56 protein-coding genes and 4 tRNA genes (1 of these 60 running past the window's edge) are annotated in these 56,947 nt (G+C 59.9%); 10 read left to right on the forward strand and 50 right to left on the reverse strand.

The window, feature by feature from the left end; all coding sequences use genetic code 11:
- The 21 genes from HB680_RS18130 to HB680_RS18230 form a co-directional block, all read right to left on the reverse strand.
- Positions 1-356: the 5' portion of a substrate-binding domain-containing protein gene (locus HB680_RS18130; protein ID WP_213939953.1), read on the reverse strand. It extends 649 nt beyond the left edge of the window; the window shows 356 of its 1,005 coding nt (coding positions 1-356); it begins with the start codon at positions 354-356; its stop codon lies off the left edge, out of view.
- Between the two features lie 129 nt (positions 357-485).
- Positions 486-1,304, reverse strand: coding sequence for an SDR family oxidoreductase (locus tag HB680_RS18135; RefSeq protein ID WP_213939954.1), 819 nt, complete (start codon positions 1,302-1,304; stop codon positions 486-488).
- Between the two features lie 198 nt (positions 1,305-1,502).
- Positions 1,503-2,378: an SMP-30/gluconolactonase/LRE family protein gene (locus tag HB680_RS18140; RefSeq protein WP_213939955.1), complete on the reverse strand. Its 876-nt coding sequence runs from the start codon at positions 2,376-2,378 to the stop codon at positions 1,503-1,505.
- Positions 2,379-2,509: 131 nt separating this feature from the next.
- The gene (locus tag HB680_RS18145; RefSeq protein ID WP_123598508.1) at positions 2,510-3,226 is read right to left on the reverse strand and encodes a FadR/GntR family transcriptional regulator; all 717 of its coding nucleotides are present in this window, start codon (positions 3,224-3,226) and stop codon (positions 2,510-2,512) included.
- Positions 3,227-3,435: 209 nt separating this feature from the next.
- Complete coding sequence (locus HB680_RS18150; protein ID WP_213939956.1) at positions 3,436-3,996, reverse strand: DUF1285 domain-containing protein; 561 nt, start codon at positions 3,994-3,996, stop codon at positions 3,436-3,438.
- Positions 3,997-4,012: 16 nt separating this feature from the next.
- The gene (locus tag HB680_RS18155; protein WP_054613866.1) at positions 4,013-4,618 is read right to left on the reverse strand and encodes a DUF4823 domain-containing protein; all 606 of its coding nucleotides are present in this window, start codon (positions 4,616-4,618) and stop codon (positions 4,013-4,015) included.
- Positions 4,619-4,787: 169 nt separating this feature from the next.
- Positions 4,788-5,756 (reverse strand): radical SAM protein, encoded by a 969-nt coding sequence (locus tag HB680_RS18160; RefSeq protein WP_213939957.1) that lies wholly within the window; start codon positions 5,754-5,756, stop codon positions 4,788-4,790.
- A 140-nt stretch (positions 5,757-5,896) separates the two neighbouring features.
- Complete coding sequence (locus HB680_RS18165) at positions 5,897-6,535, reverse strand: TetR/AcrR family transcriptional regulator (RefSeq protein ID WP_008152317.1); 639 nt, start codon at positions 6,533-6,535, stop codon at positions 5,897-5,899.
- 395 nt (positions 6,536-6,930) lie between these two features.
- Positions 6,931-7,722, reverse strand: a complete 792-nt coding sequence (locus tag HB680_RS18170; RefSeq protein ID WP_213939958.1) for a TatD family hydrolase — start codon at positions 7,720-7,722, stop codon at positions 6,931-6,933.
- Between the two features lie 14 nt (positions 7,723-7,736).
- Entirely contained in the window at positions 7,737-8,093 is a 357-nt protein-coding gene (locus HB680_RS18175) for a PilZ domain-containing protein (RefSeq protein WP_054051788.1), read from the reverse strand.
- Between the two features lie 32 nt (positions 8,094-8,125).
- Entirely contained in the window at positions 8,126-9,112 is a 987-nt protein-coding gene (locus HB680_RS18180; RefSeq protein ID WP_213939959.1) for a DNA polymerase III subunit delta', read from the reverse strand.
- Complete coding sequence (tmk, locus tag HB680_RS18185; RefSeq protein ID WP_213939960.1) at positions 9,105-9,737, reverse strand: dTMP kinase; 633 nt, start codon at positions 9,735-9,737, stop codon at positions 9,105-9,107. The genes HB680_RS18180 and tmk overlap by 8 nt, the downstream gene beginning before the upstream one ends.
- 19 nt (positions 9,738-9,756) lie before the next feature.
- Positions 9,757-11,004, reverse strand: a complete 1,248-nt coding sequence (gene mltG, locus HB680_RS18190) for an endolytic transglycosylase MltG (RefSeq protein WP_213939961.1) — start codon at positions 11,002-11,004, stop codon at positions 9,757-9,759.
- Positions 11,005-11,007: 3 nt separating this feature from the next.
- Positions 11,008-11,823 (reverse strand): aminodeoxychorismate lyase, encoded by an 816-nt coding sequence (gene pabC / locus HB680_RS18195; protein ID WP_213939962.1) that lies wholly within the window; start codon positions 11,821-11,823, stop codon positions 11,008-11,010.
- A complete protein-coding gene (gene fabF, locus HB680_RS18200; RefSeq protein WP_213939963.1) occupies positions 11,823-13,067 on the reverse strand; it encodes a beta-ketoacyl-ACP synthase II in 1,245 nt (414 codons plus the stop codon). Before fabF ends, pabC begins: the two co-directional genes overlap by 1 nt.
- A gap of 108 nt (positions 13,068-13,175) precedes the next feature.
- Positions 13,176-13,412 carry an acyl carrier protein gene (gene acpP, locus HB680_RS18205; protein WP_003442511.1) on the reverse strand — a complete coding sequence of 79 codons (237 nt, stop codon included), beginning with the start codon at positions 13,410-13,412 and terminating at the stop codon, positions 13,176-13,178.
- Positions 13,413-13,603: 191 nt separating this feature from the next.
- Positions 13,604-14,347: a 3-oxoacyl-ACP reductase FabG gene (gene fabG, locus HB680_RS18210; protein WP_213939964.1), complete on the reverse strand. Its 744-nt coding sequence runs from the start codon at positions 14,345-14,347 to the stop codon at positions 13,604-13,606.
- Positions 14,348-14,363: 16 nt separating this feature from the next.
- Positions 14,364-15,302: an ACP S-malonyltransferase gene (fabD, locus tag HB680_RS18215; protein ID WP_213939965.1), complete on the reverse strand. Its 939-nt coding sequence runs from the start codon at positions 15,300-15,302 to the stop codon at positions 14,364-14,366.
- Positions 15,303-15,427: 125 nt separating this feature from the next.
- Positions 15,428-16,438, reverse strand: coding sequence for a phosphate acyltransferase PlsX (plsX, locus tag HB680_RS18220; RefSeq protein WP_256735577.1), 1,011 nt, complete (start codon positions 16,436-16,438; stop codon positions 15,428-15,430).
- Positions 16,439-16,442: 4 nt separating this feature from the next.
- A complete protein-coding gene (gene rpmF / locus HB680_RS18225) occupies positions 16,443-16,625 on the reverse strand; it encodes a 50S ribosomal protein L32 (protein ID WP_008152339.1) in 183 nt (60 codons plus the stop codon).
- A 13-nt stretch (positions 16,626-16,638) separates the two neighbouring features.
- Positions 16,639-17,166, reverse strand: coding sequence for a YceD family protein (locus HB680_RS18230; protein ID WP_004371317.1), 528 nt, complete (start codon positions 17,164-17,166; stop codon positions 16,639-16,641).
- 105 nt (positions 17,167-17,271) lie between these two features.
- Here HB680_RS18230 and HB680_RS18235 point away from each other — a divergent pair, with 105 nt between their 5' ends.
- Complete coding sequence (locus HB680_RS18235; protein WP_213939966.1) at positions 17,272-17,850, forward strand: nucleoside triphosphate pyrophosphatase; 579 nt, start codon at positions 17,272-17,274, stop codon at positions 17,848-17,850.
- Between the two features lie 145 nt (positions 17,851-17,995).
- Here the strand turns inward: HB680_RS18235 and sppA are convergent, their stop codons facing one another.
- From sppA to rluC, 3 genes are read right to left on the reverse strand one after another with little or no spacing between them, the layout of a single operon-like run.
- Positions 17,996-18,985: a signal peptide peptidase SppA gene (gene sppA, locus HB680_RS18240; RefSeq protein ID WP_213939967.1), complete on the reverse strand. Its 990-nt coding sequence runs from the start codon at positions 18,983-18,985 to the stop codon at positions 17,996-17,998.
- A gap of 24 nt (positions 18,986-19,009) precedes the next feature.
- Complete coding sequence (locus tag HB680_RS18245) at positions 19,010-19,672, reverse strand: HAD-IA family hydrolase (protein ID WP_213939968.1); 663 nt, start codon at positions 19,670-19,672, stop codon at positions 19,010-19,012.
- On the reverse strand, positions 19,659-20,621 hold the full coding sequence (gene rluC, locus HB680_RS18250) for a 23S rRNA pseudouridine(955/2504/2580) synthase RluC (RefSeq protein ID WP_054051763.1): 963 nt from the start codon (positions 20,619-20,621) through the stop codon (positions 19,659-19,661). Before rluC ends, HB680_RS18245 begins: the two co-directional genes overlap by 14 nt.
- A 700-nt stretch (positions 20,622-21,321) precedes the next feature.
- Here rluC and rne point away from each other — a divergent pair.
- Together rne and HB680_RS18260 are read left to right on the forward strand one after the other, a co-directional pair.
- Positions 21,322-24,600: a ribonuclease E gene (gene rne / locus HB680_RS18255; protein WP_213939969.1), complete on the forward strand. Its 3,279-nt coding sequence runs from the start codon at positions 21,322-21,324 to the stop codon at positions 24,598-24,600.
- Between the two features lie 244 nt (positions 24,601-24,844).
- Complete coding sequence (locus HB680_RS18260; RefSeq protein ID WP_213939970.1) at positions 24,845-25,744, forward strand: LysR family transcriptional regulator; 900 nt, start codon at positions 24,845-24,847, stop codon at positions 25,742-25,744.
- A 15-nt stretch (positions 25,745-25,759) separates the two neighbouring features.
- Here the strand turns inward: HB680_RS18260 and HB680_RS18265 are convergent, their stop codons facing one another.
- The 15 genes from HB680_RS18265 to HB680_RS18335 form a co-directional block, all read right to left on the reverse strand.
- Positions 25,760-26,656: a hypothetical protein gene (locus HB680_RS18265; protein ID WP_213939971.1), complete on the reverse strand. Its 897-nt coding sequence runs from the start codon at positions 26,654-26,656 to the stop codon at positions 25,760-25,762.
- Complete coding sequence (locus HB680_RS18270) at positions 26,656-27,573, reverse strand: DMT family transporter (RefSeq protein ID WP_123598498.1); 918 nt, start codon at positions 27,571-27,573, stop codon at positions 26,656-26,658. Before HB680_RS18270 ends, HB680_RS18265 begins: the two co-directional genes overlap by 1 nt.
- Before the next feature lie 11 nt (positions 27,574-27,584).
- Positions 27,585-28,946, reverse strand: coding sequence for a hypothetical protein (locus tag HB680_RS18275; protein WP_213939972.1), 1,362 nt, complete (start codon positions 28,944-28,946; stop codon positions 27,585-27,587).
- 162 nt (positions 28,947-29,108) lie between these two features.
- Positions 29,109-29,699: a nucleotidyltransferase family protein gene (locus HB680_RS18280; protein WP_213939973.1), complete on the reverse strand. Its 591-nt coding sequence runs from the start codon at positions 29,697-29,699 to the stop codon at positions 29,109-29,111.
- Positions 29,696-30,679, reverse strand: a complete 984-nt coding sequence (locus HB680_RS18285) for an XdhC family protein (protein ID WP_213939974.1) — start codon at positions 30,677-30,679, stop codon at positions 29,696-29,698. The genes HB680_RS18280 and HB680_RS18285 overlap by 4 nt, the downstream gene beginning before the upstream one ends.
- A complete protein-coding gene (locus HB680_RS18290; protein ID WP_213939975.1) occupies positions 30,679-33,009 on the reverse strand; it encodes a xanthine dehydrogenase family protein molybdopterin-binding subunit in 2,331 nt (776 codons plus the stop codon). The genes HB680_RS18285 and HB680_RS18290 overlap by 1 nt, the downstream gene beginning before the upstream one ends.
- Entirely contained in the window at positions 33,006-33,476 is a 471-nt protein-coding gene (locus HB680_RS18295; protein WP_201191530.1) for a (2Fe-2S)-binding protein, read from the reverse strand. Before HB680_RS18295 ends, HB680_RS18290 begins: the two co-directional genes overlap by 4 nt.
- Positions 33,477-33,720: 244 nt before the next feature.
- Positions 33,721-34,740 carry a UDP-N-acetylmuramate dehydrogenase gene (gene murB / locus HB680_RS18300; RefSeq protein WP_213939976.1) on the reverse strand — a complete coding sequence of 340 codons (1,020 nt, stop codon included), beginning with the start codon at positions 34,738-34,740 and terminating at the stop codon, positions 33,721-33,723.
- Positions 34,737-35,201, reverse strand: a complete 465-nt coding sequence (locus tag HB680_RS18305) for a low molecular weight protein-tyrosine-phosphatase (protein WP_213939977.1) — start codon at positions 35,199-35,201, stop codon at positions 34,737-34,739. The genes murB and HB680_RS18305 overlap by 4 nt, the downstream gene beginning before the upstream one ends.
- Positions 35,201-35,965 (reverse strand): 3-deoxy-manno-octulosonate cytidylyltransferase, encoded by a 765-nt coding sequence (kdsB, locus tag HB680_RS18310; protein WP_213939978.1) that lies wholly within the window; start codon positions 35,963-35,965, stop codon positions 35,201-35,203. The genes HB680_RS18305 and kdsB overlap by 1 nt, the downstream gene beginning before the upstream one ends.
- On the reverse strand, positions 35,962-36,147 hold the full coding sequence (locus tag HB680_RS18315; RefSeq protein WP_007945752.1) for a Trm112 family protein: 186 nt from the start codon (positions 36,145-36,147) through the stop codon (positions 35,962-35,964). Before HB680_RS18315 ends, kdsB begins: the two co-directional genes overlap by 4 nt.
- Positions 36,148-36,172: 25 nt before the next feature.
- Positions 36,173-37,183, reverse strand: a complete 1,011-nt coding sequence (gene lpxK, locus HB680_RS18320) for a tetraacyldisaccharide 4'-kinase (protein ID WP_213939979.1) — start codon at positions 37,181-37,183, stop codon at positions 36,173-36,175.
- A complete protein-coding gene (locus tag HB680_RS18325; protein WP_213939980.1) occupies positions 37,183-37,614 on the reverse strand; it encodes a biopolymer transporter ExbD in 432 nt (143 codons plus the stop codon). The genes lpxK and HB680_RS18325 overlap by 1 nt, the downstream gene beginning before the upstream one ends.
- Positions 37,611-38,249 (reverse strand): MotA/TolQ/ExbB proton channel family protein, encoded by a 639-nt coding sequence (locus HB680_RS18330; protein ID WP_185058243.1) that lies wholly within the window; start codon positions 38,247-38,249, stop codon positions 37,611-37,613. Before HB680_RS18330 ends, HB680_RS18325 begins: the two co-directional genes overlap by 4 nt.
- Positions 38,250-38,347: 98 nt before the next feature.
- On the reverse strand, positions 38,348-40,582 hold the full coding sequence (locus HB680_RS18335; RefSeq protein ID WP_213939981.1) for a DNA internalization-related competence protein ComEC/Rec2: 2,235 nt from the start codon (positions 40,580-40,582) through the stop codon (positions 38,348-38,350).
- A gap of 136 nt (positions 40,583-40,718) precedes the next feature.
- Between HB680_RS18335 and HB680_RS18340 the strand changes: the two genes are divergently transcribed.
- Complete coding sequence (locus HB680_RS18340; RefSeq protein WP_213939982.1) at positions 40,719-41,234, forward strand: DUF2062 domain-containing protein; 516 nt, start codon at positions 40,719-40,721, stop codon at positions 41,232-41,234.
- Between the two features lie 156 nt (positions 41,235-41,390).
- Here HB680_RS18340 and HB680_RS18345 read toward each other — a convergent pair whose 3' ends face one another.
- From HB680_RS18345 to HB680_RS18360, 4 genes are all read right to left on the reverse strand, one after another.
- Positions 41,391-42,170 carry an ABC transporter permease gene (locus HB680_RS18345; RefSeq protein ID WP_054051736.1) on the reverse strand — a complete coding sequence of 260 codons (780 nt, stop codon included), beginning with the start codon at positions 42,168-42,170 and terminating at the stop codon, positions 41,391-41,393.
- On the reverse strand, positions 42,167-43,099 hold the full coding sequence (locus HB680_RS18350) for an ABC transporter ATP-binding protein (protein WP_213939983.1): 933 nt from the start codon (positions 43,097-43,099) through the stop codon (positions 42,167-42,169). The genes HB680_RS18345 and HB680_RS18350 overlap by 4 nt, the downstream gene beginning before the upstream one ends.
- Before the next feature lie 132 nt (positions 43,100-43,231).
- Positions 43,232-43,855, reverse strand: a complete 624-nt coding sequence (locus tag HB680_RS18355; RefSeq protein WP_213939984.1) for a glutathione S-transferase — start codon at positions 43,853-43,855, stop codon at positions 43,232-43,234.
- A gap of 43 nt (positions 43,856-43,898) precedes the next feature.
- Positions 43,899-44,558: a transglutaminase family protein gene (locus HB680_RS18360; RefSeq protein ID WP_213939985.1), complete on the reverse strand. Its 660-nt coding sequence runs from the start codon at positions 44,556-44,558 to the stop codon at positions 43,899-43,901.
- 250 nt (positions 44,559-44,808) lie between these two features.
- Between HB680_RS18360 and HB680_RS18365 the strand changes: the two genes are divergently transcribed.
- Both HB680_RS18365 and HB680_RS18370 read left to right on the forward strand, forming a co-directional pair.
- Entirely contained in the window at positions 44,809-47,256 is a 2,448-nt protein-coding gene (locus HB680_RS18365; protein WP_213939986.1) for an acyl-CoA dehydrogenase, read from the forward strand.
- Positions 47,257-47,321: 65 nt separating this feature from the next.
- A complete protein-coding gene (locus HB680_RS18370; protein ID WP_054051726.1) occupies positions 47,322-47,729 on the forward strand; it encodes a PA2817 family protein in 408 nt (135 codons plus the stop codon).
- Between the two features lie 151 nt (positions 47,730-47,880).
- Here HB680_RS18370 and HB680_RS18375 read toward each other — a convergent pair whose 3' ends face one another.
- Entirely contained in the window at positions 47,881-48,879 is a 999-nt protein-coding gene (locus HB680_RS18375; protein ID WP_054613846.1) for a LysR family transcriptional regulator, read from the reverse strand.
- Between the two features lie 90 nt (positions 48,880-48,969).
- Here HB680_RS18375 and HB680_RS18380 point away from each other — a divergent pair, with 90 nt between their 5' ends.
- From HB680_RS18380 to HB680_RS18390, 3 genes are all read left to right on the forward strand, one after another.
- On the forward strand, positions 48,970-49,596 hold the full coding sequence (locus tag HB680_RS18380) for an alanyl-tRNA editing protein (protein WP_213939987.1): 627 nt from the start codon (positions 48,970-48,972) through the stop codon (positions 49,594-49,596).
- 92 nt (positions 49,597-49,688) lie between these two features.
- Positions 49,689-50,459: a 2OG-Fe(II) oxygenase gene (locus HB680_RS18385; RefSeq protein ID WP_213939988.1), complete on the forward strand. Its 771-nt coding sequence runs from the start codon at positions 49,689-49,691 to the stop codon at positions 50,457-50,459.
- A gap of 1 nt (position 50,460) precedes the next feature.
- A complete protein-coding gene (locus HB680_RS18390; protein WP_213939989.1) occupies positions 50,461-51,099 on the forward strand; it encodes a LysE family transporter in 639 nt (212 codons plus the stop codon).
- Between the two features lie 114 nt (positions 51,100-51,213).
- On the opposite strand, the gene HB680_RS18395 is transcribed toward HB680_RS18390, so the two are convergent.
- The 4 genes from HB680_RS18395 to HB680_RS18410 form a co-directional block, all read right to left on the reverse strand.
- Positions 51,214-51,289: transfer RNA gene (locus HB680_RS18395), tRNA-Gly, on the reverse strand.
- 3 nt (positions 51,290-51,292) lie between these two features.
- Positions 51,293-51,368, reverse strand: a tRNA-Glu gene (locus HB680_RS18400).
- A gap of 105 nt (positions 51,369-51,473) precedes the next feature.
- Positions 51,474-51,549, reverse strand: a tRNA-Gly gene (locus HB680_RS18405).
- A 2-nt stretch (positions 51,550-51,551) separates the two neighbouring features.
- Positions 51,552-51,627: transfer RNA gene (locus tag HB680_RS18410), tRNA-Glu, on the reverse strand.
- 393 nt (positions 51,628-52,020) lie between these two features.
- Between HB680_RS18410 and HB680_RS18415 the strand changes: the two genes are divergently transcribed.
- Positions 52,021-52,779, forward strand: a complete 759-nt coding sequence (locus HB680_RS18415) for a hypothetical protein (RefSeq protein WP_213939990.1) — start codon at positions 52,021-52,023, stop codon at positions 52,777-52,779.
- A gap of 680 nt (positions 52,780-53,459) precedes the next feature.
- On the opposite strand, the gene HB680_RS18420 is transcribed toward HB680_RS18415, so the two are convergent.
- Positions 53,460-55,427, reverse strand: coding sequence for a methyl-accepting chemotaxis protein (locus HB680_RS18420; RefSeq protein WP_213939991.1), 1,968 nt, complete (start codon positions 55,425-55,427; stop codon positions 53,460-53,462).
- A gap of 108 nt (positions 55,428-55,535) precedes the next feature.
- The gene (locus tag HB680_RS18425; protein WP_213939992.1) at positions 55,536-56,939 is read right to left on the reverse strand and encodes a PLP-dependent aminotransferase family protein; all 1,404 of its coding nucleotides are present in this window, start codon (positions 56,937-56,939) and stop codon (positions 55,536-55,538) included.
- Positions 56,940-56,947: the final 8 nt, after the last annotated feature.

Here is a 56,947-nt window from a genome sequence, read left to right on the forward strand (position 1 = left end):
TCATCGACCGTCATCACTTTCAAACCGTTGGCTTTGGCCTTGGCGACGATGGCCGGGCCGAGGCCGACGTCCGGCGGGCAGATCACGAAGCCTTTAGCGCCGTTGGCCGCCAGGCTGTCGATAGCGGAAAGGGTTTTCTCACCGTCAGGCACGGCAATCTTGATCACGGTGAAGCCTTTGTCCTTGCCGGCCTTTTCAGCGAAGGCCCATTCGGTCTGGAACCAGGGCTCTTCCGCCTGCTTGACCAGAAAACCGATTTTCACCGGTTCGGCCGCCAGCAGCGAACTGCTCAGGCTGACCGCCGTGACCGCCAGGGCGGCACAGCACAGAGAATGTATTGCACGACGACGATTCATAAGCTGACTCCTTGTTATTTTTTTTGAGCGTTATTTTGAAAGCCGGTACAGCGGTCAAACCTGTAGTCAAAAGTCATATCGTATGATGATTGGATTTCGCACGGAGTTCCGCGTTGAAACCCGATGTGCTCAGTCGTGGTACATGACCGAGCGCCCACCATCGATGGTGATGCACGACGCATTGATGAACGGCGCTTCATCACTGGCCAGGAAAACAGCCGTCATCGCCACTTCCATCGGCTGGCCGATACGTCGCGGCGGATGCAGATCAAAGGCCCGCTGACGTTCGGCCTGGGGGTCGGCAAAACCGTTCCAGTAATCGACGTTCAGTTGGGTTTCGATGTAGCCCGGCGCGATGGCATTCACGCGAATGCCCTTGGGCGCGTACTCGATGCCAAGGGCGCGGGTCAGGCCGAGCAAACCGTGCTTGGCCACCGGGTACGGGAAGCAGCCCGGAATAATGTGGGAAGAATGGGTCGAGGCAATGTTGATGATGCTGCCGATGCCCTGCTCAATCATTTGCGGCAGCACGGCTTTGCAGCCGAACCAGGCACCGTCGAGGTCAATAGCGAAGCAGCGGCGCCAGTCTTCCTCGGTCATTTCCAGCGGATCGCGGAACACGTTGACCCCGGCGCAGTTGACCAGCACATCGATGCGACCGTGGCGTTCGACGGCCAGTCGGGCCATAGCGTGCAGGTCTTGCTGGTTCGACACATCAGCCTTTAGCGCTTGCACGTCAAAACCCTTGTCCCGCCAGTGGGCCGCGACTTCTTCGACTTTCTCGCCCTGGATGTCGCTGATGATCAGCCTGGCTTGCTGGGAGGCGAAGGTCGCGACAATCGCCTCGCCGATGCCTTGGGCCGCGCCGGTCAGCAGCACGACTTTGTCTTTCAGTCGTTCGCCCTTCGGCGGCTCGGGCACGGGCGGCAGGGAGAGAGGCTCAGCCACGAATCCCGGCTCCCTTTTTCAGGCACGGCAAAAACCGGGCATCTGTCGATGTCCGGCCAAAAAACTGTGTGGAAAATCCCTGCATCACTTCACCTGTTTTGTTTTTTTAAGTGTGAGTGCGTGTAACTGATGGAGTCGACTATAAACCCGACCGCCAAATAATCTCAATATATAATTTCACATCCCATATTTTGGGATTTAACCAGCGAATCGCGTACAGGTTTTCCCGGGCACATCGACCCGAATCGAGAGCACCGCGCCATCCAGTGGATGGCTGAGCGGACTGGCGGCGCTGGTGATGTACAGGGTTTGCAGGTCTTCGCCGCCGAATACGCAACTGGTGGGGCGGCTGACGGGCAATTCGATTACCCGATCGACCTGACCTTCGGGGCTGAGCCTGAGCAAGCAACTGCCGTCCCAACGCGCGTTCCACAGATACCCTTGGGCATCCATCGCCGAACCATCGGGGCCGCCGCGCTCATGAGGGCCGAACCAGACCTGGGCCGGGTCGAGGTTGCCGTCGGTGCGGATGAAATGCTGATAAAGCGTGCGGTCGAGGCTGTCGGCGAAGTACAGCCGGGTGGCGTCATCGCTCCACAACAGGGTGTTGGGAATGCCCAATCCTCGGAGCAACGGCGTGACCCGGGCATCGCGGTCGATGCGGAACAGGCCACCGGAGCGGCGCAGGATGGGCAAGTCTTCGCCCTGCTCACCGATGTTGTTCTGCATGGTGCCAAGCCAGAGCCGGCCCTGTGCGTCGCAACGGGCTTCATTGGGGCGATTGCCGGGCTGCGGATCGGCGACGCAGAGTAATGTGAGCCGCGGTTCCAGACCGGGGGAATCCAGATCCAGCCGGTACACGCCGCTGCTCATGGCCACCAATGCATCTCCGCTTTCGCAGGGGATGAACGCGGACACGTGCTCGGGCATCTGCCAGATCTGCACGTTGGCGCCGATCAGCCGCAGCGCTTGCTTGCCGGCGATGTCGACCCAGTAGAGCGCTTGGGTGGGCGCATCCCAGAACGGGCCTTCACCGAGCTGGGCGCGGTGTTCGGTAACGGCAGTCCACGACATGAAACCTCCTGCATTGTTCTTGTTTTAAATGTGGGAGCGGGCTTGCTCGCGAAAGCGGTGTATCTGTGACATCTATGTTGAATGTGTCGACGCTTTCGCGAGCATGCCCGCTCCCAAAGGGTGCTTTAGTGTCAGCTGGCTTTTTTGTCGGCCATGACTTGTGGGTAGAAGCGTTTGATCGCCAGGTCGGCGTTGTCGATCAGGGTCATGCAGGCCCACACACCCCGCGCGGCATCCCGCGCGGCGATGGCGTCGGCCATGTCTTTGTGGATCGGTAGCGTGCGACGGAGTTCATCCGGGTCGGCGGCGGAGACTTCGAACGACACCGCCAATAGCGCGCCAAGAGCCGGCACCATTTGTTCGATGAATTGATTGTGGCTGGCGGCGAGGATGCACTCGTGGAAAAACTGGTCGGCGCGGTTGTAATCGATGCCGCTGTCCACGGCGCGTTCCAGTGCGTTGTAGGCCTGGAGAATCGCCTGGACCTGTTCGACAGTGGCGCGCTCACAGGCCCAGCGCACGGCCATGGGTTCGATGGTGCGGCGCAGGTCGAGCAGGTCGTCGACGAAGTTTTCCGGCAGGCCACTGCGGGACAACCAGCCAACGACTTGTGGATCGAACAGGTTCCAGCGCTTTATCGGCAGCACCCGCGTCCCGACCTTCGGCCCGACTTCGAGCATGCCCTTGGCGACCAGGGTCTTGATGGCTTCGCGAATCACCGTGCGACTGACCCCGAGCTGCTCGCCCAGGTCGGCTTCAACCTTGATGGTTTCGCCGGGCTTCACCTGGCCGGCGGCAATCCAGCCACCGAGCCAATCGACCGTCGACGCATGAAAACTGCTGGACATGAAAACCTCGAAGCAAGGACGGCAAAAAGCCGTTCGCGATGGAGGACCACGCTAATCATCATATGATTGGGTGTCAATTTGAATTTTGCGCGAAACACACAAAACAACTGTGGGAGCGGGCTTGCTCGCGAAAGCGGTGTGTCAGTTTATTTATATGCTGACTGACACGACGCCTTCGCGAGCAAGCCCGCTCCCACATTTGGATTTGCTTAGGGTTCGAGGCCGATCTGGAAAAACACCCCGCCACTCCACACACCCAACCAACGCTGCCCGTCAATCTCACGGCTCACCGCCAATTCCACCAATTGGTAGAACACATTGCGATGGATCAGCGCTTCAAGGTTGGTCCGCACGTGTACGTACGGCGCAGGTTCCTGGGTCACGGGATCGATTACCACGCGAATCGGATGTTCGGCACCCGCCTCGGCTGTCTCATCGACGTTGGTGGTAAAGCGCAGGAGCTGCGCTTCGCCCTCGCCTTCGACGTCCACGGCAATCGCCACGAACGGCGCGTCATCGACCTTGATCCCGACTTTCTCGACCGGGGTGATCAGAAAGTAATCATCGCCGTCGCGGCGGATGATGGTGGAGAACAACTTGACCATCGGCTTGCGCCCGATTGGCGTACCCAGGTAGTACCAGGTGCCGTCCCGGGCGATGCGCATGTCAATGTCGCCGCAGAAGTCGGGGTTCCACAAGTGGACCGGTGGCAAGCCTTTGGTCTTGGGGATTTGCCCCAGCAGGTCGTTGGCTTTTTGCGGGCCACTCATGGCGATCTCCTTGGAATTACTGGTCGCTGAGCCCCAACAGGCTACGAGCGTATTGCTCCAGCGGCGGGCCCAGCAGGTCTTCTGGCTTGGTGTCGTGGAACGTCAGTAAACCGCCACGACTCTTGATCCGTGCAGTATCGATCAAATACTGGGTGCTGGTCTCGATCAACATGATCTGAATCACGCCGCTGTCGATACCGAGGCGATCCACGGCTTCCTGGTCGAGCCATTCGTCCGAGTTGCCGATGCGGTCGTCAGCCTTGGCAAACCGCGTGTAGAGCAGGTAATGCGCACCGGCGGCGCGGGCTTCGCCCATGGCGGCATCGAGGCCTTCCGGCGCGCGGGCGCGGCGGACCATCGGGAAATATTCGATAAAGCCGTCGAACGCCTCTTCAGCCACCACGTTCGGTCGCGGATAAGCACTGCCCGGCGGGGCGAATGCGCCTTGGGCGATGTAGATAAAGGAGTCCGGCTGAATGCGGAAGTTATTCACGCGCTGACTGTTGCTGTGATCCAGCAACCCCGCGTCGCTCATGTGGTAGCGAACACCTTCGCCCATGTCGCTGACATTCATGCAGCCACCAAGCGCCAAAACGGCCAGCAGCAAAACCAGGCTACGCATCCTACCCTCCAGAAGCCGGTGACGGAAAACCGGCGAATGGGCGTTGAATGCAGCTTCCGCGCCAGCTCATGTATATCGGCGCCTGATAAAGAGCATTCGCGAGCAAGCCCGCTCCCACAAGGGAATGCATTTCACCTGTGGGAGCGGGCTTGCTCGCGAATACGGTTTTTCAGCCGCCGATAATTTTCATGATGGTCGCCCCACCGGAGAACGCCACTTCCTGCTTGTCTCCCAGGGCTTTCACCAGCAATCGCTGCAACGCCGGAAGCGCCTGATGACGCGGTTTGTCCAGCAGGTCGCCGACATAGTGGCGATTGCTCGACGACAGGCAGCCATGCAGCCAACCCGTGGACGACAACCGCAGCCGCGAACACGTCCGGCAGAACGGCACGCTTTCGTTGGCGATCACGCCGAAGTAGCCCTGCCCCGGAATCTCGTAGCGCACCGCCGTGGCATCCACTGGCGCGTTGGCTTGGAGGTATTCGTAACGGTCGCCGATCAGGCTCAGCAATTGCTGGAGGCTGACGAACTGTTGCAGGAAGGCGTTGTTGTCGCTGGCCAGGTGGCCCATGCGCATCAGCTCGATAAAACGCAGCTCGTAGCCACGCTCCAGGCAGTAATCGAGCAGCGGCATCACCTGATCCAGGTTCTGCCCACGCAACGGCACCATATTGACCTTGATCTTGATCCCGGCCGCCGAAGCCTGGTCCATGCCGTCGAGCACGGTGGCCAGATCGCCACCACGGGCAATGCTGCGGAACGCGCTGGCGTCCAGGGTATCGAGGGAAACGTTGATGCGCCGGATACCGGCATCCACCAGCAGCGGCAGTTTTTTCGCCAGCAACTGGCCATTGGTGGTCAGGCTGATGTCTTCCAGGCCCATCTGGCCGACGGCAGTCATGAACGCTTCGAGCTTGGGGCTGACCAGCGGCTCGCCGCCGGTGATGCGCAACCGTTCGATGCCGGCGGCTTCGATCAGATACGCCACGCCTCGCGCCATGGCCTCGGCCGACAGTTCATCCTGCGCAGCGACCAGCCGCTTACCGTTCGGCACGCAATAGGTACACGCGTAATTGCAGGCTGAGGTCAGGCTGATCCGCAAATTGCGAAAACGCCTGCCTTGACGGTCAACGATCATGAAGCACTCCGGCAGAAGAAGTTTCGGGACCGCTAAAACTTGACTCACAAATCAAGTTTTAGCAATACCTAAGCCTGAGTATATTCCTGCGGTACTGCGCCATGTAGCAAAATAATGGCGCAATCAGGCAGCTGAATGATTCAGCTGCTCGGCGTGTCGGTGTCGCGCTTGCGCTTGTTGCCCATGCGTACGCCGATGTCCATCAGGAACTGGAAGAAACCTTCCTGATCTTCCAGCACATTGCTCCAGAACGGCGAGTGATACAGCGCCACGGCGCCATGCACCAGCGCCCAGGACGCGCAGTAATGGAAGTACGGCGGCACGTCTTCGAGCTTGCCTTCGCTGATCCGGCCCTTGATCAGCAGGGTCAAGCGTTCGAAGTTCGAGGCACGGATCTTGTGCAGCTCCTCGACCATCTCCGGCACCTGATTGCCCTTGACCACCTTTTCTTCCAGACGATCGAACAAGCGATAGCGTTGCGGATCGCGCATGCGGAATTCGAAGTAGGCCCGGGACAGGGCTTCCTTGTCCTTGTCGACATCGGCGGAATGCAACAGCTCGTTCAAATCGCGCTCGTAATCGAGCATCAGGCGCAGATAGATCTCGGCCTTGGATTTGAAGTGCTTGTAGATCGTGCCTTTGCCGATACCGACGGCATCAGCAATCATCTCGACGGTGACACTGTCTTCACCTTGGTCGAGGAACAGCTTGAGCGCGGTATCGAGAATTTCTTGCTCGCGGCGACGAAACTCACGGACCTTACGAGGTTCTTTATGCATAAGAAAAGGTCTGTTGGGGTCAAAATTCGAAGCCGCGTATTATGCCTAACTTGCGCCAAAATGCACGGATCATCCGAGCATATCTGTGTTTCTTGATCATTTCACGCATGGCCACCGGTTGATGAGAACTCTTCCGAAGCGCACGTATTCCAAATTTGTTTAAAAACCGGGGCGGCTAAACTGGCGTCGGCGCAATACTGATCAATACTTGAACTGTCGGCGAGGCATCTCCCCCAAGTGTCGCGCCGATATAGGTACCAACGGACCGCGTACCTTTGTTTTACTCCTAATGGTCTTAACCCGGATTCACCCCCCAGAACCCGGGTTTTTTTTGCCTGCGATTCAGGGGTCATCGACCCCGTAGAAGCTGCTGAAGGCTGCGATCTTTACCGGCGTTACGCCGATGCCCTGACATGCGCCAACGGAAACAACCGCTTGAAATTCTCAGTGGTCTGCTCGGCAAATCGCTCGTAAGACTCACCCCGCAGCATCGCCAGAAACTCTGCCACTTCCCGCACATATTGCGGCAGGTTCGGTTTGCCGCGATAAGGGATCGGTGCCAGGTACGGCGAATCGGTTTCCACCAGCAAACGGTCGGCCGGGACTTTGCTCGCCACGTCGCGCAATGCATCGGCATTGCGAAACGTCACAATCCCGGACAGGGAAATGTAATAGCCCATGTCCAGCGCAGCCTTGGCCATGTCCCAGTCTTCGGTAAAGCAATGCAGCACACCGGCCTGGGGCAATGCGGCTTCGCGCAACAGGCTCAAGGTATCGGCGCGGGCACCACGGGTGTGGATGATCACCGGTTTGCCGGTTTGCTGGGCGGCTTGCAGATGCAGACGAAAAGACTCCTGCTGCAACTCCGCCGCTTCCGGCTCGTAGTGATAATCGAGGCCGGTTTCACCAATCGCCACCACCCGCGGGTGATTCAGCTCCTGCAGCAACCAGTCCAGCGCCGGCGCGGCACCGGGTTGCACGTCTAGCGGATGCACACCGACCGAGCAATCGACGTCGTCATAACGCTCGGCCAGGGCTTTGACATCGGCGGCATTGTCGACGCTGACGCCGATGCACAAAAAGTGCCCGACCCCGCGTTGGCGGGCCGCATCGAGGGCGGCATCCAGGGAGCCGCCGTGGGCGGCGAGGTCGAGGCGGTCAAGGTGGCAATGGGAATCTACGAGCATAAAAGGGCTGCAACTTACATCGTATGAGTGGGACGGTCGGATTTCAGCGCTCCGGCCAGATGGGTTTCGATTCGACTGCGAGCGGTGTTGTCACCGTCGTTGAACTGCACGCCAACGCCGGCGGCGCGGTTGCCCTGGGCGCCTTTCGGAGTGATCCAGGTGACTTTGCCGGCGACCGGAATTTTTTCCGCTTCGTCCATCAGGTTCAGCAACATGAACACTTCGTCGCCCAACTTGTAGCTTTTGTTGGTCGGGATGAACAGGCCGCCGTTCTTGATGAACGGCATGTAGGCCGCGTACAGCACGGACTTGTCCTTGATGGTCAGGGACAAAATGCCGTTGCGCGGCCCGGTGTTGACGGGTTCATTCATGCTGACCTCCATGGCTGATGCTCAGAGTCTAGTCACTTCTGGCCCGGCAAAGACACCCATTGCACCAGCAGCGCTTCAAGCAGCAGCGCCGGATTGAGGTTGGCCTTGCTCATCACCTTCTGACGCTGGGCGAGGATCCAGTCCTGAATAGTGAGGACTTTGGCCTGCCCGGACTTCTGCGCCAGGTATTGAATGACCTTGCGCATGTCCATCAGGCCCAGGCCTTCTTCATCCTGGGTCAATTGATAGCGCAGGATCAGGCTCGACCAGTCGCAGAACCAGTCGAACAACAGCAATTGCGGAATACTTTTCCATTCTTCGGCCAGTTGCGTCGGCGACTTCTGCTGCTTGAGCAACTGCTTCACGCCTTCAACCACCAGCACGCGCTGTTCGCGCACGCCCTGGTTTTGCAACTTGACCGCAGCCAATGGTGAACCGGCCGCCAACGTCAGCAATTCGACGCGCTCTTCCTGCGAGCAATCCGGCAAGGCCTTGGTCAACCACGCCAGGCTCATCGCCTCGCTGGGCAGCGGACAGGCTTGCTGCTGGCAGCGGCTCTTGATGGTTGGCAGCAAACGGCTGGTCTGGTGACTGACCAACAGCAACACGGTATCGCCGGACGGTTCTTCAAGACTTTTGAGCAAGGCGTTGGCGGCGTTGACGTTCATCGACTCGACCGGCTCGATCAGCACCACTTTGCGCCCGCCCATCTGCGCGGTCTGGACCACGAAGCTGACCAGATCACGCACCTGATCGACCTTGATTGCCTTGTCGGCCTCTTCCGGCTCCAGGATGTAGTTGTCGGGGTGACTGCCGGCCTTGAGCAACAGGCAGGACTTGCACTCACCGCAGGCATCCTGGACCGTCGGACGCTGACACAGCAAATGCGCCATCAAGCGTTCAGCCAAGGCACGTTTGCCGATCCCGGCCGGACCATGGAGCAAATAGGCATGGGCGTGTTGCTTGCGGCCCGCCAATTGCAGCCAGAGCTCGTCCTGCCATGGATAAGCCTCAGCCACGGGTCAACTCCAGCAAACGCGGGAGCAACGCATTCAGGGCCTGCTGAACCTGTGGCAACGGCTGGGCGGCATCCACCAGCACATAGCGCGCCGGATCCGCCTCAGCGCGCTTGAGAAAGGCGCTGCGCACCGCATCAAAAAAGGCTCGGCCTTCGAGTTCGAAACGATCCAGCCGACCGCGAGCACTGGCACGGGCCAGGCCGACTTCCACCGGCAGGTCGAAAATCAGGGTCAGGTCCGGGCGCAAGTCGCCCTGGACGAAAGTTTCCAGAGTGGCGATGCGATCGAGCGACAAACCGCGGCCGCCGCCCTGATAGGCGTAGGTCGAATCAGTGAAACGGTCGCACAAGACCACCGCGCCACGGGCCAGCGCCGGACGGATCACCTCGGCCAGATGCTGGGCGCGGGCGGCGAACACCAGCAGCAGCTCGGTGTCGGGGTTCATGACTTCGTCCACCGGGGCCAGCAGCACTTCGCGGATGCGCTCGGCCAACGGCGTACCGCCCGGCTCGCGGGTCAACAGCACTTCGATACCCGCGGCGCGCAGGCGCTCGGCCAGGTATTCGCGATTGGTGCTCTTGCCGGCGCCTTCCGGGCCTTCCAGGGTAATAAACAAGCCAGTCACAGGCAGTCCTTAATCAGAGTCATTGCGGGCTTTGCGGTGCCGGCGTCGGCGCATCCGGTTCGGGTACGGGTTCTTGCGCGGGCATTGGCGGTACGGCTTCCGGCGCGGGTGCGGGTGCGGGTGCGGGTGCCGGAGGCGGTTCTTGCGCCGGCACTGGCGGCACCGCTTCGGGCGCGGTATCGGGTGAAGCGGCAGGAATCGGCGTCTCGGCTTCCGGCGTCACAGCCCCGTTAGTCGGTGCCGGGCTGGAGCGGTAATCGGCACGCCGCTTGAGCTGGAACTCCCGGACCGCCGAGTTATGCGCATCCAGATCATCGGAGAACACGTGGCTGCCGTCACCGCGAGCCACAAAATACAGACTGTTGCCGGCCACCGGATTCAGCGCCGCATGGATCGCCTCGCGGCCGACCATGGCAATCGGCGTCGGCGGCAGGCCTGAAATCATGTAGGTGTTGTACGGCGTCGCTTCCTTGAGATGGGCGCGGGTCAACTTGCCGTTGTAGCGATCACCCAGACCGTAGATCACGGTCGGATCAGTCTGCAGCATCATGCCCATCGCCATGCGCCGCACGAACACACCGGCAATCTGCCCGCGCTCTTGCGGCACGCCGGTTTCCTTCTCCACCAGCGAGGCCATGATCAGCGCCTGATAGGGTTCGGTGTAGGGCACGTCAGCCGCGCGTTTTTCCCACTCCTTGGCCAACACCTCGTCGAGGCGCTCATAGGCTTTTTTCAGCAGCTCGGCGTCGGTCATGCCGCGCACGAAGCTGTAGGTGTCCGGGAAGAAGCGGCCCTCAGGGAAAATCCCGCTGTGGCCCAGCTTGTCCATCACTTGGGTGTCGCTCAGGCCGGTCAGGGTTTGTTTGAGCTTGTCATCCTTGGCCAGTGCCGCGCGGACCTGATGGAAGTTCCAGCCTTCGACCAGCGTCACGTTGTACTGCACCACTTCGCCGCGCTTCCACAAATCGATCAGGCCGTTGACGTTCATACCCGGCAGCATGCGGTATTCGCCGCTATGAATCGGCGTGGTGGACAGGTTGAAGCGCCAATAGACGCGCAACCAGAAGGCATCCTTGATGACGCCATCGGCTTCGAGTCGATAGAAAGTGCGGGTCGGTGTCGTGCCCTTGGGCACTTCCAGCAGTTCTTCCTGGGTGATGTTCAGCGGCTGTTCCAGCGCCGAATGGATTTTCCAGGCCGAAGCGGCTGACAGCAGCCCTGCCAGAACCAATCCGGTTTCCAGCAGCAGCAAGAGTTTACGTCTCACGTATCAAGCATCCAGTAGCGCGCGGGCAATGGTTTGGAGTTTACGGGTGAGCGGGCCAACCGACCAGCTCAGTGCTGCATAGGCGCGCACCGGCCAAACGCCATACACGCTGTTGCAGACGAAGACCTCATCGGCCCATTGCAACTGATCGAGGCTGATGTCAGTGATTCGCGTGGGGATCCCCAACGACTCAGCCTGAAACAATAATTCGGCACGCATCACGCCGGCCACGCCACAGCGCTTGAGATCGGAAGTGATCAGTACACCATCGCGCACCAGGAACAGGTTGCTGAAGACGCCCTCAATCACCCTACCCACCCGATCGAGCATCAGGCCTTCGGTGTGCTCGGTGTCTTGCCATTCGGAACGGGCGATAACCTGCTCCAGGCGATTCAAATGCTTGAGACCAGCGAGCAATGGCTGGTTGGACAGGCGTGTGGCACAAGGGAACAATCGAACGCCCTGCTCGGCATGCGCAGCAGGATAAGCAGCCGGAGGATTGCCTTGCAGAATGCGCCGAGCCTGGGCCGAAGGGTCGGGGGCATAACCGCGCAAGCTGTCACCACGAGTGAGGATGAGCTTGAGCACGCCCTCGCCCAGCGCTGCGGCATAGGTCAGCAGTTCGCTGCGGATCAGTTCCTGATCGGCAGTGATCGCCAGGCGTGAACAACCCTGCGCCAGGCGTGACAAATGCCGGTCCAGCAACAACGGCTGCCCACCGCGCACGGCAATGGTCTCGAACAGACCATCACCGTAAGCCAGGCCGCGATCCTTCAGCGACAGAGCGTCAGCCGGCTGACCGTCGACCCAGCTGTCCATCAGTCAGCGAACCGGCGGAACACCAGCGAGCCGTTGGTACCGCCAAATCCGAAGGAGTTGGACAGCACCACATCGATATCCATGTTGCGCGCGGTGTGCGGCACGAAGTCGAGGTCGCAGCCTTCGTCCGGCTCATCGAGGTTGATGGTCGGCGGCGCCACCTGGCTGTTGATCGCCAGCACACTGAAGATCGCCTCGACCGCGCCCGCCGCACCCAACAGGTGACCGGTCATGGACTTGGTCGAACTGACCGCCAGTTTGTAGGCGTGATCACCAAACACCGTCTTGATCGCACAGGCTTCGGCGAGGTCGCCGGCCGAAGTCGATGTACCGTGGGCGTTGATGTACTGGACTTGGTCGCCATTGATCTTCGCATCGCGCAGAGCATTGGTGATGCAACGTGCAGCGCCTGCACCGTCAGCCGGTGGCGAGGTCATGTGGAACGCGTCGCCACTGGTACCAAAGCCGATCAGCTCGGCGTAGATGGTCGCGCCACGAGCCTTGGCGTGCTCCAGCTCTTCGAGCACCAGCGCACCGGCGCCATCGGACAGAACGAAGCCATCACGGCCCTTGTCCCATGGACGGCTGGCGCGGGTCGGCTCGTCGTTGCGGGTCGACAGTGCACGGGAGGCACCGAAGCCACCCATGCCCAGACCGCAAGCGGCCATCTCGGCACCGCCGGCAATCATCACGTCGGCTTCGTCGTACATGATGTTGCGTGCCGCCATGCCGATGCAGTGCGTACCGGTGGTACACGCGGTGGCGATGGCGTAGTTAGGCCCCTGTGCACCCAGATGGATGGACAGGAAACCGGAAATCATATTGATGATCGAGCCAGGCACGAAGAACGGCGAAATTCGACGAGGGCCGGAATCATGCAGTGTGCGGCTGGTTTCTTCGATATTGGTCAGACCGCCAATACCCGAACCCATGGCCACGCCGATGCGCTCACGGTTGGCGTCAGTGACTTCCAGACCGGAGTTACGCACAGCCTGAAACCCTGCGGCCAGACCGTATTGAATGAACAGGTCGAGCTTGCGGGCTTCCTTGACCGACAGGTATTCCTCGACATTGAAGCCCTTTACCGAGCCGCCAAAGCGGGTGGAATAGGCAGAAAGGTCGGTGTGTTCGATCAGACCAATGCCACTGCGGCCAGCCAGAATGCCCTGCCAACTGCTCGGCACATCCGTGCCCAGTGGCGACAACATACCCATACCGGTGACTACGACGCGTCTACGCGACACAGCACTCTCCTTTTTCAAATGACGACTTTGCATCAGGCCTAAAGAAAAAACCGCACGCCGTGATGGCAGTGCGGTTTTTCCATGACAGCGAGCAACGATTACAAGCTATTAAGCCTGATGGTTAGTAACGTAATCGATTGCAGCTTGTACAGTAGTGATCTTCTCAGCTTCTTCGTCAGGGATTTCGGTCTCGAATTCCTCTTCCAGAGCCATCACCAGCTCAACGGTGTCAAGGGAGTCGGCACCCAGGTCTTCAACGAAGGAAGCAGTGTTGACCACTTCTTCTTCTTTAACGCCCAGTTGCTCAGCAACGATTTTCTTGACGCGCTCTTCGATGGTGCTCATACCTTGTTTTCACTCCTAATGGACAAATTCAGGCAGCTGGCCAGTGGGTAAGTGTATAGAAAGACTTTTCAGTTTTTCAACTGAAAGCTTCACTCCTCAAACCCTGGGACCCTCTGCCTATAAATAGATTGCAGCTTTATAACGGATTTTAGACAGCTCGTATGACATTTTTTTGAAGCAACCCGTCACATTTAACTCATGTACATCCCGCCGTTCACCGGGATTGTAGCCCCAGTAACGTATGCCGCACCGTCGGATGCAAGAAAAGCGACCACAGACGCAATCTCTTGTGCTTGCCCCAGACGACCCAGCGGAATCTGCGTTATCAAGCTTTCACGCTGTGCTTCGGGCAGTTCGCGGGTCATATCAGTGTCGATGAACCCTGGAGCCACCGAGTTTACCGTAATCGAACGCGAACCGACTTCACGCGCCAGTGCACGGCTGAAACCTTCCAGACCGGCCTTGGCGGCTGCGTAGTTTACTTGGCCTGCGTTGCCCATGGCACCCACAACCGAACCAATACTGATAATTCGTCCCCAACGGGCCTTGGTCATGCCGCGCAAAACACCCTTGGACAGGCGGAATAGACTGTTCAGGTTGGTATCGATGACGTCGTTCCATTCGTCGTCTTTCATGCGCATCATCAGATTATCGCGGGTGATGCCGGCATTGTTGACAAGGATTACCGGGACACCGAACTGCGCAGTGATACTCGCCAGCACCGCTGCAACGGATTCGTCGCTGGTGACATTGAGTTCCAGGCCAGTGCCTTGGATACCGTTTTCTTTCAGGGTAGCGGCGATGCGCTCGGCACCAGAGGCGGAGGTCGCGGTGCCGATGACGATGGCGCCTTCACGACCCAGCTCCAGGGCGATAGCCTGGCCGATACCGCGGCTCGCACCGGTGACCAGTGCAACTTTACCTTGCAGACTCATGCAAGTTTCTCCTGATTCAGGCCAGCGCTGCGCGAGCGGCAGCGAAAGCGTCTGGGGTATTGAGGTTGGATGTCGATACGCCTTCGGCGCAGCGTTTGTTCAGGCCGGCAAGCACCTTGCCCGGACCGCACTCGACCAGTTGGGTCGCGCCCTTGGCCGCCAGCGCCTGGATCGATTCGACCCAGCGCACAGGCTTGTAGAGCTGCTCAAGCAGATCGCGCTTGAGGGTTTCCAGATCGGCCGGCACCGCAGCGCTGACGTTCTGCACCACCGGAATCTGCGGCACCTGCCAGTCGATGGCAGCGATGGACTCGGCAAACCGCTCGGCCGCCGGGCGCATCAGTTCGCAGTGGGACGGCACGCTGACCGGCAACGGCATGGCGCGCTTGGCGCCACGGGCCTTGCAGCCTTCGATGGCGCGTTCGACCGCCGCCTTGGCGCCGGCGATAACCACCTGGCCCGGGGAGTTGAAGTTGACGGCGCTGACCACTTCGCCTTGCGCCGCTTCAGCACAGGCTGCCAGCACATCAGCATCTTCCAGACCGAGAATAGCGGCCATGCCGCCCTGCCCGGCAGGAACGGCTTCCTGCATTAGCTGACCACGACGCTCGACCAGTTTCACCGCATCGCCCAGGCTCAGACTGCCCGCTGCTACAAGCGCGCTGTACTCGCCCAGGCTATGACCGGCCACGTAAGCCGGACGCGCGCCGCCCTCAGCCAGCCACAGACGCCACAGGGCGATCGAGGCGGTCAGAATGGCCGGCTGGGTTTTATCGGTTTGATTGAGTTGCTCTTCCGGCCCTTGCTGGGTCAGTGCCCACAGGTCGTAACCCAGAGCATCGGATGCTTCTTTGAATGTTTCGAGGACCACTGGATGTTGCGCGCCCAACTCGGCCAGCATGCCGAGGGACTGCGAACCCTGTCCTGGAAAGACGAATGCGAGGGAAGCAGACATGTAACAAGCCCCTAATGATCTTGTCGTCGGAGAATTGACGTCCCGCTTGGGGGACGCAAGAAACTGACAGTTGGATGGCCAATTGAACTGAGCGGTCACATTTAAGCATTGTCCGACGAAAACGCCTAAGGCAACAAATCCTCAAGACGACCGTGAAGCCGTTCCGGGAGGTTTTCCTGGATCTCTATAAGCGCGCGCTGGATTGCACTCTGAAAGCCCTGCACCCCGGCCGAACCGTGGCTTTTCACGACAATGCCCTGCAAGCCGAGGAAGCTGGCGCCGTTGTGTCGCGCCGGGGCCAGATCCGCCTGCAAGCGCTTCATCAACGGCAACGCCAGAGCACCAACCATCCGCGAGGCCAGGCTTTTCTTGAACAACGCTTCGATGCGCCCGGCAATCATGGTCGCCAGGCCTTCGCTGGACTTGAGCAGGATATTGCCGACAAAGCCGTCACACACCACCACATCCGCCTCGCCGCGGTACACACCGTCACCTTCGACAAAACCGATGTAGTTGATGCCACGGGCGCTCTGCAACAAGGTCGCCGCCAGCTTGACCTGCTGATTGCCCTTGATGTCTTCAGTACCGATGTTCAGCAAGGCTACCCGTGGGCGAACAACCCCCAGGGTTTGCGCCGCCACCGAGCCCATGATCGCGAATTGCAACAGGTGTTCCGCGCTGCAATCGACGTTGGCACCGAGGTCAAGCAACTGGCAATAACCCTTCTCGGTCGGGATCGCCGCCACCATCGCCGGCCGATCGATGCCCGGCAAGGTCTTGAGCACAAACCGCGACAACGCCATCAGTGCACCGGTATTGCCGGCGCTGACGCAAGCCTGGACCTTGCCATCACGCAACAGCTCAAGCGCCACGCGCATCGACGAATCAGGCTTGCCACGCAAGGCCTGGGCCGGTTTTTCGTCCATGGTGATGACCTCGGACGCCGGCGTAATCGACAGGCGCGCGCGATCCACAGCCGAATGGCCGGAGAGCAGTTCTTCTAAAAGGGTAGGTTGACCGACGAGGGTCAGGTGCAGCGAGGGCGTAGCAGACAGGCAAGCAAGGCTGGCCTGAACAATGCTGCGGGGACCGAAGTCCCCGCCCATTGCGTCAATCGCGATGACTTGAGCAGACAAGTGATTACTCGTCAGCGCCCTTGTCGATCACTTTACGGCCACGGTATACGCCTTCTGGCGATACGTGGTGACGCAGGTGAATTTCACCGGTGGTTTTTTCTACAGACAGAGTGCTTGCCGTCAGGGCATCGTGCGAACGACGCATGTCACGGGCAGAGCGGGATTTTTTGTTCTGCTGAACAGCCATAATTGATTAACTCCTAAACGTTTGGGTCACGCTTTAACTGCGCCAATACACTGAACGGGTTGGACCGCGTTACCTCGTCCTCGCTCGGTTCGGGCTCATCGAGACCCGCCGGCTGCTGGCATTCTTCCGGATGATGAGCAGGCACAATGGGCAAGGCGAGCAGAAGCTCCTCCTCGATCAGTGACTGCAGATCCAATGGATCTTCGCCCAGTTCCAGCACGTCATAACCTTTCGGTAACGACTGGGTATTCGCACCCTCCTTCACCACAGCGTAACTGCATTCGCTATGGATCGGCAGGGTGACCAGCTCAAGACAACGCTGGCAAACCATTTTGACTTCGGTGTCGATAAAGCTGTGGATTACCACAGACTTACGTTCATCTCGTTCAAAAACGAATTTAGCCTGCACCGTACCGACAGTGTCGGAAAGCGGGTCGCAGAGTCTCTCCAAATCGGCCAGCAGCAGTTCACCTTGAAGGGTGGTGCCACGATCAGCCAATTTGCGCGGGTCAACGTGAGGTGGAATCGGGTCATTCAACATAGGCGCAGCATTATAGGGATGCACCCAGCCATGTCAAAGGAAATTCAGCCCTGTCCGTCACTTGGAAGCCTCGCTAGAATTCGCCCCTGCCTTTTGGAGATGCCTATGCTGCCTTTATTACTCGCTTCAAGCTCGGTTTATCGCCGGGAATTGCTGGCCCGCTTGCAGCTTGAGTTCACCTGCCGCTCGCCGGATATCGATGAAAGCCATCGGCCGGACGAGTCCGCCATTAATCTGGTAAAGCGCCTGGCCGAAGAGAAAGCCCGCGCGCTGGCCGAGAGCCATCCCGCGCACCTGATCATCGGCTCAGACCAGGTCGCGGTACTCGGCGAGCGGATTATCGGCAAACCGCACACGTTCGAAAAGGCCCGCGAACAGCTAATGGCCGCCAGCGGCGCCAGCGTAACCTTCCTGACCGGCCTGGCACTGCTCAACAGCCAGACCGGCCACTGCCAGGTCGACTGCGTGCCGTTCACCGTACACATGCGCACGCTCGACCCGGCGCGCATCGAACGTTACCTGCGCGCAGAACAGCCCTACGACTGCGCTGGCAGCTTCAAGGCCGAAGGTTTGGGGGTGAGCCTGTTTCAAAGGACCGAAGGCCGTGACGCCACCAGCCTGATCGGCCTGCCGCTGATTCGCCTGATCGATATGCTGCTGGCTGAAGGTATGCAGATACCTTGAAGATCAAAAGATCGCAGCCTCGTTTCACTCGACAGCTCCTACATTGAAATGCGTATCTCCTGTAGGAGCTGTCGAGTGAAACGAGGCTGCGATCTTTTGACGTTAAAAAACCGGCCGAAGCCGGTTTTTTTATGCGCTCAAGCAATCAGCGCAACGATGGACCGTGAAACCCCATCCACATCGCAATCTGCTCAGCCACACTGGCGCCGAGCTTCTTGGAGAACCGATCAAGCGGCGACTCCTGGACGGTGAAGTCCACGATTTCTTTCTCGCCAATGATATCGCGAGCGACAGAACTGGTATTCCCCAGACCATCGATCAAGCCCAGTGGCAGTGCCTGCTCGCCCGACCAGACCAGCCCGGAGAACAGCTCCGGATGATCCTTGTCCTTCAGACGATCACCACGACCCTTCTTCACGCTGGCAATGAACTGCTGGTGAGTGGTGTCGAGCACGCCCTGCCAGAACTGGGTTTCCTCAGGTTTCTGTGGCTGGAACGGGTCCAGGAAGGACTTGTGTTCGCCGGAGGTGTAGGTACGGCGCTCAACACCGAGCTTCTCCATGGTACCGACAAAACCGTAGCCGGCCGCCGTCACGCCAATGGAACCCACCAGGCTCGCCTTGTCGGCGTAGATCTGATCCGCCGCACTGGCAATGTAATAAGCACCGGAAGCCCCCAGGTCCGAGATCACGGCGTACACCTTGATATTCGGATGCAAGGCACGCAGACGGCCAATCTCGTCATAGACGTAACCCGACTGCACAGGGCTGCCACCGGGACTGTTGATCCGCAGGATGATGCCCTTGACCTTCTCGTCTTCGAAAGCGGCACGCAGACTGGTGACGATGTTGTCAGCGCTGGCAGTCTCTTTGTCAGCGATAACGCCGGTGACATCAATCACCGCCGTGTAATTCGAGCCACGAGTAGCGCTTTTTTCCATGCTGATCAGCGGCGACAGCAACAGCATCGCAACGAACAGATACGTAAAAGCCAGGAATTTGAAGAAAATCCCCCAGCGACGGGAGCGGCGTTGTTCCTGCACACCTGCCAGCAAGGTCTTTTCCAGCAGCTTCCAGCTCTTCTCGTCACCACCGTCAGCGCTCGACTTGTCAGGCGCTTTCCATTCGTCGGTCATTCCATCTACCCCAGCAAAAATGTATTAGGTGCGTTGATTCAACCACGCGTGCAATTCAGAAAAATGATCAATGGCCAGTCGCGGCTCAAAAAGTTTCAGAGCCTCGATGGACTGGGCGCCATAGCTGACCGCAACCGAATCCATCCCGGCGTTGCGCGCCATTTGCAGGTCGAAGGACGAATCCCCGACCATCAACGCCTGCGGCGCCGCAACGCCGCAATGGGCGAGAATCTCTTCCAGCATCAGCGGATGAGGCTTGCTGGCGGTTTCATCGGCGGCACGGGTGATATCGAAATAATCTTCCCAGCCGTGAGCCTTGAGCACCCGATCCAGCCCGCGACGCGCCTTGCCGGTCGCGACCGCCAAGTGATAACCCGCGTCGCGAAACGCAGCCATCGACTCAACCACGCCTTCGAACAGCGGCGAAGGCACTGCCTCCGCGGCGATGTAGTGATCCGCGTAGTGCTGACGGAACGCTATCAGCTCGTCGCCGCCGATGTCCGGGTACAACGTGCGAATCGCCTCGGGCAAGCCCAGGCCGATAATGCCTTTGACGGCAAAGTCATCGCACAATTGAAAACCGGAGCGCTCGGACGCGACGTGCATCGCCTCGACAATCCGACCAATGGAATCGGCCAAGGTGCCGTCCCAATCGAAAATCAGCAGTTTGTAATCAGAGGGGTGCACTCAGGCGCTCCACGGTCTTGGCCCACATCTCGTCGACCGGCGCCTGCAACTTGAGCTCGCCGCCATCAGGCAACGGCACGGTCAGCATGTAGGCGTGGAGGAACAGGCGTTTGCCGCCCAGGTCACGAATTTCCTTGCTGAAATCGTCATCGCCGTACTTGGTATCGCCAGCAATGCAATGCCCGGCGTGCAAGGTGTGGACGCGGATCTGGTGAGTCCGGCCGGTAATCGGCTTGGCTTCGATCAGGGTGGCAAAATCGCCGAAACGACGCAGAACCTTGAACACGGTCACCGACTCCTTGCCCTCCTCCTCGTCGACCTCGACCATGCGCTCACCGGAGCGCAGATTGCTCTTGCCCAGCGACGCACGGACTTGCTTGATCGAGGCCGCCCAGTTACCACGGACCAGCGCCATATAGCGCTTGTCGACACCGTCGCCGCGCAATGCCGTGTGCAAGTGGCGCAACATGCTGCGCTTTTTGGCGATCATCAGCAGGCCGGAGGTGTCACGGTCGAGGCGGTGAACCAGTTCGAGCTCCTTGCAATCGGGACGCAGCTGACGAAAGGCTTCGATCACGCCGTAGGTCAAGCCACTGCCGCCGTGAACCGCAATGCCGCAAGGCTTGTTGATCACGATCAGGGCTTTGTCTTCGAAGATAATCGAGGCTTCAAGGCGCTGGAGCAGGCCTTGTGCCAGCGGTACCGGCTCGTCGCGCTCAGGCACGCGAACCGGCGGCACGCGCACGATATCGCCCGCCTGCAGCTTGTATTCGGGCTTGATCCGGCCTTTGTTCACTCGCACTTCGCCTTTGCGCAAAATGCGGTAAATCAAGGTCTTGGGCACGCCTTTGAGCCGAGCGAGAAGGAAGTTATCAATACGTTGGCCGGCATATTCCGGCGAGACCTCCAGCAGTTGTACGGCTGGGGTCGAGGGGGCGGTAGTCGTCATGGCGCGGATGATAACAATTTTTTATGGAATTGAAGCACTTAATCATTGCTGCTATAGTCGCGAACGCCGCCAAAAGCGGCCTGGACAGCGGACTAACGGTCAAAAACCGGCCCTGACCAACGCAATTCACCAGGACGCGAGGCCGTCCTACGGGGCTTTCGCTACGTAACGGTGGAGTTTGCAGGTGTAACGAGCGCAGGTGACATGAGGCCTGAATCAAGCGGCAAAGCAGAGTTTTCACTCGCCTTGCGAGCCAATATTCATGGCCAGTTCACAAAGTGCAGTCAGCTGCGAATGACCCCGAGCGAACGCTTCGGAAACAACGCCTAAATTAGCCATGATGCGTGACCTCCCCTTTCGGAGCTCACGGTAAATGCCAACCCGCTGCGGATTCTGCGCGCGGCAGCACCCGAATTATCAGGGATACGTGTAGGGTGGAGATGCACAACCGCTGGACTGTGTAGCAATAGGCTTTATCAAGACGCTTCATCTCGTCCACAGCCGCTGGTTGATTCCTCCTCCTGACTGAGTGCTTAAGTAGCCACAGCAAGCAGGACGCGTACGTCGCGACGCCGGCCCACATTGGCCGCCATCGCTAGACACTGGAGTGTCCAACCACTCCTGACGCACCTGACACCGACCGTGAGAAGTCGTGTGTGCCGAACGCCGTTTCCGGCAGCCCGGAAACCGACGGTACTACATGAAAAGAATGCTGATTAACGCAACCCAACCCGAAGAGTTGCGTGTTGCACTGGTAGATGGCCAACGCCTCTACGACCTGGACATCGAATCCGGTGCACGCGAGCAGAAGAAGGCCAACATCTATAAAGGCCGGATTACTCGCATCGAACCAAGCCTTGAGGCTGCCTTTGTCGATTTCGGCTCCGAGCGCCACGGCTTCCTGCCCCTCAAAGAAATCTCCCGCGAATACTTCAAGAAAGCCCCCGAAGGCCGCGTCAACATCAAGGACGTCCTGACCGAAGGCCAGGAAGTCATCGTTCAGGTCGAAAAAGAAGAACGTGGCAACAAGGGCGCAGCCCTGACCACCTTCATCAGCCTGGCCGGTCGTTATCTCGTTCTGATGCCGAACAACCCGCGTGCCGGCGGTATCTCCCGTCGCATCGAAGGTGAAGAGCGCAACGAACTGCGTGAAGCCCTGAACGGCCTGGTTGCCCCGGCCGACATGGGGCTGATCGTGCGCACTGCCGGCCTGGGCCGCAGCAGCGAAGAAATGCAGTGGGACCTCGATTACCTGCTGCAACTGTGGACCGCTATCAAAGAAGCCTCGCTGGATCGCTCCGCGCCATTCCTGATCTACCAGGAAAGCAACGTGATCATCCGCGCCATCCGCGATTACCTGCGCCAGGACATCGGCGAAGTGCTGATCGACAGCGTTGAAGCCCAGGACGAAGCCCTGACCTTCATCCGCCAGGTGATGCCGCAGTACGCCAGCAAGATCAAGCTGTACGAAGACAGCGTTCCGCTGTTCAACCGTTTCCAGATCGAAAGCCAGATCGAGACCGCTTTCCAGCGCGTAGTCGAACTGCCTTCCGGCGGCTCCATCGTTATCGATCCGACCGAAGCCCTGGTGTCCATCGACATCAACTCGGCGCGCGCCACCAAAGGCAGCGACATCGAAGAAACTGCCCTGCAGACCAACCTTGAAGCCGCCGAAGAAATCGCCCGTCAGTTGCGCTTGCGCGACATCGGCGGCCTGATCGTCATCGACTTCATCGACATGACCCCTGCCAAGAACCAGCGCGCCGTGGAAGAGAAAGTCCGCGAATGCCTGGAAGCCGACCGCGCTCGCGTGCAAGTCGGTCGCATCTCGCGCTTCGGTCTGCTGGAAATGTCCCGTCAACGCCTGCGTCCGTCCTTGGGCGAAAGCAGCGGCATCGTTTGCCCGCGTTGCAACGGCACCGGCATCATCCGCGACGTTGAATCGTTGTCGCTGGCGATCCTGCGTCTGATCGAAGAAGAAGCCCTGAAAGACCGCACCGCGGAAGTTCGCGCCCAAGTGCCGATCCCGGTGGCCGCGTTCCTGCTCAACGAAAAACGCAACTCGATCACCAAGATCGAACTGCGCACCCGTGCCCGCATCGTCATTCTGCCGAACGATCACCTCGAAACGCCGCACTTCGAAGTTCAGCGTCTGCGTGATGACAGCCCGGAAGCCCACATCAACCAGTCCAGCTACGAAATCGCTGCTGCCGCTGCCGAAGTGGAAGAAGTCCAGCCAGCCGCCGCGACCCGCACCCTGGTTCGCCAGGAAGCCGCGGTCAAGACTGCTCCGGCCCGCGCCAACGCGCCAGTGCCGACCGAAGTCGTCGCTGCCGCACCGGTTGCCGCACCGGCCGCCGCGCCAGAGCCAAGCCTGTTCAAAGGCCTGGTGAAGTCGCTGGTCAGCCTGTTCGCCACCAAGGAAGAGCCTGCCGCTCCGGTTGTGGTTGAAAAACCAGCGACCAGCGAACGTCCGGCCCGTAACGAAGAGCGTCGCAACGGTCGTCAGCAGAGCCGCAACCGTAACGGTCGCCGCGATGAAGAACGCAAGCCTCGTGAGGAACGTGCACCGCGTGAAGAACGCGCACCACGTGAGCCACGCGAAGAGCGTCAACCACGCGAAGCCCGTGAAGAGACCGCGACTCCGGTCGTTGCTCGCGAAGAACGCGCTCCACGCGCCCCTCGTGAAGAACGTGCACCGCGCGCTCCACGTGAAGACCGCAAGCCACGTGGCGACCGCGAAGAGCGTCCGGTACGTGAACTGCGTGAGCCACTGGATGCCGCCCCGGCTGCGCCAGTCGCCGCCGCTGCCGTTGCTGCGACCGCTGAAGAGCGTCCGGCCCGTCAGCCACGTGAAGAACGCGCCCCACGCCCACCGCGTGAAGAGCGTCAACCACGTGCCGAACAAGCTGCCACCGCTGCTTCCGAAGAAGAAGTGCTGACCGGCGAAGAGCAACTGCAGGAAGACGGTCAGGAAGGCGCCGAAGGCGATCGTCCACGCCGCCGCTCCCGTGGCCAGCGTCGTCGCAGCAACCGTCGCGAGCGTCAACGTGATGCCAACGGCAACGTGATCGAAGGTTCGGAAGAATCCGAGTCCGCCGAAGGTAACGAAGCCAGCGAAACCAACGAAGCGCCAAGCGCTGCCGATCTGGCCGCCGGCCTGGCTGTTACCGCAGCCGTTGCCAGCACCGTGATCAGCGCTCCGGCTGAAGCGCAGGCTCACGAGCAAGCCGAACGCGCCACTGCTGCTGTTCAGGAAACTGCACCGGTAGAAGCGCCGGCCGTTGAAGCGACTACCCCGGTAGAAGCCACAGCCGCTCCGGAAGTTGAAGTAGCACCGGTTCGTGAAGCACAGCCTGAAGTTCAGGTCGCTGCCGAGCCTGCTTTCATCGCCGAGCCAACGGTTGCAGCAGAACCGGTTGCCGAAACATCGACCGAAACCGTGACCGAAGTTGTTCGCGAAGTGCGTGAAGAGCAAACCGCGTTCAACTGGGTTGCCGAGCCGGTAGCCGCCGAGCCAGTCGTCGAAGCACCAGCGCCAGTCGTTGAAGCTCCGGTTGAGGCTCCGGTCGCTGAAGCGATGGTGTCCGAGCCAGTGGTTGCTGCTGCCGAGCCTGCTCCGGTGGTTGAAGCCCCGGTTGTTGCCGAAGTGGCTGCACCGGTGGTACAAGCCGCTCCTGTCAGCGCCCTGACCGAAAATGGCCGCGCGCCGAACGACCCGCGTGAAGTGCGTCGCCGCAAGCGTGAAGCCGAGCGTCTGCAGAAAGAAGCCGAACTGGCTGCCGCTGCTGCACCGGCTGTTGCCGAGCCAGCACCGGTTGTGGCTGAAGTCGTCGAGGCAGCGCCTGCCCCGGTGGCTGAAGTTGCTGCCGAACCGGTTGAATCCGTGATCGACGAAGCTCCGCGCTCCGTTCAGGAAGCGGTACAGCAACACGAAGAAGCCCTGGAAAAAGAGCACGAGCCTAAACCCCTCGTCTGATTCCATCGGCCACTAAAAAGCCCCGTCTGGTGATCCAGGCGGGGCTTTTTTTTGCCTGTAAAAACCGATGCGCGGCAGTGGTTTATTATCGAAGCGCTTATGCCCCAAGCTAAACCCTTGTTGAAATATTTGTAAGCAAGTATTACGAAACCATCGTGCAACGTGCAGAATAGAGCGGTTGCAGGGCTCAAGGCAGGCCCTGCCACGGTCCGAAAACCGTCGGCCCGTTATGGAGTAAGAGTGCATGACTATGGAAATTGCTGAGCTGGACGCTTTTAAAGCGATTGTTGACTATGGCAGCGTTACGCAGGCAGCGATCCGGTTGAACCGCGCTCAATCCAGTATTTCCTTCCGGATCAAGACGCTTGAATCACGACTCGATACCAAGCTGTTCGAACGTTCCGGTCGTGGCATCACGATGACGGCGCAAGGCAAGGAGCTCTATGCCTACGCCTCACAAATCCTCGAACTGGTGGCGCGTGCCCAGGCCAGCCTGAACCAGACAAAAGCCGAAACACGGGTTCGCCTTGGGGTCATCGAAAACCTCACCATCACTCGCCAGAATCTGCTGCAAAGCATCGTGGCCAATCCAGAAGGCCTGGCGGTGGATGTCAGCATTGGCAATACACAGTCGCTGCTCAAGGATCTTGAGGCCGGCAAGCTCGACGCGGTGATTGTCGGCGCTGGCTTTGCACCTGCGCATTATCGCCGGGTGACGCTATTCAACGATCCGTTGGCGCTGATCTACAGCGCAACACAACCGGCCATTCAGGACCTGAAAGCGTTCAGCGGCCAAGTGTTCCTGGTCAATAGTCGGCGCAGTGCTTCGCAACGCAATCTCGACGAACTGTTTCTGATGGGCAACATCACCCCGGAAAAAATCATCGAGTGTGGTTCTTATCCGCTGTTGTTTTCGAATGTGATCAATGGCGTCGGTGTGGCCCTGGTGCCGCTGTCACTGGTTGATACGTGCTGTCGCAGTGAACAGGTGCAAACGTACTTCCTGAGTGGCTCCTATGCCTCGCTGACCACCGAATTCGTGTTTTTCGATCACCCTGGCAAACCCGCCCCCAGGGCATTGGCGCAATGGGTACTGGACTTCGAAAAACCGGCCCGCCCGCCGCTGATGGCATCGGCGGGATAACAGGCCGGGGTCCTGTCAGCAGTTACACGATTGGCGCACCACCTCATCCTCGAACAGGTTGGACAATTGCAGGCCATCCTCCTGGCTGCTCGCACGAATGACGTCACCGTGCTGCAACTCGAAAGCGTCCTTGTCGGTGCTTATCGAAGCGCCGAGCAACACGTAGTGAACCGTTCCGGGCTCGCAGAGTTCTTCATGCTGGAACAGCAGGGCTTCGAGTTCGCGCTTGGTAAACATCAGTTGATCCAGCCCCAAGAGTGACTGCTTGTCCCACACGGTTTCCCCGCGCCGGACAATCGAACTCCTCACCACCGTGTGGCGCGGTGGTTCAGCGATCACCAGTTCTTGGCACAACGCGGTGTTGCGCAACTTGGAAAGACCGGCCAGCCCGGGTTGGGTGTGACGCAACACCGGATCAGAGAAATCCACCGCCAGGGTGTAGCCGATGTAACGCGGATTTCGGCAATCGTCGATGAGGTACACACACGCATACTCAATCTCAATTCCCGCGCCGCTGGCGTGACACGGCGATTTGATCGCCCGGGAAGCAGATACCAGGCCTTTGCCATTGCCTTTGTAGTACCAGTCCGGCGAGGACCGTTCAGGCATGGGCAGACCATTGACCGAACGGTGCGTATAACCGAAACCGCTGACCATACACACCGCATCCAGCGCGGGCTGCAGCGGCACGTTGAAGGTCATTGATGCCAGCGCTTCAACCGGTACCGCTGTCACGGACAAGCCGCTTTTGAAGTGTTCCCAGGATTGCTTGCTGCGCATGAACCCCACGGCCAACGCCTGAGAAGTCTCGGCGCCTTCAACCTGCCAGACCGCAGACGATGTTCCCTCGCCCTGCACAACACCCACCCACCGCACACCGTGGCGGTCGACCGCATCGATGATTCTGTCCATCAAGCGGCCTCCGTGCGCAGCGCCACCGGCGCCCGGCGTTTAATCGAACACAGGATCACCCCAAACACGATCAACACCAGGCTGACCAAGTGATAGGCATGCAGTTGCACGTCCAGGAACACGATACTGAACAGCCCGCCGGACAGCGGCACCAGGTGCGTGAAGATCTCGCCACGGGTGGCTCCGATTTCGCCGATGCCTTTGCTCCAGAACAGATACGACAACCAGGACGGAAAGATCACCAGATAGGCCAGGCCCAGCCACGGTGCCGCGCCCTGCCCGAGGTTGAACGTCAGGTCCGGGTGCAACGCCCAAACCCCGAGGCTGAACGGAATCAGGCACAGCGCCCCCACGACCGCGCAATACGTCACGAACGCATTGCCGGCGATGGTTTTGGGCTTGGTCCGCAAGAAGGAACAATAGACAGCCCAACTGGCGGCCGAAGCCATGGTCCAGAAATCACCTTTGTTGAAGCCCTCCAGGAAGCTCAAATCGGATAAATGCCCCATGGTCACCAACCAGAACACCCCCACGGTGCTGATCACCACCCCAAGCATGTTCGAGCGGGAGATGAAATCACCGAAAACAAAGCGATTGAGAGCCAGTACCAGGCATGGCGTGGCCGACAGATAAATCGCCGCATTCAACGAACTGGTGTATTGCAACCCGATATACAACGTCAGCGGAAAGATAACTTGCCCGCAAACCGCCAGCATCACCAGGGTCAGCCATGACTTGCGCGCGGCCGGCAAACTGGCAATCACGGCTTTATAGTTGATCAACAGAAGTAATGCACTGGTAATCAACCATCGAAGTTGCGACAGCAGCACCGGATCAACATCCACTACCATCAACTTTCCGACGACATAGTTACCGCCCCAGAACACGGCGGCGAGTGAAAGTAATAAATACGGCATTGGCGCCTCCGTTAGAGCTTCTTCATTAACATGAAAGAGGCGCCGTCAAACTCGACTTCCCCTTGCAGGTGGAACACGTCCTGATACACAGACAATTGCGCCTGTAACACATCAGTGATGGGCACCAACAACAGGCCCTGTGTCGCCAGCACCCGGGCCAGTTCATTGACGTAGATGCGGCAAGGCTCGGCTTCGACTGGCGAACTGTTGGCGACAATCAGTGAGTAGCCCAGTCGGCGGCGATAGTGGAAGTCGCCGGCCGAAGCGAATGGCAGCCTCGCAAAGTCCAGGTCTGCGCGCAGTCTCAGCTGTTTGTGGCCGTAGTCCTGAGCCCACTGCAAATGGTGCGCAAAGGGCAGACGGGAAGTCGAGATGACATCCAGACTGTGCCGGGCGAACGCTTGCAGCTGCGTGTTATCGGTCGGCGCGATCAGCAACACGGACTTCTTGCCCGGTGTGTCGAGATAGTCCGTCAGTGCTGCCGGCAAGGGCGGCGTCTCGCGCTTCGGCGTGTCACGGTAGATCATCAACCAGTCCGAATTGATCGCGGCCCAATCGCTGACTTGCAGCGTCTGCTCGATCGACGGCTGGTAGGTTTCCATGAGGTGCGCCTTGAACGGCAGGTACTGCAGGACTTTCCCCTGATCGCCCACGATCGAATAGTCGCCGACCCAGGTATTGAGGAAGGAACGGATCCCGACGATGCTGGCCTTGCCCAGGTAATCCGCGTTCCAGCCGACGATCGCTTCACGCCCGACCCACGCGTAATCGCACAGTCGCACCGGCGGCAGGCGCGTCATCGCGACAGTCCGCGAGCCAATGGAGAGTCGGCCATAAGGATCATGGTCCTGACGCAGCAATTGACTGCCCGGCGACAGCCAGACACCGTCGCCAATATCCACATCACCCCCGGCATTGACCGCGGCATTGCGGCCGAAACGCACGTACTGACCAATCTTGATCGAAGGCAGTTCGTCCGCCGAGTGATCAAGTTGATGATCGGCATGGGGGTGACTGAAATACGCACCGTTTTCAAAGTGAGTGGGGGAAATCAGATGTTCCCCGACCTGCTCCTTGACCAGCAGCGGCGAACCACTGGTATTGACCGTAAAGTGCTGCGCAGACAAACCGAAGTCATCGCCCAGTTCTTTCAGGCGTTCGCCAAACGTGACGCCGAACTTGATCTCGTCGCGATGACAACTGATGGTTTGCGCGGCTTTTCTAAGTTGTCGAAGTGTTTTTACATACCGCGGAACAGGTTGAAAAACATCTGCAGAACTTAATGCCCGCTCCAATGCCCCCAACTCCTGTATATCACTGTCCAGTTCCAAAGGACTGACACTGACCGACGCATCCATATAGTGCTTTATCATGTAGGCTCTTTTTTCTAATGAGTGCTGACCGGATATTCACCCCAACTGTGAACACCGCACGCCACATGATCGTATGTCGGATATAACCCGCTGAATAACGAGTTTTATATCTGGCACCCATCGATAAATACGAATGGGCGAAGTGAAGAGTCGATTATTACGCTATTGAAAAACCAGCGAGGCCGGCACATCCACATCCCACAACACGCCGGGATCGTCCACCGCCACCTCGACCACCCGCGCCTGGGCGAACAACGGTTTGGCCCCGCGATCACCGGACAAACCCATCAGCCCCGGCCCAAAGCGCCGGCCAAAACCCACCGGATGACCGAACTCGCCCGCGTGCACCGGCACGCTGATGCAATCGTCCGCCATCGCCGCCGCCACTTGCTCGATACTCGACGGCAAAATGAACGGCATATCACCCAACACAATCAGCCAGCCACCGAGTTGCGAACACGCCGCCACACCCGCCGCAATACTGTCGCCCATGCCGGTGGATTCGATCAGTACGATTTCGTAACCGTAAGCCTGCGCCATGCGCATCACCTGGGGACGATCCTCGGTGGTCACCAGTACGCGTTGCTCAATGCTGGAAGGCAGATTCACCAACGTCTGTTCGATGACCGAACGCACGGCGCCGTCCCGACCGACGCAGTCGGCCAGCAACTTATCCTTTTCGGCCCCCGCTACCTGTCGAAACCGCCTGCCCTGCCCCGCCGCCAGCACGATGACACCGATGGGTTCGCTCATACGTCCTCCCGCAACGGCTTCTTCTGCTTCAGCTCGACGCCGTTCTTGATCGCCACAATCTCGGCCAGCAACGACAAGGCGATTTCCGCCGGGGTATGGCTGCCGATGTGCAGACCGATCGGGCCGTGCAGCCGCTCGATGGCCTGTTGGGATAAGCCTAGCTGAGCCAGGTTGTCCCGGCGTTTCTGGCTGTTGACTCGCGACCCCAGTGCGCCGACGTAAAACGCCTTGGAATCGAGGGCGGTGAGCAGCGCCATGTCGTCCAGGCGTGGATCGTGGGTCAGGGCGACGATGGCGGTGCGTTCGTCGGTCTGGATGTTCAGCACCGCCTCATCGGGCATGCCCGGCACGAAGCGACCGTGCTGTTCTTCCCAGCCATAGACAAACTCGGTGCGCGGGTCGCAGATCAGCACTTCGAAATCCAGCAGCCGCGCCATTTCCGCGACATAACGCGACAGTTGCCCGGCGCCGATCAGCAACAAGCGCCAGCGTGGGCCATAGATAGCGCGCAAGGTACTGCCGTCAAAACTCAGCACATCGCTCTTGTGCGCCGATTGCAAAACCACTTCACCGGTCGCGAGATCCAGCGAGCGCGCAACGATTTCATGGGCCTCGCAACGGCTCAGCAATTCAGCGACCCATGCCGGATCACTAACCCGCTCCTCGGTCAGGCGCAAGGTACCGCCGCACGGCAAACCGAATCGCGCCGCCTCCTCACGGGTGACGCCGTAGGTGATCAATTGCACCGGCGGCCCATCCGCCGGAATCCGGCCGTCGTGCAGCCGCGCAATCAGGTCGTCCTCGACACAACCGCCCGACACCGAGCCGATCACTACGCCATCCTCCCGCAACGCCAGCATGGCGCCAGGCGCCCGGGGCGCGGTGCCCCAGGTCTGGACCACGCTGTACAACACCACCCGCTGACCCGCGCGGCGCCAGTCGAGCACGCTGCGCAGGACGTTCAGATCGACGCTGTCCATCAGGCGTCAGCCTTCTGCCAGCCTTGTAACTGAAAGCGAACCGGCAGGTTGCGGATGCGCTTGCCGGTGGCGGCGAAGATCGCGTTGCACAGCGCCGGCGCAATCGGCGGTACGCCCGGCTCACCAACCCCACCCAACGGCACTTCGCCCGGTGGCGTGACCAGATGCACGGCGACCTCTTTCGGCGCCAGGGACATGCGCGCCACTTCGTACATGTGGAAGTTGTCCTGCTGGACCTTGCCGTCCTTGAAGCTGATTTCGCCGAGCACCGCGTTGCCCAGGCCCATCACACAGGCGCCTTCGAACTGCGAGCGAATCCGCTCGGGGTTGATCTGCGGACCGCAATCCACGGCAATGTCGGCCTTGTGCACGATCAAGGTGCCGTCGTCTTTGACTTCGACTTCGATCACCGCCGCCACATAGGTGACGAAGCTGTAATGCACCGCCAGCCCCAGGCCTCGACCCTTGGGCAGCGTGCGCCCCCACCCGGCGGCTTTGGCGGCGGTTTCCAGCACCGTGCGCATCCGCGCGGTGTCGATCGGATAACGCTCGGGAGACTCGCCGTAGTTCCACTCTTCACTCAAGGTGCGCGGATCGATCTGACGGTCCGGGCCGAGCAATTTGATCTGGTACTTCAGCGGATCCTGCTTGGCCTTGTGGGCCAATTCGTCAACGAACGTCTGAATCGCGAAGCCGTGGGGAATGTTCGATACCGAGCGATACCAGCCGACCCGGGTGTGAACCGTCGCTTCCGGGTTTTCCAGGCGCACATTGGGGATCGCGTACGCCATGTTGGTGAAGCCCATGCCCAACTCAAACGCCGCCTCGTGGTTCATGCCCGGGGCGAATAACGCGGTGATGCTCGGCGCCACGGTGCGGTGCAACCAGCCGGAGGGCAGGCCGTCCTTGTCGAGACTGGCTTTCAGGTATTCGGCGGACACGGTGTGGAAGTAGGAACAATGGATGTCGTCTTCACGGGTCCATTGCACCCGCACAGCCTTGCCGGGGAATTCTTTGGCGAGGATGGCCGCTTCGATGACGAAATCCGGCTTGGACTTACGCCCGAACCCACCGCCGAGCAATGTGACATTGAAGGTGACGTTATCGAACGGCAGGCCCAGGCGTTCGCCGATCCGCTCGCGGGTGACTTGCGGTGCCTGGCTCGGCGCCCAGGCTTCGCACACGCCGTCCTTGAACCGGGCGATGGCGACCATCGGTTCCATCGGTGCCTGGGCCAGGTGCGGTAAGTAATAGGACGCTTCAAGGGTGCTGCCGGCGCTGGCCAAGGCTTTGTCGATGTCGCCGGTATTGCGCACCACTTTGCCGGGTTTGAGCGCGGCGGCTTCCAGTTCCTTGCGGTAGGCGATCGAGTCGTAACTGGCATTGGGGCCGTCGTCCCACTCGATGCTGAGCGCTTCGCGGCCCTTGATCGCGGCCCAGGTGTTGCTCGCGACCACGGCCACGCCACCCAATGGCTGGAATTCGGACGGCAGCGGACGGCTTTCGATCTGCAAGACCTTGATCACGCCAGGGACTTTCATCGCCGCGCTGGCATCGAAGGATTTGACCTTGCCGCCATATACCGCAGGACGAGCGATGGTGGCGTAGAGCATGCCATCGAAATGCACATCGGCGCCGTACACCGCACGACCGTTAACGATGTCGGCACCGTCGATCGCGCGCACGCCTTCCTTGCCGATGTAGCGAAATTCTGACGGCTGCTTGAGCCGCAAACTGTCACGGACGGGTACCGCCAGCGCACCGGCCGCGGCGGCCAACTCGCCATAGCCGAGTTCGCGTTTGGTGGGTTGGTGAATCACTTTGTGCAACTGCGCGCGACATTCACCGACCGGCACTTTCCATTGCTCAGCCGCAGCCTGTTCCAGCATGGTCCGCGCGGCAGCACCACAGCGGCGCATCGGTTCGTACCAGTGCCGCATGCTGCGCGAACCGTCGGTGTCCTGGTTGCCGAAGCGCACTTCATCACCCGGCGCCTGTTGCACCTTGACCAGCGCCCAGTCGGCATCCAGTTCATCGGCCACCACCATGCTCAGACTGGTACGCACACCCTGGCCCATTTCCGAACGGTTGCAGACCACGGTCACCGTACCATCAGCGGCGATGCTGACGTAGACCTTCGGATCGTCGATCCAGCCATTGGGCATGCCATCGGCGCCGAATTTCTTCGGTTTGTCTTCGGCAAAAGCGTCCTGCCAACCCCAACTGGCGGCAAGCACCAACGCACTGGTGGCGCCGACGCCTTTGAGAAAGCCGCGACGACTGAGATTGCTCAGGTTGCTGAGGGCGAAATCATTCGGGAGCTGGCTCATGCCTTGGCCTCCTTCAGATGGGTGGAGGCCTGGCGGATGGCGGTCTTGATACGGTTGTAAGTGCCGCAGCGGCAAATATTGCCGACCATCGCCTCTTCAATCTGCTCATCGCTCGGGTTGGGATTGGTCTTGAGCAACGCGGTGGCGGACATGATCTGCCCGCCCTGGCAGAAACCGCATTGGGCCACGGCGGTGTCGAGCCAGGCTTGCTGGACGACTTGCCCGACCGGGTCGGCATGCAGGTTATCGATGGTGCTGACGTTCTGGCCGACTACCGATCCAATCGGCGTGATGCAACTGCGTGCCGGCAAACCGTCGATATGAATGGTGCAGGCGCCGCACAGGCCCATGCCGCAGCCGAATTTGGTGCCGTTGTAGCCGGCCACGTCGCGGATCGCCCAGAGCAGCGGCATATCCTCGGTGACGTCGAGCTGATGGTCTTGACCATTGAGTTTCAGGGTAATCATGGGCACGCCCGCATAGTGTTTCGGTTATGGGGTCGAGCAATCTGCCGCCAGGGGGGTTAGCGGAGGTTCACGCAGATCGGCTCAGGCTAATGGGCTCTCTTACGCGGACGGCAACGTCTGCGTCGGGCCTTTGGTGGAGCAAATGCTTGCATCGTTAGGTGGCTAAGTTAACCCAGCATTAACAAAAAAGCCCTGCACCATTGAAGTTGTGCAGGGCTTCGATATTCGCCTCTAAAGCGTAGCTTCAATAGCGATTGGGCTCCATTTCCAGCTCGACGCTGAATCGTTGCGAAATGTCTTTCTGGATGCGCTGCGCCAGATCCAACAATTGCAGGCCGGTCGCGCCGCCATAGTTGACCAGCACCAGCGCCTGTAATTTATGCACGCCGGCGTCAGCTTCGCGGAAACCTTTCCAGCCGGCCTTCTCGATCAGCCAGCCCGCCGCCAGTTTCATTTGCCCGTCCGGTTGCGCGTAGGCCACCAGGTCCGGGTATTCCAGCTTGAGCCGGGTCACCAGCGCCGCTGGCACCAACGGGTTCTTGAAGAAGCTGCCGGCATTGCCGAGTACGGCCGGGTCCGGGAGTTTTTCGTTGCGGATGCTGCAAATCGCCTGGCTGACATCGGTCGGCGTCGGCTGGTCGATGCCCTGCTCGGTCAGGCGCTGGCGCACCGGGCCGTATTCCAGATGCAGGTGCGCGGTGCGATTCAGAGTGAAGCGGACCCGCAGGATCAACCAACGCCCGGGATGCTGTTTGAACAGGCTGTCGCGGTAGGCGAAATTGCATTCTTGCAGGCTGAAATCCCGCAACTCGCCGGTCTGGCGATCCAGCGCGGTGAGGCCGGCGAACACGTCTTTGATCTCGACGCCGTAAGCACCGATGTTCTGCATCGGTGCCGCGCCAACGGTGCCGGGGATCAGGCTGAGGTTTTCCAACCCCGACAAACCCAGCGCCAAGGTATGTTGCACGAACGGATGCCAAGGCTCGCCGGCTTCGGCTTCGATCACCACCTGGCTGCCGTCATCGCTCAACACGCGAATGCCGCGCGTAGCCATGCGCAACACCAGCGCCTGGATATCAGCGGTCAGCAGCAAGTTGCTGCCGCCGCCGATCACTAACAGCGGCACGTTATGCGACACGGCATAGGCCAGCGCTTCACGCACCTCGGCATCGCTGTGAGCCTCGGCAAACAGTTGCGCCCGGACGTCCACGCCAAAACTGTTGAACGGTTTGAGGGAAACCCCGGTTTGTACCTGCAAACTCATAACCGTCCCTTCAACTCGATCACCAGCAAATCACTGGCGCGTTCGATCAAATCCAGCACTTGCTCAAAGCCTTGGTCACCGTCGTAGTACGGATCCGGCACTTCGTCGATTTCCGATGGGTAACGACGCAGGAACAAGTCCAGCTCAGCCTTGCCCTCGGCCGGTTGCAAGGCCTTGAGATTGCGCAGGTTGCTGTTGTCCATCGCCAGGATCAGGTCGTACGTGGCGAAATCTGCACGGCTGACTTGCTGGGCACGCTGGGTCGACAGGTCATAACCGCGCAACCTTGCCGCAGCCTGACTGCGCTTGTCCGGGGCCTTGCCGACGTGCCAGTCACCGGTGCCGGCGGAGGCCACTTCGACTTGATCGGCCAGCCCGGCCTCACGCAATTTATGCCGCAACACGCCTTCGGCCGTGGGCGAACGGCAGATGTTGCCCAGGCAGACGAACAGAACCCGCATCAGGCCTCCAGCAGGCGACGAACGCGCTCGAGGTCTTCAACCGTATCAACACCGGTCGGCGGTGCGATCAGCGCATCGGCGACGTGAATCCGCACGCCGTGCCACAGGGCGCGCAGTTGTTCCAGGGATTCGGTGTTTTCCAGCCAGCACGGGCCCCAGCTGACGAAGTCATGCAGGAATCCGGCGCGGTAGGCATAGATGCCGATGTGGCGGCGATACGGCACGCCTTCCGGCATCTGCTCGCGGCTTTTGGCGAAGGCATCTCGCGCCCACGGCAACGTGGCGCGGCTGAAGGTCAGCGCCAGGCCATTGAGGTCGCTGACGACCTTGACCACATTGGGATTGAACAGGGTTTCCACGTCCTCGATCGGCTCGGCCAACGTGGCCATGCGCGCTTCGGTGTGGGCAGCCAGGTTGGCGGCGACCTGATCGATCACGCTAGGCGGGATCAGCGGCTCGTCGCCCTGGACGTTGACCACGATGGCGTCCGGCGCCAAGCCGAGTTTCGCGGCGACTTCGGCCAGGCGATCGGTGCCGGAGTTGTGGTCTTCGCGAGTCAGCACCACTTCGGCGCCAAACCCTTTGCAGGCCTCGACGATGCGCGCATCGTCCGTGGCGACCACCACGCGCTGGGCGCTGCTTTTGCTCGCCTGTTCCCAGACGTGCTGGATCATCGGCTTGCCGGCGATCAGCAGCAACGGTTTGCCCGGCAGGCGGGTGGAGGCGTAACGCGAGGGAATGACAACGGTAAAGGCTGTGGTCATTTATCCAGGCGCTCGTCGGTGGTCAGGGTGCGGGCTTCGGTTTCGAGCATCACCGGGATGCCGTCGCGAATCGGGTATGCCAGACCGGCGCCCTTGCTGATCAGCTCGGTCTTGTCGGCACTGAGCTTGAGCGGGCCTTTGCAGACCGGGCAAGCGAGGATATCGAGCAATTTGGTGTCCATGAGCATTCCCTGGATAAAAACGGTTTTAAGGCAAAAGACGATTCGGCAACAGACGCATCAGCTGCGTATCAAACCAGGCCACGAAGGCCGGCGACGGCACAGCATCGACCGCAAGGTACCACCAGTCGGCGGCGGCAAAGGCACGGCACTTCACCGCATCCTTTTCGGTCATCACCAACGGCAATGACGGGGTGAAATTCAAGGCCTGCACGCTGTATTCGGCGTGGTCGGCAAACCCATGGGGGATTGGCTGCCAGTGTAGCGTTTCGAGGGTTTTGAAGAAACGCTGGGGATTGCCGATCCCGGCCACGGCGTGCAGTGCCTGGTCTGGGGGAAAATGGTCGAGCGGTCGGCGTTCGCCGCTTTTCAGATTGATCAGTGCGGTGGGTTGCAGTTGAAAGGCAAAACCATCGTCGCGGTCATGCACGGCGCCGTTATAGAGCACCGCATCAACACTTTGCAGACGCTCGATCGGTTCACGCAACGGCCCGGCGGGCAGGCAACGCTTGTTGCCCAAGCCACGGGCGGCGTCGATCAGCACCAACTCCAGGTCCCGGGCCAATCGATAGTGCTGCATGCCATCGTCGGACAGGATCAGGTCCAGCGGTTCACTGGCCAGCAACGCTTTGACCGCGCTGCTGCGCTCCGGGTCGATCATCAATGGCACGCCGGTGCGCTGGACGATCAGCAACGGCTCGTCGCCCGCGATGTCGGCACCTTGATCGGCCTCGACTCGCCACGGCAACTGCGGCGGTTTGGCGCCGTAACCCCGGCTGACCACGCCCACCCGCAAACCGCTGCGCTGGCAGTGCTGAATCATCCACAGGATCAGCGGCGTCTTGCCGGTGCCACCCACGGTGATGTTACCGACCACGATCAACGGCACCGGCGGCTGATAGATCTCGCCCTCACCCGCCAGGAAGCGCTGGCGCTTGCCGGTGACCACCCGCCGATACAGCCACTCCAGCGGCTGCAACAGCTTCAGGGCCGGATGACCGGCATACCACGCGGCGAGCAATCGATCAGACATGGCCATCAGGGAGCGGTCGGCGCCGCCTCGACGGTGGTCATGCGCAGATGGCTGAAACCGAGCTTGCCGGCGGCGTCCATGGCGGTGATGACGGACTGATGCTGAGTCTTGCCGTCGGCGCTGATGGACAGCGGCAAGCTGGTGTCGCCGTTGGATTCTTTCTGCAAGGCGTCCATCAGGCTGGTCAGGTCATTCTTTGGCAACAACTGATTGTTGACCGAAAACACACCCTCGGCGCTGATGGCAACGTCCAGTTGCTTGACCTGCTGATCTTCCGCCGGCGAACCGCTGACCGCTTCCGGCAGCTCGACGCGCAATTGGGTTTCCCGGGTAAACGTGGTGGTCACCACGAAAAAAAGCAGCAGGACAAACACCACGTCGATCAGCGACACGAGATTGATGTCCACGTTCTCCCGTTGCTTGCGGCGGAATTTCACGCTTTTTTGCCCTCGGACAGGTCCACGTCACGGTCACCCTGCACCACCTCGACCAGTTTGATCGCTTCCTGCTCCATCCCCACCACCAGCTCGTCGATGCGCCGTTGCAGGAACCGGTGGAAGAAGACCGACGGGATACCGACGATCAGGCCCGAAGCCGTGGTGATCAAGGCTTTGGAAATACCACCGGCCAGCACAGCGGCGTTGGTGGTCATGCCCGTGCCCATGAACGAACTGAAGATATCGATCATGCCCAACACCGTGCCGAGCAACCCGAGCAACGGGGCCATGGCAGCAATGGTGCCCAGAGCGTTGATGTAGCGCTCCAGTTCATGGATGACCCGGGCGGCGGCCTCTTCGATGCACTCCTTCATGATCTCGCGACCATGCTTGGAGTTGGCCAGGCCTGCCGCCAGGATTTCGCCCAGCGGCGAGTTGGCGCGCAGTTCCTTGAGTTTTTCTTTATTCAGCTGTTTGTCTTTGATCCAGACCCAGACCTGCCCGAGCAAATGCTCCGGGGTCACACGGCTGGCACGCAGGGTCCATAGACGTTCGGCAACGATCGCCATGGCCGCGATGGAACTCAGAATGATCGGCAGCATCATCCAGCCGCCGGATTTGACCAATTCCCACACAGTGACAGTCCCCTCGAAAAAGTGCGCCACTCTAACATAGGGGGTCGGCGCACCGAAGACCGTGATGTCGCATCCCGTCCGGCTGTAATAACTCATGGTTATTGATTCTCCGACGGTGGATCGCGCCAGAAGCGCCGTTCTTGACGCATTGTTTGCGGTGACTTGAAGCTGCCCAGTTGCAGACGGACGGCACCGTGCTCGGCGCTGTCATAGATTCGCAGGCCCCGTTTTCGATAGCGCGCCATGACCGTGGGATGGGGATGACCGAAGGAATTGCCGTGGCCACGGGAGATCAGCACGGCTTTGGGTTGCAGCGTGGTGAGCAGCGCCATGGACGACGAACTGCGACTGCCGTGGTGCGGTGACTGCAACCAATCGGTGGGCACAGCCAATGGACTGTCCAGTAGCGCGCGTTCGGCGTGGGTGTCTATATCACCGGTCAAAAGCAGGCGCTCGCCATTGGCTTCGATCAGCAGGACGCAGGACTTTTGATTGCTTTCGCTGGCCGATGACCATTGCCAGAGCTGGAATGTCACGCCATCCCAGGTCCATTGCCGTCCGCTTTCGCAGCCCTCGGCTTGCAACTCGACAGGAAGCGCCATCGGATCGCCACTGAGCACCCGCGACACCGGCACGCCTTTGACAACGGCCCGAGCACCGCCGGCATGGTCGGCGTCGGCATGACTGAGCAGCATCAGGTCGAGTTGATCTACCCCAAGTTTGCGCAATGCCGGCAGCACCACCCGTTCACCCAGGTCGAAATCACCGAAGCGCGGCCCGGCGTCATACAGCAGCGTGTGCTGGCGCGTGCGCACCAGGATCGCCAATCCCTGGCCGACATCCAGTTGCCAGATATCGACCCGGCCGTCGGGCACCTCGTCGCGGGGTGGAAACACCAGCAGCAGCAACATCGGCCAACCCAATGGGCGCAGCGGCACGCCTCGGGGCATTAATAGAAGAACAGCACCGAATGCACCGATGGCCCCGATCCATACCGGCACTGCCACGGGCACCCACGCGGGCACTTGATTCGCCATTAATGCCAGGCCCTTGAACAGCAGGTCGATCAGACCACCGGCCAACCACAGCAACCCTTCCCCCACGAAAGGTACCGGTAACAGCAAAGTCCCGAGCAAGGCTGGCGGCAGCACCACCAGGCTGATCCACGGCACCGCCAGCAGATTGACCAACGGGCCGCTGACACTGATGGGCAAACCCAGCATCAACAGCAGCGGACATAGACCAATTGCGATCAGCCATTGGGCGCGGGTCCAGGTTTGCCACCAGCGCCAGGGGCCCAATCGACCACCGAAGGTGAAGATCAACACCGCCACCGCCGTAAAGGACAACCAGAAACCCGGTTGCAAACTGGCGAGCGGGTCCAACAGCAAGACGCCATCAAGCGCCAGCAATAGCGGCCACCACGCACCAAGATGACGAAAGCGCAGCCGCCACAACAACACCAGGCCGATCATCACGCAAGCCCGGCGCACCGGCACTTCGAAACCGGCCAGCAGCCCATAACCAAGCGCTGCCGCGAACGCCAGGCCGCACGCCCACGGTAACCAGGGCCAACGCACCGGCCACAGGCCATAGCGGGCGAGCCCGGCGATCAGTAAATACACCACGCCCGCGAGCAAACCGATGTGCTGCCCGGAAATCACCAGCAGGTGCACGGTGCCGGTGGCTTGCAGCACCTGCCAGTCCTCGCGGCTCAACCCGGCGCCATCGCCTAGCACTAACGCCGCCAGCGCTCCGGCTCGTCCCTGAGCGTCAACACTGAGCAAACGCTGGCGAATGCCGTCGCGCCAGGCCCAGCGGGCCGCTGACAGTCGCTGGCCGTCCTTGACCGTGCCAGTGGCGCCGATGCCCTGGGCGAGCAGCCAGGCGTCGTAATCAAAGGCATGGGGATTGAGCAACCCGGTCGGGCGCTTCAACTTCACCGCCAGACGCCAGCGCTCGCCGCTGTTGACCGGAGGCCCGTCGTACCAGGCCAGGCGCATCAGCGGCGGCACAGCTCCGTGGCGTGAACGCGCGTCCGCCAGTTCGAAACGCACCACCGCTTCATTGTTTTGTGGCAATCCGGTTATTCGACCTTCGACCCAGCGCGTTTCGCCGTCCAGTCTCGCCGGCAGCCGATCATCCAGCGCCGACTGCGCCTGCCCGCACGCCCAACTGAAGCCGAACAGAAAAAACGCCAGCGGATATGTGCGAAACGGCAGCAGCATCAAACCCACCACCGGCAGCAACAGCCATAACCCGACCGGCGGTAAACCCGGTAAAAAACGCAGCGCCAACAACCCGAGCGCCAGCGCCACCATCCCTGTGCGCATAAGCCCGTCCTTGAGAGTTCCCTCACTAGGCATAGACGGCGCGGCGCACGAGCGTGGATATCAATTGTCACAAAGTCTGAATGGGCCACACATAGAATCCAGACATACTTGCCGCCTGAACCGACCGAGAAGCCTTATGCCCCGGCGCTTATTCAAACGCTACATGCCAGACCCGACCAGCATCAGGGAACACAAATCCTTACGCTTTCTCGGCACGCTGTTGCATGACCCGAACCTTTGGCACCTCAACCGCCATTCAGTGGCCCGGGCGATGGCCGTCGGTCTGTTCGCGGCGTTTCTGCCGATCCCGCTGCAAATGCTGCTCGCTGCCGTCCTCTCGATTATGGTTCGCGGCAACATGCCGATCGCAGTGAGCCTGGTCTGGCTGACCAACCCTATCACCATGCCCGCCGTGTTTTTCTGTACTTATCAGACAGGCGCCTGGCTGATGAGCGTGCCCGCCCGGCATCTGCCGGATGAACTCACTTGGGAGTGGATCAGCGGGCAACTCTCGACCTTGTGGCAACCGTTTTTGCTGGGTTCGGTGGTGGTTGGATTGGTGCTGGGGGCGCTGGGCTATTGCCTGACCATGATGTATTGGCGTTGGTGGGTGGGGCGGCAATGGGCGCGGCGCAAGAAAAACCGGATGTAGGAATGCAAAACGGCCTCCATTTTTGGAGGCCGTTTTATTTTGTGGTGTCTGGTCTGGCGCCTTCGCGAGCAAGCCCGCTCCCACATTGGTTTTGTGTGGTTCACAGATCCAGTGTGGGAGCGGGCTTGCTCGCGAAGCAGACGACGCGGTCTTGAATCAGGTCCGCATCCCGCGCCCACTCACCAGCAACCGCGCACAACCGATGTACAACGCCACGGTCGCGACCAGCATGAAGGTGATCGCCACGCTGATCTTGATGTCCGAAACGCCGAGGATGCCGTAACGGAACGCATTGACCATGTGCAGCACCGGGTTAGCCAGAGACACGGTCTGCCAGAACGGTGGCAACAGGGAAATCGAGTAAAACACTCCGCCCAGGTAGGTCAGCGGTGTCAGCACAAACGTCGGGATGATCGAGATGTCATCGAAGTTGCGCGCAAATACGGCGTTGATGAAGCCTAGCAGCGAGAAGATCGTCGCGGTCAGCACCACCACCAGAATGGTCACGCCCAGATGATGCACCTGCAAATCGGTGAAGAACAGCGACAGGATCGTCACGATGACCCCGACCATCAACCCGCGCAGCACACCGCCCAGAGTGTAGCCGATCAGAATCGTATGCGGCGAAACCGGTGAGACCATCAATTCCTCGATGGAACGCTGGAACTTGCTGCCGAAGAAACTCGACACCACGTTGCCGTAGGAGTTGGTGATCACCGACATCATGATCAGCCCCGGCACGATGTACTCCATATAAGTGAAGCCACCCATGCCACCGATCTGCTTGCCGATCAGATTACCGAAGATCACGAAGTACAGAACCATGGTGATGGCCGGCGGCAGCAGGGTTTGCGGCCAGATCCGGGTAAAGCGCTTCACCTCACGGTAAACGATGGTATTGAGGGCGACGAGGTTGGGTTGCAGCTCGGAACTCATACCGCCACCTTCGACAGATTTTTCTCCACCAGGGACACGAACAACTCCTCGAGGCGATTGGTTTTGTTACGCAGGCTCAGCACTTCGATGTTCTGCTGCGCCAACTGAGTAAACAGCGCGGTGATGCCCATGGCCTTGTCCACCTGGACTTCCAGGGTATGCCCATCGAGCAGCCGAGTCGGGTAACCGAGCAACTGCGGCACCACGGTGAGCGTGTTCTTGGTGTCGAGCAGGAAGGTTTCCACATGCAGTTGGCTGAGCAACTGCTTCATGCTGGTGTTCTCGACAATGGTGCCGTGGTCGATGATGCCGATGTTGCGGCACAACTGTTCAGCCTCTTCCAGATAGTGGGTGGTGAGGATGATGGTGATGCCTTTCTGATTCAGCTCGGTGAGGAACGCCCACATCGAGCGACGCAGCTCGATGTCGACGCCCGCCGTCGGTTCGTCGAGGATCAGCAGGCGCGGTTCGTGCACCAGAGCGCGGGCGATCATCAGGCGACGCTTCATGCCGCCGGACAACGAACGCGAAGGCACATCGCGTTTGTCCCACAGGCCCAGTTGCGTCAGGTACTGCTCGGCGCGTTCCTTGGCGATTTTCGGCGGGATGCCGTAATAACCGGCCTGGGTCACGACGATGTCGAAGGTCTTTTCGAACTGGTTGAAGTTGAATTCCTGCGGCACCACACCGATGGAGCGCTTGAGCTGCGCAGGATTCTTGTCCAGGTCGTGACCGAAGATATTCACCGTGCCCGTGGTCTTGTTCACCAGGGTCGAGAGAATGCCGATGGTCGTGGATTTGCCGGCGCCGTTCGGGCCGAGCAAGGCGAAAAAGTCACCTTCGGCGACGTCCAGATCGATACCACTCAAGGCCTGGAAACCGTTGCCGTAGGTTTTGGTTAGCTGCCGGATGGACAGAGCGGAACTCATATCGGATTACGCACCAAGAAGGAAGGAAAGAGATAGATAAGGGCGGGCGGCGATCAATACAACCACGGCGCATGAACGCGATGGTGCTTGTCGCCGCCACACAAGTACAGTCAAGTGTGTCGATAGTGAGTATTAAGTCAACGCGGTCATGACCGCTTTTTGATACGCCGGACGCTGTTTCAGGCGCGCATACCAGGCTTCCAGATGCGGCTGCGGCGCGCGCTCGATCGGCATCTCGAACCAGGCATAAATGAAACTGCCGAGGGGAATGTCGCCCATGCCGATTTCATCGCCGGACAGGTACGGTTTCAATGCCAGCGCCTGATCGGCCAGCGACAGCAGACCGTCACATTCCTTGATCGCGGCGTGGATGGCGGCCCAGTCCTGCTGCTCTTTCGGGGTGCGCAACACGCCCCAGAACACGGTGCGGAACGGGCCGGCAAAACTTGAGGTGGTCCAGTCCATCCATTTATCGGCGGTGGCACGTGCCTTCAGGTCTTCCGGAAACCAGGCGGTGTTGCCAGCATGGCGAGCCAGCAGATAACGCACGATGGCATTGGATTCCCACAGCACAAAATCGTCGTCCTGGATCACCGGCACACGGCCATTGGGATTCATCGCACGGTACTCAGGCGTGTCCACCACACCGAAGGCGCCGCCGGCATCGATGGCTTCATAGGCCAGGCCAAGCTCCTCGGCGGCCCACAATGGTTTCCTGACATTCGATGAGTTTTTCCGACCCCAGATCTTCAGCATGACCGCCTCTTTATGGATGAATGCGCAGGCAGCATACGCCGGATCAGGCGCGACTCAAATCACTCTGCATGTCCCCCAACAGGACCGGCAGTTGCTCGCCGAACAGATGCGGGTAGCACTTTTCCAGGTGCTCGAAAAAGAACGCTTCCGGCACGTCGGGAAACTGGCCGTGGTCCACCAGGTATTCCATCAGCGGCGCGCCGTCGCGGTTGAAGGGATGGAAAATACTGTCGTTGACACCGTCGAATTCCAGCGGCGCGACATTGAACAACTCGCACAAACCTTGATTGAACGCCGGAGTGGCTTTGACCCAGCGCTCGTTCAGGTACAGCTCGGTATAACCGTGCATGGCGAACACGTCGCTCTTGAGCAGTTCGAGCAGGCGCGGGGTCGACAGGTGATTGCGCACGTCCGCCAGGCCAATGCGCGCCGGGATCCCGCAATGCCGGGCGCACGCGGCCAGCAACGTGGCCTTGGGCACGCAATAACTTTCGCCGGCCGCCAGTGCGTAACTGCCGCGCAAGGTGTCTGGGTCGCGGCTGAAGGTATAAGGGTTGTAACGCACGGCCTCGCGCACGGCGTAATAGAGAGTGATCGCCTGCTCGAGCGGATCGCGACTGACACCGCGATGTTTTTCGGCGAACTCCACCACCGCAGGGTGGTCACTATCGATGAAGCGGCCGGGACTCAGATACTCGTGCATGAGGGCGATCTCCTGGGGGGAACCTCGAGTCTAACGACACCTTCAGCACAGAGATAACGACGATTCGGCCAAACATGGGCGCTTTGCCGCTCACCTGGCGAACGATTTCCGAGGCCTGATGCCAACAGGTCTTACAAAACCCATCCAAGGTTTCCCACGATTTCAATCACATTGTTCTGACCACCCGATTTTGCGGATGCCGTCTAAGCTCTGAAAGTTGGTTTTGCCCTGGTTTCACGGAGGATTAAATATGCTGTTGTTGTGGATACTGGTTCTGATCGTCGGCATTGCTTATTTGGCCCACCGCCGCATCGCACCGCTGCCGGCCTTGAGCATCGTGGCTGTCTATGTGGTGGCGATGGGCGCGTTCAGCCACGCACCGGGCTGGTTGCTACTGATTCTCTGGGTGCTGATCGCCGTAGTCGCCGCACCATTATTGCTGCCCGACCTGCGCCGCAAATACTTCAGTGCGCCGCTGTTCAGTTGGTTCCAGAAAACCCTGCCGCCGATGTCGCAAACCGAACGCGACGCGATCGATGCCGGCACGGTCTGGTGGGACGGCGAACTGTTCAGCGGTCGCCCGGACTGGGACAAGCTGCTGTCCTACCCAAAAGCGCAATTGAGCGAAGAGGAACAGGCCTTTATCGACGGCCCGACCGAAGAACTTTGCGCAATGGTCAGCGACTGGCAGATCGGCCAGGACATGGACCTGCCTCCGGAAGCCTGGGCCCACATCAAGGAAAACGGCTTCTTCGCCCTGATTATCCCCAAGGAATTCGGTGGCAAAGGCTTCTCCGCCTACGCCCACTCCCAGGTCGCGATGAAACTGGCGACCCGCAGCGGCGACCTCGCGTCCACCGTGATGGTCCCCAATTCCCTCGGCCCCGCCGAATTGCTGCTGCATTACGGCACCGACGAACAACGCAACCATTACCTGCCACGGTTGGCCCGCGGCGATGACATCCCGTGCTTCGCATTGACCGGGCCACTGGCCGGATCCGACGCCGGCGCGATGCCCGACACCGGTGTGATCTGCAAAGGCGAATGGGAAGGCCAGGAAACCTTGGGGCTGCGCCTGAACTGGGAAAAACGCTACATCACCCTGGGCCCGGTGGCCACCCTGCTCGGCCTGGCCTTCAAGGCTTACGACCCGGACCATTTGCTGGGTGACAAGGAAGACTTGGGCATCAGCCTGGCGCTGATCCCGACCGACACCGCCGGTGTTGAAATTGGCCGCCGTCACCTGCCCCTTGGCGCCGCGTTCATGAACGGCCCGAACTCTGGCAAAGACGTATTCATTCCCCTCGACTTCCTGATTGGCGGTCAGGAAATGCTCGGCAAGGGCTGGATGATGCTGATGAACTGCCTGTCGGTGGGACGTTCGATTTCCCTGCCTGCGGTGGGTACCGGCGCGGCGAAGTTCACCAGCCTGGTGACCGGCCAATACGCTCAGGTACGCGAGCAGTTCAACGTGCCGCTGTCGGCATTCGAAGGGATTCAGGAAGCCATGGCGCGCATCGGCGGTAACGCCTGGATGATGGACGCCGCGCGCATGCTGACCGCCAACGCGGTGGACCTGGGCGAAAAACCGTCAGTGCTGTCGGCGATTCTCAAATACCACCTGACCGAACGCGGCCGCGAGTGCATCAGCCACGCCATGGATGTGCATGGCGGCAAGGCAATCATCATGGGGCCGAACAACTATCTGGGCCGTAGCTGGAATGGCGCGCCGATTTTCATCACTGTGGAAGGCGCGAACATTCTCTCGCGCAACCTGATGATCTTCGGCCAGGGCGCGATCCGCTGCCATCCGTTCGTGCTCAAGGAAATGGCCCTTGCCGGCCGTGAAGACAAGGATCAGGCACTGACCGAGTTCGATGGCCTGCTGCTCAAGCACATCGGTTTTGCCGTAAGCAACGCCGCCAGCACGCTGGTGCTGAACCTCGGTTTCGGGCACTTCGAACACGCGCCGGGCAACAAGCTCAGCCAGGGTTACTTCCGTGCGCTCAACCGCCAGGCCGCCGCCTTCGCCATGCTCGCCGACTTGAGCATGATGTTGCTGGGCGGTGAATTGAAACGCCGTGAACGCCTGTCGGCCCGCCTGGGGGATGTGCTCAGCAACATGTACCTGGCGTCCGCCGCGCTCAAGCGTTATCACGACCTCGATTCGCCGGAGCACATGGCGCCGCTGTTTATCTGGGCCATGGAAGAAAGCCTGGGCCAGTCGGAACGCGCACTGGACGAACTGCTGAGCAACTTCCCGAACAAGGTATTGGGTTGTCTGCTGCGGGTGATCGTGTTCCCGTTCGGTCGTCGCCACAAAGGCCCGTCGGACAAACTCGGTGCCGAAGTGGCGGCGGTGATCGGCCGGGCCAAGGGCGATCCGACCCTCGAAGAGTTGCTCGGCGGTTGCTACCGCCCACAATCGGCCGACGATGCTGTCGGCGCCCTGCAACATGCCTGCAACCTGCTGAACGCGGCGCAACCGTTGCAGAAAAAACTGCACGTGGCGCTTAAGAGCGGTCAGGTGAAACCGGCCGCCGGGGAGCACGCCATCGATGCAGCACTGGAAGCCGGGGTCTTGCAACCGGGTGAGGCGCAATCCCTGCGCGACGCCGAAGTGGCGCGGCGCAAGGTGATCGATGTCGATGACTTCGACAAAGATGAACTTGCGCTGGCCGACGGAAAGGTCCGCTGATCCTGTAAATATGGGCGTGGGAGCTTTATACTCCCGCGCCCGTTTTGCTCTTGAGGACTTATCTCGTGTCCAATGTCGTTGCCGATCATCTCGTCTTGCTTGACCACTTGCGCAGCATCCTGGTCGCCGTGGGTGAGGCCGAACAGGTTCCCGAAGAAAGCCATGCCTTGTTCCTGGAGCGCTTTGACGAATTGCGTGCGTTGCTGCCGGTCGATCCGATCGAAAGCCAGTACCTGGGCCAGGACATTCTCTGCCAGGTCATCACCCGCTACCCGCAAATCGCCCACCTGGTACCGCGCGATTTGCTGTGGTATTTCGCCGGTGACTGCCTGCACTACATGCCCGATGATGAAATCGATTTGTACCAGGCGTTGGAAGAGCGTCGTTTCGAAGCTGAACAGAACGACGAACCGTTCGACTGGAACCAGGAAAAGCAACTGCTGGCGATGTCGCAGGACGACAGCAAGCACTGATCCTGGATCAGGCATACAAAAAGGCCCGCATGGTGATTCATGCGGGCCTTTTTTGTGGCACTAGTGAGGACGCCTTCGCGGGCAAGCCTCGCTCCTACAGGTTATGCGCAATCCTTGTAGGTGCGAGGCTTGCCCGCGAAGAGGAGGCCCGTCAGAGCAACCCATCACTCTCCGGCAACTCATATTCCGCCGCGACCTTGCTCAAGGCACTCGGCTTACCCGGTTTGCTCAGGGTCGGCTCCTTCTCCAGGCACTCCACCAGATAATCAATAAACACCCGCAGCTTCGGCGGCAAATAACGCGTCGGTGAATGCAACAACCACGCCCCACCATGGTACGAGGCCAGGAAGGTCCAGTCCGGCAACACCTGCACAATCAACCCCTGCTCCAACGCATAACGGGCGGTGAAGTACGGCAGGCTGCCAATGCCGATATGCTGCAACACCGCGCCCAATCGCACTCCGGTGTGATTGGCCGCATAGCGCCCGCGCACGCCGACAGTCACGGCCTTGGTACCTTTCTTGAATTTCCAGCGGGCATCGCTCGGCGTTTCGCCCAGGTAGATGCAACTGTGATTGAGCAAATCGTGGGGATGCGTCGGCGTGCCGTGTTCGGCCAGGTATTGCGGCGTCGCGCAGAGCAAATGGTCGATGGTCAGCAACTGCCGCCCGACCAGTCCGGCGGGCGGTCGATCGGTAATCCGGATCGCCAGATCGACGTTGTCGTCGATCAAATCCACTTGCCGATCTTCGAGCAACAACTCCACATCCACTTTGGGGTAACGCCGCAGAAATTCGGGCATATGCGGGTGAATCACAAAGCGCCCCACCGCTTTGGGCACGCTGACCCGCACCAGGCCTTCGGCCTCATGGGTGAACTGGCCGCTGATTTCCATCACCGACTTGGCTGCGCTGACCATCTCCTGGCAACGCTTGAACACTTCTTCGCCGCCATCGCTCAACCGCAACTTGCGCGTGGTGCGCTGCAGTAACCGGGTGGCCAGGGCTTTTTCCAGGCGCGAGATGCTGCGACTGACCGCCGAAGGCGACGAGCCTAATTGACGTGCCGCTTCGGAGAAGCTGCCGGTCTCGACAACCTTGACGAAAATCGCCATTTCACCCAACAGCGGCAACGGTAGATTTATGCTCACAGCGCAACAGTCCTTTGATGTTTGAACGGATTATCACGCAATTCCACGCTTCATATAATAAAAATAGAAACTTTAATAAGGGCATGGAATATGACGCTTCGCCTCTTTTTCCATAGTGATGACCTCAAGGCCAATGTGGAAGTCCTGGATTGCACGCCCCACGAGAATGAATTCGCGGTCGTTTTGCGCGCCACACTGTTTCACCCACAGGGCGGCGGCCAGCCCTTTGATACCGGTTGGATCGGTGAAAGCCAGGTATTGCGGGTGGTTCAGGATCCGGACCGGATCGTCCATTACGTCGACCACCCGGTGAAACTCGGCATGACCCAGATCAGGGTCGATGAACCACGCCGCCGGCTCAATACCCGCCTGCATTCGGCCGGCCACCTGATCGGCCACTTCGTCCAGGCAATGGGTTGGATGCCGATCAAGGCCCATCACTGGCCAGGCGAAAGCCGCGTGCAGTTCAAACCGACGGAGTCGGCCGCCGAGGTGGATATCCAGACCGTGCAGCACGGCATCGAGCAGTGGATCGCCCACGACCTGCCGCGCCTGACGTCACTGCGCGAAGGTGCCCGGGAAATCGGTTTCGGAGAACTGCCCGCCTACGGTTGCGGCGGCACCCATGTACGTAGCCTGAAGGATTTGGGCACAGTCACGATCGACTCCCTTTCACTGAAAAAGGGCACGTTGTCCGTCCACTACCACGTGGATTGAGCTTTTTGGCGATGTCGACACCGTCATCGCCTGACGCCGGGGGAGCCTGCATTCGCGAGCTCCGTTGACTACTCGATAGATGGACCTAAACCATGATGCTTGACGTCGAGCGTCTCGATGAGACGTGCATAAAAAAACTGGCCAACGAAGAAGTCCTCGCCATCCGCGTCAAAGGCTTTTTGCCTCAACCGCTGGCGGTGCAGATTGGCGACAAGATCCTTGCGCCGGGCTTCGAGGGTTACATCAACGCGCCGAGTATCGGTCGCATCGGCATGGCGTTTTACGAAGCGGAAAACCAGCCGCTACTGATTGAAGACTATTTCGAGCGCGCCACCAGCAACATCGAGGAATTGCGCAATCGCTGTGCGCCCTACTCGTCCCCGGTCGACACCCTGCGTTGCATGCTCGACGAGTCCTGGCCAGCGGGCGCACATCTGGAAAACCTCTACGGCCGCAAGATGTATGTCGGGCTGTCTCGCGTGGTGAAACCTGGCGTGTGCTTCCTCGCCCATCACGACATCTTCGCCAAGGACGCCCCGGACAGTTTTCAGGCCCGCAGTCTGGAGGCGCAATTCGCCTGCAATGTTTACCTGAACATGCCCACCGAGGGCGGCGCGTTGCAGATGTGGGACCACGACATTTCCCCCGACCAGTTCGATGAAATGCGTGGCGACAGTTACGGCATCGACCCGACCCTGCTTGGCCCTCCGACCCTGGAGGTACGCCCGGATCCGGGTGATTTCATCATGTTCAATTCGCGCTGCATGCACTCGGTGACCCCGGGTGTGGCCGACCCGCGGTTGAGCCTTTCGTTCTTTGTCGGCTATCGCGGCAATGCTTCACCCCTTACTTTTTGGAGTTGAGATGCTTTCGAATTACCTGGGCGAGTTTCTGGCGCTGGCGACCATTCACTTTCTGGCCGTGGTCGCGCCCGGACCGGACTTTGCCGTGACCATCCGCCAGAGCGTACGCTTCGGCCGCCTGGTGGGCATCTGCACGGCGCTGGGCATCGGCGCGGGGATTTCCGTGCACGTGCTTTACACCCTGCTCGGCGTCGGCGCGTTAATGCACACCCTGCCCTGGCTATTGACGGTGGCCAAGGTCGTGGGCGGCGCCTACATTCTGTACCTCGGCGTCAGCCTGTTGCGCAGCAAACCCAAGACCGCACTGGAAGGCGAAAAGCCGGCTGACGAGCCGGTCGTGGAACAAACCTTGTTGAAGGCGTTTACCACTGGTTTTTTGACTAACGCGACCAACCCGAAAGCCACGCTGTTTTTTCTGGCGATCTTCACCACCATCATCAGTGCCACGACACCGCTGCAGATTCAGGCGCTGTATGGCCTGTGGATGTGCTTCGTCAACGCACTGTGGTTTGTGATCGTCGCGCTGTTCTTTTCCAGTGCACGGGTGCGCCTGCTGTTTATGCGCATGGGGCACTGGTTCGAACGGACCATGGGGGTGATTCTGATCCTGTTTGCCGGACGCCTGATTCTGTCGATGTAAAACCTGCGCCTATAAAAAGGCCCGCTCAGTCTGACTGGCGGGCCTTTTTTCTGGATCAGTACAAATCGCGCACAAACAAAAACGCCGCTCAATGAGCGGCGTTTTTGTTGAATATGGAGCGGGAAACGAGACTCGAACTCGCGACCCCGACCTTGGCAAGGTCGTGCTCTACCAACTGAGCTATTCCCGCAAATGGCGTCCCCTAGGGGACTCGAACCCCTGTTACCGCCGTGAAAGGGCGGTGTCCTAGGCCACTAGACGAAGGGGACACGCTAACTGAAACACATGGTGTGTATTTCAGTGCCCAAATCCGCATCCGAAGATGTCGGTTCTGGTTTCACTCAGCCCTGCCCGAAAGCAGTGCTGTTTAAAAATGGAGCGGGAAACGAGACTCGAACTCGCGACCCCGACCTTGGCAAGGTCGTGCTCTACCAACTGAGCTATTCCCGCATTGGCGTCCCCTAGGGGACTCGAACCCCTGTTACCGCCGTGAAAGGGCGGTGTCCTAGGCCACTAGACGAAGGGGACACACGTACAACATTCACTCCTTACCGCGTTTCGCTGTGTGCTTTACGCTGTAAGTGGCGCGCATTCTATGGATGGATTGAGGGGTCGTCAACCCCCTGATATAAATTTATTTAAATCAATGACTTCGCCGTGCTTTGCGAGGCGAATCCGGGTTTTCCGTCGCCCGGTGTTTGACGCCTATATTCTGTCACCCGCCAAGGCGCTATAGTCCACCCACGCCACAGGTGATGGCATTGTGCACCGCGCTCGCTGTTACTTATATAAGCGGGATCACGGCCGATATAAGTAGAGTCGTGGCTGATTCAACTCGTCGAGCGGCCCTATGCGCCCCCAGGCCAAGCCACTACACTCGCACGCGAACCCTATAAAGAGGTCTTACCGGTGACACCACTCATGATCACCCTGCTAGTCGTAGCCGGGATCGCACTATTGATCGCCATTGGCTACATGAACCATGTGGTGGAAAACAATAAGCTGGAAAAGGCCCGCACAAAGGTTGAACTCAACGATCGCCTGCGTCGCTGCGGCGAAATCACCGAGACCTTCCCCGGCCAGTTGATGACGCCAGCGCTCAAGCTGCTGCTGACGCGCCTGGAGCTGAACGTCTGCCAGCGCCTGCTGCACCTTGAAAAAACCAGCGCCTCGGTCAAGGCTCGAATTGCCGAACTGAGCACGCTGGTCGCCCAAGGCGAATCGATCCCGGTCAACAACCCGCCGGCACCGATCCAGACCGAAGCCAAGGCCAAAGACGTGCGTTTCCTGCTCGAAGCCTTGCACGGCCAGATCACCCGCGCCGCCCAGGACGGCTTCCTGCCGACCAACGAAGCCAAGCGCTGGATCCGCGAAGTTCGCCACATCCTGGTACTGCTGCACATCGAGTTCTTCAACAACCTCGGCCAACACTCCCTGCAACAGAACCAGCCCGGCCAGGCTCGCCTGGCATTCGAACGCGGCGTGCAATACCTGCGCAAACAACAGGAACCCCAGGTCTACGCCGAACAACTCGAATACCTGGAAAAACTCCTGGCCCGCGCCAATGCACAGGTCATGGACCAGACTGCCCCGGCAGAAGGCGAAGTCAACCAATTGACCGAAGGGCTGAAAGACGTCGAGGCAGATGCCGACTGGAAGAAGAAAGCGATTTACGACTGATCAGCACAGTCAGAGAAAGCCACCGGGAGGTGGCTTTTTTTTGCTTTGGGTTTGATGGGGGCAAGATTAGAAGCCATTAAACCTACAAGAGAATGGTCGGCTGCGAAGCCGTCTTCGCAGGCAAGCCAGCTCCCACAGTTTGATCGAGTGTTTCCGGGAGAGATTGGTCGCTGTCAGGGCGCCTTCGCGGGCAAGCCTTGCTCCTACAGTTTGAATGAGTACATTCGGGAGAGGCTGGTCGGCTGTCAGGACGCCTTCGCGGGCAAGCCTTGCTCCTACAAGATCAAAACCAAAAGCAGAGCGGCATACACCGCCCCGCTCTTCACCACTCATCAGGCCGAGCGTTAGCTCGCCTGCAGCTCTTGATCTTGCTCTACCGCCCCTTCGGGAGGCCGAGTGGAGGTTCTGCGTAGTGGGCAGCCCGGCATGGATGCCGGGCTAGCCGCCCCCGGCCATGGATGGCCGATGGCGGCGGGCCCACGGAGCAGGACCGGAGCGAGGGAACGCCGAGCCCAAGCGAGGGGCCGGACGCCGGGGCGAGACCTTTTGGTTCCTTTTGGGGCGTTTGCCAAAAGGGACTCGCCGTAAGGGCGAAACCCTAAGCCGCCGTTACCGCAGAAACGGATATGTACTCACCCACCAAAGAACCTGGTCGACCCAAAGGTCGCCAAGGTAAAGCGTCAAAGCCGAAAATGCCCAACCATCCCCTTAAGCTCAACCCCCAACTGCGCCAACTCAATACTGGAAGCCGCATTCCCCTGCATGGCAAGCGAAGACTGATCCGCACTCGCCCGAATACTCGTCACACTGCGATTAATCTCCTCAGCCACCGAACTCTGCTCCTCGGCCGCCGCCGCAATCTGCTGATTCATCTGCTGAATCAACGACACCGCCGCCGCAATACTCCCCAACGCACTCTCAGTCTGCAGCGCATCACTCACCGCCAGTTTCACCAACTCACCACTGTTCTGAATCTGCTGCACCGACGATTGCGCCGCCGAACGCAACGCACTGACCAACCGCTCAATCTCCTCGGTCGACTGCTGAGTACGCTTGGCCAACGCCCGCACCTCATCAGCCACCACCGCAAACCCCCTGCCCTGCTCACCCGCCCGCGCCGCCTCGATAGCCGCGTTAAGCGCCAACAAGTTAGTCTGCTCAGCCACGCTTTTAATCACACTCAGCACCGTGCCAATGTTCTGGATCTCGGCACTCAAACTCTCGATGCTGGAACTGGCCGACGTAGCCGAATCCGCCAATTGCTCGATCCGCGCCATGCTCTGGCGCACCACCTGCTGACCACTCTCAACCTTGTCATCCGCCGTCTGCGCCGCCGTAGCCGCCTCTTCCGCATTGCGCGCCACATCGTGCACGGTCGCAGTCATCTGATTCATCGCCGTAGCGACCTGCTCGGTTTCTTCCTTCTGGCTGCTGACTTCCAAATTGGTCTGCTCAGTCACCGCCGACAGCGATTGCGCGGAACTGGCCAACTGCTCGATGCCCGCCTGCAAACCACTGACGATACTGCTCAGTCCTGCACCCATCTGCTGCATCGCCAGCATCAACTGGCCGATTTCATCACGACGGGTCACTTCAACCGTCGCACTCAAATCCCCCGCGGCAATCTGCTGGGCGACACGGATCACACTGCGCAGCGGCGCCACGATCAACCGAGTAATCACCCACGCCGCAATCAGCCCGACCAGCAGCGCCAGCGCCGAAGAGCCGACGATCAACAACGAATTCTTTTTCAGCTCAGCCTGCATCGCCCCGTCTTCAGCCACATAAGCCTGATCCACCCGCTCCACCACTTGGGCGGCGCGCTGGTGCAACTGCTCATAAACAGTTTTTTCCTGGGCCAACAGCCCGGTGTACTCGGCGAGTTTTTCGCTGAAGCTGGCGATGTGGCCGGTCACTTCATTGAGGACCGTCTGATAGCCCTCGTCCTTGACCGTGGTTTTCAGTTGTTCAGCCTGGGTCAGCGCCTGGTCGGCCTGCTCGATCTTGCCCTTGCCGGCGCTGTCATCGTCACCCTTGCGACTCTGGTCGAGACGCACTCGGGCCTCATTCATGGCCTGCAACATCAACCGCGACACCTGGCTGACCTGGTTGGCCTGTTCGATGAATTGCGCGCCGTCCTTGCCCTCGGAATCCTTCAAGGTATAGGCGCCATCATCGGCGAGGCCGGCCTGCAACACGTCGAGGTTGTTGGCCACGCTGGACACCGACCAACTGGCCATTTCCAGCGCAAGGTCCTTGGCCTGGGTCAGCGAGACAAACTCGTCGAAAGCCTTGCGATAAGCACCCAACGACTGCTCGACATCGTTCATCACCGGCACGTTGGCCGCCGACTGCGCCTTCAACTGGGTCGCCAATGCGACCAGCGCATCAACCCCCTGCCGCAGGGCATCGGCGGTTTTCGGGTTGCCGTGCAAGGCATAGTCCTGCTCCAGCAAGCGCACTTTGAGCAAACCGCTGTTGAGCGACGACATCTGCTTCAACCCGTCGAAGCGATGACTGATGGTTTGCAGGGACCATACGCCAATGGCTGCCACCAAGGCTGTCAACAACAGCACCAGGACAAACCCGATACCCAGTTTTTTCGCCATACCGAGGTTGGCAAAACGTCCTTGCACGGCCGAAATCATTGCTCGTAGTCCCCTGCCATAGTCTGTAGATGGAGATTCGCAACGGGCCTGTGTCAACACAAGTCTCTGGCATCGGAATAATGGCAAAAAGCTACGCCCACGTCGTTTTCAGAATGTTTTAGGTCGATTCGAAGCAGTGGCCTGGAAAAACCTGCGCGCGCGCGGATCGCAAGCGTAGGCCACATTGATACGCTGCCAGTCATTGGCCTCACCGGTCGGACTGAATGCCGTCGGGGAAGACAGCAGGACACCGAAACGTCGCGCCTGCGTGCGCAACTGAGCGTAGTCGGACATGGGCGATCGTGCCCAGATGAACAAGCCGCCGGCCGGCTTGCCGAACACCTCCCATTCGGCATCTTCAAGCAACTGCAGCGCCGCGGCCCGATCCACGTTCAACCGCTGACGCTGACGCTGTACCAACTTGCGATAGGCACCGGAGGCCAACAGGCTGGCCAGCACTGACTCGCAAAACCGTGAGCCACCCATGCTGCTGATCATCTTGACCTCGGCCAGCCGCTCAATGAGTCCGGCGCCAGCCACCACAAAGCCGACGCGTAATGAGCTGCTGAGGGTTTTCGAGAAGCTGCCGACGTAGATCACCCGGGCGTCGTCATCCAGCGCCGCGAGGCGTGTGCCGGGCCCGTTGTGCATATCCGCATAAACATCGTCTTCGATCACCAGCACACCATGGACCTTGCTCAGCTCCAGAACCCGCTGCGCCACCACGGGCGTCACGCAACTGCCCGTCGGGTTGTGGTGGAAGCTATTGATGAACAGCGCACGAGGATTGTGCTCGTTCAACAAACCCTCAAGCACTTCCGTGTCGGGCCCGCGCGGGGTTCGTGGCACCTCAAGCATGCGGACACCGTGCAGCCTGAGCAGATCGAACAGATGCGAAAAACCGGGGCTTTCCACCACCACACAATCCCCCGGCCTGAGCAAGGCACGCACAATCAGGTCGAGCCCCTGGCTCGCGCCCGCCGTGGTCAGGACCTGGCTTTCGTCCGCTTCGATATTGAGCTGTTTCAAGCGTTTGAGGATTTGCTCGCGCAACGGGAGCAAGCCCAGCGGCGTGCTGTAGTTGAACAGACCGGCCATGTCGGCGCGGGCCACCTCGCGGATGGCGTAGCTGAGGTCATCCGTCTCGCGCCAGTTTTCGGGCAGCCCGCCACACCCCAGCATCAGTCCACCCGACAGACTGTCGGTGAAACCCGCCTGCATCGCCTCCACACCTTCGAACCTGGGCAGGTCCCCTGCGGGCGGCGCAACCGACGCCGACGCGGCGACAAAAAAACCCGAACCGGGACGCGACGCCAGAATCCCTTGAGCGACGAGGCGCTCGCAGGCTTCGACGACACTGGATTGACTGAGCAAATTGAGCCGCGCGATGTGTCGCACGGAAGGCAAACGCGTCGCGGGCGGTACTTCACTTTGACGGATCCAGCTCGCCAGTCCGTCGACAATTTGCTGTACGACGGGCACCATTGCCTGTCGATCAATTCTCAATTCCATGAGCACGC

The sequence above is a fragment of the Pseudomonas sp. dw_612 genome (genome assembly GCF_018449725.1).
Classification (GTDB): Bacteria; Pseudomonadota; Gammaproteobacteria; order Pseudomonadales; family Pseudomonadaceae; genus Aquipseudomonas.

What these genes read in the sequence shown, in the direction of transcription:
- HB680_RS18235 (WP_213939966.1), top strand. Translation starts at nt 17,272, where the DNA reads ATGCTGCCTTTATTACTCGCTTCAAGCTCGGTTTATCGCCGGGAATTG.
- fabG (WP_213939964.1), bottom strand. Translation starts at nt 14,347, where the DNA reads ATGAGTCTGCAAGGTAAAGTTGCACTGGTCACCGGTGCGAGCCGCGGT.
- HB680_RS18340 (WP_213939982.1), top strand. Translation starts at nt 40,719, where the DNA reads ATGCCCCGGCGCTTATTCAAACGCTACATGCCAGACCCGACCAGCATC.
- HB680_RS18345 (WP_054051736.1), bottom strand. Translation starts at nt 42,170, where the DNA reads ATGAGTTCCGAGCTGCAACCCAACCTCGTCGCCCTCAATACCATCGTT.
- HB680_RS18270 (WP_123598498.1), bottom strand. Translation starts at nt 27,573, where the DNA reads ATGCCGTATTTATTACTTTCACTCGCCGCCGTGTTCTGGGGCGGTAAC.
- HB680_RS18175 (WP_054051788.1), bottom strand. Translation starts at nt 8,093, where the DNA reads ATGAATGAACCCGTCAACACCGGGCCGCGCAACGGCATTTTGTCCCTG.
- HB680_RS18160 (WP_213939957.1), bottom strand. Translation starts at nt 5,756, where the DNA reads ATGATCGTTGACCGTCAAGGCAGGCGTTTTCGCAATTTGCGGATCAGC.
- kdsB (WP_213939978.1), bottom strand. Translation starts at nt 35,965, where the DNA reads ATGACCACAGCCTTTACCGTTGTCATTCCCTCGCGTTACGCCTCCACC.
- murB (WP_213939976.1), bottom strand. Translation starts at nt 34,740, where the DNA reads ATGAGTTTGCAGGTACAAACCGGGGTTTCCCTCAAACCGTTCAACAGT.
- HB680_RS18145 (WP_123598508.1), bottom strand. Translation starts at nt 3,226, where the DNA reads ATGTCCAGCAGTTTTCATGCGTCGACGGTCGATTGGCTCGGTGGCTGG.
- HB680_RS18290 (WP_213939975.1), bottom strand. Translation starts at nt 33,009, where the DNA reads ATGAGCCAGCTCCCGAATGATTTCGCCCTCAGCAACCTGAGCAATCTC.
- HB680_RS18425 (WP_213939992.1), bottom strand. Translation starts at nt 56,939, where the DNA reads ATGGAATTGAGAATTGATCGACAGGCAATGGTGCCCGTCGTACAGCAA.
- pabC (WP_213939962.1), bottom strand. Translation starts at nt 11,823, where the DNA reads ATGGACAGCTGGGTCGACGGTCAGCCGGCTGACGCTCTGTCGCTGAAG.
- HB680_RS18385 (WP_213939988.1), top strand. Translation starts at nt 49,689, where the DNA reads ATGATGCTTGACGTCGAGCGTCTCGATGAGACGTGCATAAAAAAACTG.
- HB680_RS18415 (WP_213939990.1), top strand. Translation starts at nt 52,021, where the DNA reads ATGATCACCCTGCTAGTCGTAGCCGGGATCGCACTATTGATCGCCATT.
- HB680_RS18380 (WP_213939987.1), top strand. Translation starts at nt 48,970, where the DNA reads ATGACGCTTCGCCTCTTTTTCCATAGTGATGACCTCAAGGCCAATGTG.
- fabD (WP_213939965.1), bottom strand. Translation starts at nt 15,302, where the DNA reads ATGTCTGCTTCCCTCGCATTCGTCTTTCCAGGACAGGGTTCGCAGTCC.
- HB680_RS18140 (WP_213939955.1), bottom strand. Translation starts at nt 2,378, where the DNA reads ATGTCGTGGACTGCCGTTACCGAACACCGCGCCCAGCTCGGTGAAGGC.
- HB680_RS18420 (WP_213939991.1), bottom strand. Translation starts at nt 55,427, where the DNA reads ATGATTTCGGCCGTGCAAGGACGTTTTGCCAACCTCGGTATGGCGAAA.
- HB680_RS18150 (WP_213939956.1), bottom strand. Translation starts at nt 3,996, where the DNA reads ATGAGTGGCCCGCAAAAAGCCAACGACCTGCTGGGGCAAATCCCCAAG.
- HB680_RS18315 (WP_007945752.1), bottom strand. Translation starts at nt 36,147, where the DNA reads ATGGACACCAAATTGCTCGATATCCTCGCTTGCCCGGTCTGCAAAGGC.
- HB680_RS18285 (WP_213939974.1), bottom strand. Translation starts at nt 30,679, where the DNA reads ATGGACAGCGTCGATCTGAACGTCCTGCGCAGCGTGCTCGACTGGCGC.
- HB680_RS18275 (WP_213939972.1), bottom strand. Translation starts at nt 28,946, where the DNA reads ATGATAAAGCACTATATGGATGCGTCGGTCAGTGTCAGTCCTTTGGAA.
- HB680_RS18155 (WP_054613866.1), bottom strand. Translation starts at nt 4,618, where the DNA reads ATGCGTAGCCTGGTTTTGCTGCTGGCCGTTTTGGCGCTTGGTGGCTGC.
- HB680_RS18280 (WP_213939973.1), bottom strand. Translation starts at nt 29,699, where the DNA reads ATGAGCGAACCCATCGGTGTCATCGTGCTGGCGGCGGGGCAGGGCAGG.
- rluC (WP_054051763.1), bottom strand. Translation starts at nt 20,621, where the DNA reads ATGACGACTACCGCCCCCTCGACCCCAGCCGTACAACTGCTGGAGGTC.
- HB680_RS18360 (WP_213939985.1), bottom strand. Translation starts at nt 44,558, where the DNA reads ATGCACGAGTATCTGAGTCCCGGCCGCTTCATCGATAGTGACCACCCT.
- sppA (WP_213939967.1), bottom strand. Translation starts at nt 18,985, where the DNA reads ATGACCGACGAATGGAAAGCGCCTGACAAGTCGAGCGCTGACGGTGGT.
- HB680_RS18230 (WP_004371317.1), bottom strand. Translation starts at nt 17,166, where the DNA reads ATGTTGAATGACCCGATTCCACCTCACGTTGACCCGCGCAAATTGGCT.
- lpxK (WP_213939979.1), bottom strand. Translation starts at nt 37,183, where the DNA reads ATGGCCATGTCTGATCGATTGCTCGCCGCGTGGTATGCCGGTCATCCG.
- acpP (WP_003442511.1), bottom strand. Translation starts at nt 13,412, where the DNA reads ATGAGCACCATCGAAGAGCGCGTCAAGAAAATCGTTGCTGAGCAACTG.
- HB680_RS18265 (WP_213939971.1), bottom strand. Translation starts at nt 26,656, where the DNA reads ATGGACAGAATCATCGATGCGGTCGACCGCCACGGTGTGCGGTGGGTG.
- HB680_RS18305 (WP_213939977.1), bottom strand. Translation starts at nt 35,201, where the DNA reads ATGCGGGTTCTGTTCGTCTGCCTGGGCAACATCTGCCGTTCGCCCACG.
- HB680_RS18350 (WP_213939983.1), bottom strand. Translation starts at nt 43,099, where the DNA reads ATGAGTTCCGCTCTGTCCATCCGGCAGCTAACCAAAACCTACGGCAAC.
- HB680_RS18355 (WP_213939984.1), bottom strand. Translation starts at nt 43,855, where the DNA reads ATGCTGAAGATCTGGGGTCGGAAAAACTCATCGAATGTCAGGAAACCA.
- HB680_RS18390 (WP_213939989.1), top strand. Translation starts at nt 50,461, where the DNA reads ATGCTTTCGAATTACCTGGGCGAGTTTCTGGCGCTGGCGACCATTCAC.
- HB680_RS18365 (WP_213939986.1), top strand. Translation starts at nt 44,809, where the DNA reads ATGCTGTTGTTGTGGATACTGGTTCTGATCGTCGGCATTGCTTATTTG.
- HB680_RS18295 (WP_201191530.1), bottom strand. Translation starts at nt 33,476, where the DNA reads ATGATTACCCTGAAACTCAATGGTCAAGACCATCAGCTCGACGTCACC.
- HB680_RS18260 (WP_213939970.1), top strand. Translation starts at nt 24,845, where the DNA reads ATGACTATGGAAATTGCTGAGCTGGACGCTTTTAAAGCGATTGTTGAC.
- rne (WP_213939969.1), top strand. Translation starts at nt 21,322, where the DNA reads ATGAAAAGAATGCTGATTAACGCAACCCAACCCGAAGAGTTGCGTGTT.
- HB680_RS18170 (WP_213939958.1), bottom strand. Translation starts at nt 7,722, where the DNA reads ATGCTCGTAGATTCCCATTGCCACCTTGACCGCCTCGACCTCGCCGCC.
- HB680_RS18165 (WP_008152317.1), bottom strand. Translation starts at nt 6,535, where the DNA reads ATGCATAAAGAACCTCGTAAGGTCCGTGAGTTTCGTCGCCGCGAGCAA.
- HB680_RS18335 (WP_213939981.1), bottom strand. Translation starts at nt 40,582, where the DNA reads ATGCGCACAGGGATGGTGGCGCTGGCGCTCGGGTTGTTGGCGCTGCGT.
- rpmF (WP_008152339.1), bottom strand. Translation starts at nt 16,625, where the DNA reads ATGGCTGTTCAGCAGAACAAAAAATCCCGCTCTGCCCGTGACATGCGT.